A 57,671-nucleotide genomic window follows, 5' to 3' on the forward strand; every position below is an offset into this window, starting at 1 on the left:
AATATGTTTGCAAGGCTCAAACATTTTCGTAGTATCGCTACTCGTTATGAGAAGTTAGCTCGTAATTTTAAGTCAATGCTTTATCTGGCGTGTACTATCGTTCATTGTAAGATGAATTGAAAACACGCCCTAAAACCATCACCGCAAACTGTTAAAATAGCCATTAAAATTTTATTGATCACAGTTAAAATAAGGACAAAACATGTCAAGTTCAGACAAAAAATATTTGGACAGCGTTATTGTTACCCATAATCCAAAGCAAAAAACCGTTAATAACGCCGTCATTTGGCTTCATGGTCTTGGCGCAAGTGGTCATGACTTTGAGCCGATTGTTCCTGAGCTTGATTTATCCGATGATTTAGCGGTTCGCTTTATTTTTCCTCACGCGCCTGAGCGTCCGGTAACTATTAATGGTGGTTACATCATGCCGGCGTGGTACGATATTTTGGAGATGAGCATTGAGCGCAAAGTTGACGTTGAACAAATTAAAATATCAACGCAGCAGATTTATGATTTGATTGATCGCGAAATCGAGCAGGGCGTTCGTCCTGAAAATATCGTTATTGCCGGATTTTCACAAGGCGGGGCGGTGGCATACCATGCCGCGCTTGGATATCCTCAGCGTTTGGCAGGACTTTTGGCATTATCCACTTACTTAGCAACCAATGACGACATTGTATATAGCACTGCTCATCAAAACTTGCCCATTTTAATTGAGCATGGTACTCATGATCCGGTAGTTCCTTGTGTTTTAGGCGAACAAGCTGCGGCGTTATTAACCCAAAAAGGCTATCCGGTGGAATATAAAACTTATCCCATGGCGCATCAGGTTTGCCTGCCACAAATTAAAGGTATTGGCAATTGGCTCAATCAAGTGTTGAGGTGATTTGGCAAAGAAGCTTTTAAAGCGTAACTTAATGTAATTGCAGTGGTTGCTATCTTGATAACGGATCAACTTAATTATATAATGATCGTCTTCTATTGGGGATGTTCTGGCTTCGACGCTGGTGATGAAACTCAATGATGCATGTCGAGAGTATATGTCCTCTCGTAAATCAAACATATATTGTTATAGTCGCAAACGACGAAACTTACGCTCTAGCAGCCTAAGGGCTGCTTACTCAGTTGCCGATTACCTATAGTCGGTAAACTCAGTTGAAGCGCACGCATATAGGTTCGCCACAAGCGGTTGTCTTAACCGTTTGGGTTCAAACTTAAAGACTCGTCCAAGCCATCCTGACTGTCGGATCGGTGCGGATTAAAGCTAAAGACAGAAGCTAAACATGTAGAGTCATGGGCGTAATGCCGGCGGACGCGGGTTCAACTCCCGCCATCTCCACCAAATTTCTTAAAAAAAGTCAGTAACTTAGGTTGCTGGCTTTTTTTTATATTCAAAACGAGTTGATTAAAGTAAAAGATAAATATTAGCAATAAAAAAACCAGCATCACGCTGGTTTTTTTTATAACGAACTAAAAGCTTACGCTTCTAAGTCGTCGTCTTCGCTATCGTCAGCGGCAAAGTTGTCATCGCCATCTTCAGATAAGATCGTAACCAAAATGGTCGCGGTCACGTCGTGATGAAGCTGGATGTCAACGTTGTATTCGCCCACTTGACGAAGTGAACCGGCTGGCAATTTCACTTCAGCGCGGTCAACTTCAAGACCAGAATTGGTTAAGGCTTCAGCGATATCACGAGTTCCGATAGAGCCGAACAATTTGCCTTCGTCGCCTGATTTGGCGCGCATGATGACGTTCACGTCAGTCAAAGCGTCAGCACGAGCTTGGGCTGAGCTTAACTCTTCGGCTTCAGCAGCTTCAAGTTCAGCGCGACGAGCTTCGAATTTTTCGATGTTCGCAGCAGTAGCAGGAAGGGCTTTGCCTTGAGGGATAAGAAAGTTACGACCGTAACCTGGTTTTACATCGACAGTTTCACCGAGCTTACCAAGGTTGACGATACGCTGTAACAAAATAACTTGCATGAGTCACTCCAGATAATCGGTAATTACTGATGGTTGTCAGTGTACGGTAATAGCGCAAGGTAGCGAGCTTGCTTGATGGCGGTCGCTAGTTGACGCTGATATTTGGTAGACGTTCCGGTGATGCGGCTAGGAACGATTTTGCCATTGTCACTGATGTACTGTTTGAGCAATTCGACATCTTTATAATCGATGTGTTTGATGCCTTCAGCAGTGAAACGGCAGAATTTGCGACGGCGATAAAAACGTGCCATGAGTATTCTCCTTTAATTAGTCTTCACTGTTGTCGTTGTCGTCATTGTCTTGACGGTTGTCTGAACGACGGTTAGCTTTACGAGCACGCTTTTCATCAGCGTTTTTGGCTAACTGTGACTCTTCGGTGATGGCTTCGTCACGGCGGATAACTAGGCTACGAATGATCGCGTCATTATAACGGAACAGCTCTTCAAGCTCAGCTAGAGTTTCGCCATCGGTTTCGATGTTGAATAACACATAGTGGGCTTTATGAATTTTGTTGATTGGGTAGGCAAGTTGGCGGCGACCCCAATCTTCTAGGCGGTGGATGACGCCATTGTTGTCTTGAACCAATTTGATGTAGCGCTCAACCATTCCTACCACTTGATCGCTTTGGTCTGGGTGTACCAATAACACCACTTCGTAATGTCGCATAAGGACTCCTTACGGATTAATCAGCCATCAACCCTATGTCGATGGCAAGGAGATTTATAAGCTAATCGCTTAGATTATAAAGCGCCGTATTATAGCACTGGGTTTTGATAAACTCAATGAAAATCAGCGATGAAATAAAAAAGCAGCAAAAATCGCTTGCTGCTTTTTATTATTCAAAATAAGGACGCATTTACTTTTTTAGCTGGCTGTTATCGGCGCGAACGACCAAAGTTTTTGCCAATTTGTCATGCCAGCCCATGTTTTCAGGACTTCTTGCCGCCAAAATATAATTAATGGCAACCACCACAAAGCCAAAAATGCTGACATAAGAAAACAGCAAGTTATAAATGATGAGCAGCAGTAAGGTGCGAACGCCAACCAGTTTGGTAAAAGACGGCAATTTATGAGTGGTTTGGTCAACCACGCGAATTCCGGTAATGAGCTTTCCAATGGATTGACCGCGAAGCATGATAAACAGCAGCTGAAGCCCAAACAGCCCAAAAACAAGCACTTGCGAGACCATAAGCGTGGTGCTTGGGATGCTTTCCATCAAAACCATGGAGTACTTGTAAGCGGCGTCCATATTTTGGATGTTTTGAAATTTACTATAATCAATATCCATTTTGCCAAGCGCCATAATCAGCGGCAAAATCGCCATAACGTACAAAATGCCATTGATTAAGGTGGCAAGAACGCGCAGCATAACCGGCGCTAAAACAACATTGCCAATTTTTTGGTCGATCGCTGCTGAAGCCGATTTAGCTTTGGATAAGCTCACGCGAGAGTTTGCTTGATGCTCGCGATTGGTGGTCATGTCAAACTTGGCATCTGCTGATTTTGGGCGCTCAGGTTTGCCATAAAGCCGATCAACCGACACTTTATCAGCAGCATTTTTAGGATCATTATCTTCAGGGAAATCGGTCACGTTGGTGATGATCGAGTCGTTGTCGGTATCACTATTAGTGACAGGTAGAGGACGATAAACCAGTTGATTGTCCGTGACATCCCCTAAGCGCTGCCAATTGCTCATGCCGTCGTGCCAAACCAGATCATCGAGAACCACTTCGCCAGACGCGAGCATGATATTGAGCTGATCCACCGAATAGGGACCGGCTTGAACATTATTTCGAGCAAGATAAATTTGCATAGTTGCCTACATCGTTGGTCATGTTAGGTCAATATATTAGGACAGAATTGACAAATCACAAACTTTATTTGCAATTATCAATTCTGTCCTAGGGTTTGCCAAGGCAAATGGGCGTAACAAAGCTGCCGATTAGGCTTCTTTTTAGGCTTCTTCGTCCGCTAAAAAGAACCAAGTATCAAGCACAGAATCTGGGTTTAGTGATACTGAGCTGATGCCTTGCTCCATGAGCCAGTACGCCAAATCTGGATGATCAGATGGTCCTTGACCGCAGATACCAATGTATTTGCCTTGTTTGCGGCAAGCCTCAATCGCCATGGACAAGAGCTTTTTCACCGCAGGGTCACGCTCATCAAACAGGTGTGAGACGATGCCAGAGTCGCGGTCAAGACCAAGGGTCAACTGGGTCAAGTCGTTTGAACCGATTGAGAAGCCATCAAAGTATTGTAAAAACTCATCAGCAAGTAAGGCGTTGGTTGGTAATTCGCACATCATAATGATGCGAAGACCGTTTTCGCCGCGTTTTAGACCATTTTTCTCAAGAAGTTCGATCACTTGACGCGCTTCATCAGTGGTGCGAACAAATGGGATCATGATCTCAACGTTGGTCAATCCCATGACATCACGGACGCGTTTTAACGCTTGGCATTCAAGCTCAAAGCAGTCGCGGAAGTTGTCTGAAACGTAGCGGCTTGCTCCGCGGAAGCCAAGCATTGGGTTTTCTTCTGATGGCTCATAAAGCTTGCCACCGATGAGGTTGGCGTACTCGTTTGATTTAAAATCAGACATACGAACGATAACGGGCTGCTCTTTAAAGGCAACGGCGAGCGTTGAGATACCTTCAACCAATTTATCCACATAAAAATCAACGGGAGAGGCGTAGCCAGCAATGCGCTCATTGATGGCTTGAGCTACTTCACGCGGTAAGGTGTTCATGTTCAAAAGCGCTTTTGGATGAACGCCAATCATTCGGTTAATGATAAACTCTAAGCGCGCAAGACCAACGCCTTCATTTGGCATTTGCGCAAATGAAAACGCGCGATCAGGGTTGCCGACGTTCATCATGACTTTAAAGGCAAGCTCGGGCATGGTTTCAATCGAGTTGGTTTGAACGTCAAACTCAAGCTGACCTTCATAAATAAAGCCAGTATCGCCCTCAGCACAAGATACGGTCACGTCTTGACCATCGCTTAGGATTTCGGTGGCGTTACCACAACCAACGATTGCCGGAACGCCAAGCTCACGGGCGATAATCGCAGCGTGACAGGTTCGACCGCCACGGTTGGTGATAATCGCTGAGGCAAGCTTCATGACCGGTTCCCAATCAGGATCCGTCATGTCAGAGACTAAAATGTCACCTGCTTGAACTTTGTCCATCTCGTTTAAGTTGTCAACGATACGAACTTTACCGGCGCCGATACGCTGACCGATTGAGCGACCTTCACAAAGCACTTTGGCATCTTTAGTGTTGATGACGTAGCGCTCCATGATGTTGCTGTCTTGGCGGCTTTTAACCGTTTCAGGTCGCGCTTGAACGATAAAGATTTCATTCGTGTCGCCATCTTTTGCCCACTCGATGTCCATGGCTTGACCGTAGTGCTTTTCGATGGTCATGGCTTGTTTGGCAAGGTTGGTCAACTCGTCCGTGGTTAATGAAAACTGCATGCGGTCTTGTTTTTCAACGTCAACGACTTTGACCGATTTGCCCGCGCTGGCTTCTTCGCCATAAATCATTTTTTTATGTTTGCTGCCAAGGTTTCGGCGGATAATCGCTGGGCGACCTTGTTGCAATAAGGGTTTTGATAAATAAAACTCGTCAGGGTTCACCGCACCTTGAACGACCATTTCGCCCAAACCATAACTTGAGGTAATAAAGACCACTTGGTCAAAGCCGCTTTCGGTATCGATAGTGAACATGACGCCTGCCGCGCCCGTTTCTGAGCGAACCATGCGCTGAACGCCGGCAGATAACGCAACGCCTTCATGCTCAAAGCCTTTATGAACGCGGTAAGAAATGGCGCGGTCGTTATAAAGGGAGGCAAACACTTCTTTAATCGCGATTAAAACGTTATCAATACCGCGAATGTTCAGGTAGGTTTCTTGCTGACCTGCAAATGACGCATCGGGTAAATCTTCAGCAGTGGCAGATGAGCGCACGGCAACGGCGATATCATTGCCATTACTCATGGTGTCAAAGGCTTTGCGAACTTCTTCTTCCAAATCTTTTGGCAACTCTTGGTCGATGATCCAGCCACGGATTTTTTTACCAGTAGCAGCAAGTTTGTTGACATCATTGACATCAAGGGCTTTTAATTCGCTGTTGATTTTATCAAGAAGTCCGGTTTCCGTTAAAAAACGGTTAAACGCGTTAGCAGTGGTTGCAAAGCCGCCAGGGACGCTCACGCCCAAGTCTGATAAATGACTGATCATCTCGCCAAGCGAGGAGTTTTTACCGCCAACGATGTCTACATCGTCTTTGCCAAGCTTGTCTAGGGTAATTACGAGGTCTGAGGCGCGAGCTGTCATGATAACTCCGAAAAATAAGGTTATTTAGGAAAGATTATAACGCTAAATTATACCGCTATCTTACACATATTTCGAGGATTTGACACCAAAATTTTGCTAAATTTACGATTTTCCTTGGTTTTTTGGGTAAGACTTTTGAGTTTAATTGGCTTATTAAAAGAAAAATGGTTTTAATGAGCTTGAGTAATCAAACAAGACAAACAGTCAAAGCAAGGACTGACGATAGATGACGGTTTAAAGGCAATTTAATATTCGTCAATTGCCGATAAAAAATGTAGGTTTTGGATTGGTTAGGTAAGTTGGAGTCGAAATAAAGGGCTAACTTGCGTATAATGAAACTGCTAAAGCGTGAGCTGATTTTTTTATTTATGATGTTCTGATTTTTCACAGGTTTTTAAGCTATGTATTCAACCTCGACCAACCAAGGCAGTCCGACCATTCAAAATCGCCACGCGCTAAGCTTGGACAATTCGCAAGCGCTCAGAAGTGCGTTTTTTATTTCCGATGGCACAGCGATCACCGCTGAAACGTTGGGGCGCTCAATCTTAAGCCAGTTTGCCTCGGTGCCGTTTGAGACGCGCGTATTGCCTTATGTAGACACCCTTGAGCGCGCCGCAGATGCCGTTGAGCAAATCAATTTGGCGTATCAGCGCGATGGGTTGTTGCCACTGGTGTTTGATACCATTGTCAACGCCGATATCCGAGAAAAAATCAACTCCGCTCACAGTTGCAACTTGGATATGTATGAAGGTTTGATCGGTCGCATTGCTGAGGAAATCGGCGTTGAGCCGGACAGTCATTCAGGTCATGCTCATGATAATGTGGACTCCGAAACCTATAAAGAGCGCATTGATGCTGTTCATTTTGCTTTAGATAATGACGATGGCGCGCGAACTCGGCATTATGACGCGGCAGATATTATTTTAATCGGCGTGTCACGGTCAGGAAAAACGCCGACCTCACTATATTTGGCGCTTCAATTTGGCATTCGCGCTGCCAATTATCCGTTAACTGAAGATGATTTATACGACAATCAATTGCCAAAAGCGCTTCGCGAGCATAAAGATAAGCTGTTTGGACTGGTTATTGATACCGATCGCTTGGTAAAAATCCGCCAAGAGCGCCGCGCTGGTAGCCGATATTCAAGCTATCAGCAGTGCCAGCAAGAGCAGCGCGCCATTCAAGGCATTTATATTTCGCAAGGCATCCCAAATTTAGACGTATCAGAAATGTCGGTCGAAGAAATTGCCACGCGAATTTTGCAAATGACGGGGCTAAAACGCCGGATTGGTTGATTTTTTAACGGCTGATTCATCAAAGATTAGCTTGATCTTATTTTTATTTTCTTATTTTACAATCATTCATTATGGAAAAATCACGAGGATATGATGGGAAGCAAACGTAAAGACGGCACTGCTGCCGAAAGCGATACCACTAATGATATGAACACCGATCCGAATACTGAAGTGTCCAATAAAGATCGCGGCACTGATCCGGAAACGGCGCCTGAGACCACCCAAGGTCAATCCAAGCAAGAAAACATCGAGCAGATTCACGATCAAGTGACGGAAAGTCCGTTGTTTCATCCAAGCCTGATCAGTCCGCTTGATGATATCCGCATCAATATTAAATCTGGATATTCAAAAGATTCACGCCGCCTAAAAAACGACAAGCATGAGTTTGAATATGATGCGATCGTTTTGGGCGCAGGTCCTGCTGGGGAAGCGGCAGCGATGAAGCTTGCCAAATCTGGAAAAAAAGTGGCAGTTATTGACCCACGTGAGCAGGTTGGCGGCAACTGTACCCATGTCGGCACCATCCCAAGTAAGGCGCTGCGTCAGTCAGTGTTTAACTTGATTAACTTTCGCCGCGATCAGATGTTCACCCAAGCGATGGACTATCATCAAGTTCCGCTCAATATCGTGTTGGCAAAAGCTCGCGAAGTGATCCGCCGTCAGGTCAACACCCACACGCGCTTTTATGAGCGCAATCAGATCGAAGTCATCCACGGCTGGGCAAGCTTTTTGGACAATCATACCTTGCGCGTGGAAACCGAAGACAACGTTTTTGAAACGCTGACCTTTAATAAAGCGATTATCACGGTTGGTAGCCGACCATACCGCCCTGAGATTTTAGATTTTAATCACCCGCGTGTGTTTGATTCCGACAAAATCTTGCAAATGGATTATGTCGTTCAAAAAATCATCATTTATGGTGCTGGCGTGATTGGCTGTGAGTACGCCTCGATCTTTACAGGTCTTGGCTATAAGGTTGATTTGATTAACAATAAAGATCAGCTACTCAGCTATTTGGACAGTGAAATCAGCGATGCGATTGCCCATGACTTCCGTCAATTTGGCGTGGTTATTCGCAATAATGAAGAGATTGATCATTTAGAAACCACCGATGATTATGTCGTTTTGCATCTAAAAAGTGGCAAAAAGATCAAATCGGACGCCATTTTATGGTCAAACGGTCGCTCAGGAAACACCGATGGTTTAAATTTAGAAGCGATTGGGCTTACTGCCAACAGCCGCGGTCAGCTAAAAGTCGATGACAACTACCGCACTGAAGTTGAAAATATTTACGCCGCAGGGGATGTGATTGGTTGGCCCTCGCTTGCCTCCGCCGCTTATGACCAAGGTCGCTGCGCCGCGGCCTTCATGGTGGGCGATCATGACGCTGAGCCAGTGTCAAGCGTGCCAACGGGAATCTATACCATCCCCGAGATTTCTTGTATCGGTAAAACAGAGCAAGAACTGACCGATGAAAAAGTCCCTTATGAAGTTGGTCAGGCGTTTTTTAAACACTTAGCGCGAGCGCAAATCATTGGTGAGCGCTCAGGGGTTTTAAAAATCTTATTCCACCGCGAGACCCTTGAAATCTTGGGAATCCATTGCTATGGCAATCATGCCTCTGAGATTATCCATATTGGTCAGGCGGTCATGAAATGCAACAATACGATTGAGTATTTTGTCAATACCACCTTTAACTACCCAACGATGGCGGAAGCTTACCGCGTTGCCGCGCTTAATGGTTTAAATCGTATTTTTTAATAAGTGAAATGACAAAAAAAGCGCCTAATCTGTAGGCGCTTTTTTTATTTTAAGGCTTATATTGAACCTGATTGTCTTTTAAACAAAACCAAAGCAAGAGTAAACCATAAAGCAGCCAAAGCACTGCCAAACTAAAAAAGCCGTTGGTAACTTGCGAAACACTTGCCCCCATTTGATTGAGCTGAACGGAAGTATTGATTGCAGGGGTAGTCGGAATAAGCCAGCGAATAGCTTGCAAAAAGGTCGGTAGCTGGCTTGCTGGCCACGGATAGCCGCTAATAAAAAACAGCGGCAATGAGCTGAAAATTAAAATCTGCAAACTGCGCTCACGCTTTTTAAACCAAAGCCCAAGTACGCAGCCAAGCGTTGCCACGGTTGGGCAAAACAGCAGCAAAAATAATAAGCTTCCGCCAAGATTTGCGCCGTGGGTGTAATGATGGAGATCAAACGCCCAGCCATAATAAAAACAGCCGATCACAAAGCTGATGGTACTGAGCGCCGCAATGCGACCAAGCCAACCGCGAATCGATGATTGATGGCGGCGTAACTCAAACCAAGTGCCAATGAGCATCGCGGTTCCCATAAGCAAGGTTTGCTGCAAAATCAAAATGGCAACCGCAGGAACGACATAAGCGCCGTAGCCTTCAGTTTGGTTATAAAGGGGAACAATGGTTAATGGCACGGCTTGAGTTTTGCTGGCAGCGGTTGGCAAATAAGCGCCATGAGCGACGCTTTTTTTGACTTCAATGCCGGCGGAAACCGTTCCAACCGCCTTTAAAAAGCCAAACTGAACGTTTTTATTTAAAATAAAATAGCCGCCATTGCCAACCACGCTCACGCTTGCGGATTTTTGCGCCATCACGTTTTGTTCAAGACCACTCGGGATGACCATAAATCCGGCAATATCGTTTTGCCATAACGCCTGCTTGGCATCGGCTTCGGTGACAAAGCGTTTCACATCAAGCTGCGGGCTTACGCTGGCATAGCGAACGAGGGTTGCTGATAAGCTGCTGTTGTCCTCATCAATGATGCCGACCGGAACGTGGTTGACAACCTCTGACGAATACGGCCACGGATAAAAAAAGCCGTAAATAATGGGTGCGATAATAAGCATCAAGAGCACGCCTTTATCGGCAAAGACGTCTTTTAGCGTTTGCAAAAAACTGCGCCAAAATCCTAAATAGCTTGGTTTGGTTGCGATTGGTTTTGCGTTCGTTTTTGCCATTAGCGCGACCCCCAGCGATCAGGCTTAGATAGTGCGCGGCGGGTGAGCAGCGTGGTCAACAGCATGGCAATTATCGCAGCAAATATCAGTCCAAAAAATATCGGCAGCGACAAAAGGGCAGGCGCGCCCATTTGCAACTGCGCGATTTGCAGCTTTAAATAGTGAGTTAATGGCAGTAAATCCGACCAGTACTGAGCACCTTGACTCATGGCAATATAAGGAAACGTGACTCCAGCAAAGGCGTAGGAGGGCGCAGAAATAAAGCCCGTGGCTGACAGTCCGGTTCGCAAAGAAAAGGTTGCTAGCGTAAATATCGCCCCAAGCCAAAACGACAACCAAAGCAGCATCACTTGAGCGCCATAAGTCAGTAAAATAGAGCTGAGCGCTAGCTGCTGCGGATAGCTTGCAAGTCCGACCGATATCGCCGCCCAAATGGTGAATGCAAGCGTTGGATAAGCATATTTACCAAGAAGTCCAAACATTACCATGAAAAAAGGCGTTTTCGTTGGTTTTGGGGTGATTGCTGTTGTTGAGTTGATCGGACGAGAATCAGGTAAATTTTGCCGCTGACCTGCGATGAACTGCGCCCAATGACCCAGCGTTTTATCCCGAAGTTCGCGACCAATCGTTGTCGCGCCAATGACCATGGCTAAAATGTGCAACAGCGCCGGAATGACGGTCGATGCCAAAAACTGCTGATAATTGGTCGCCTCATTAAATAAGCTGATCCGGCTGATTTTAATGGGTGAGTAGTCAATGGCAGCTTGCAAGGGCGACGCGCCTTGTTTAATAAGCTGCTGAATTTCAACGCCTGCTGACACCGTTCCGACCACCGATTGAACGCTTTTTTGGATGATTCCTGAATGCGTGCCGTATTGCGCATTGACTTGTAAAATAATGGGCGCCGGATTTTTGGATAAAATATGGGTGGTAAAGTCATTTGGGATGATAACCACGGCATAAATGTCGCGGCGCAGCAGTGCCTCTTGAGCATCACTTTGATTATGATAAAACTTTTGAACATAAATGTCGGGACTGGCATCCAAATAGCGAACCACCGTATTGGCAACCGCGCCATGATCCTCATCAATCACGCCAATGGGCAAATTGGTCACTTGCGATTGCGAAAAAATCCACCAAATCAGCGCGATGGTGACGAGCGGAATCCAAAGCACCATCGCCAAATCCCACGGATTTTTGCGTAAAAAGCGCCGCTCAAATGCCGCGCTTCGACGCCATGCAGAAAAAAACGTCACGGCTTAAGGCGCTTTGTTGGGCGTGATGGTAACAACCACGCTCATCCCTGAGCGGATTCGCGCATCCGGCTCTGTAGGGCGAGCTTTGATTTCAAAGGTGCGAACATCAAAGCCGTCATCGTTGTTGGTTGGTCGCCACGTGGCAAAATCGGCTAGGGCTGAGCTTGCAAATACCGTAAAGGTTTTGGTGAAGGGCTTATCGGGCGTGGAGAGCGCCGGAATCGTCCCAACAAATTGCTGATTGATGGCAAATTGGCTTAAATAGCGCTCAGTGACACTCAGCACCAGCCATTGGTTGTCGGTATCGACCAGTGTGAGCAGCGGAACGCCTTCGCCAATGACTTCACCTGGATTGACAATGACCGTATCGACCAGCCCTGAAATAGGACTTTTTAAATTGGCTTCCTCTTTTGCTGCCATGGCTTCAGCAAGTTTGCCTTCCACTTGAGCAACCTGAGCGCTTGCCGCGTCTTTATCCTCACTGCGAGCGCCTTCTTGAGCCAGCTCATATTGCAACCGCGCCGCTTCGGTTTGTTCTTGGTTGGCGATAAATTGCGCGTAAGCTTCATCGCGTTTTTGCCGTGCCATCAAGCCTTCTTCATAAAGCCGATTGATACGCTCATAAGTATTTGCTGCCAGATCCGAGGCGGCTTTATGGGCAAGCCAAGCCGCTTTTGCTTGTGCAATTTCTTGCGGTCTTGCGCCATTATTGGCTTTATCAAGCTGACTTTGCGCCGCTTTTTTTCCTGCTTCCGCTTGGCTGATTTTGGCGTTGATTTCCGGCGAGTCCATTTCAATTAATTGCTGACCTTTTTTTACCATGTCACCTTCAGTCACCAAAATTTGCGCAATTCTCCCTGGAACTTTGGCAGCAATGGAAGTTTGCTGAAGCTGCATTTGACCTTGTAGGGTGATGGTTTGCGAACTTTGGTGATTCGATTTGCCAAAAGGCTTAGTCAAAGTTTTGGATAAAATGGCAGGATCGTCTTTGAATAAGCCATAAGCCACAATGCCTAATATCAGCAGTAAAATCAGCGCCATGATTATATTCTTAAGCCGCGCTTTATTTTTTTGCTTTTTCTCGCTCGTTCGCGGGTAAGGCGTGGTTATAGGTTCATCAAAAGCCGACTGTAAGTTTTCATCATCTTCATTGCTTAATGGATCGTTTGTTAATAAGCCATCGTCTAACTCATCATTTTTTAATGGCTCAACGTTTTGCGCGTCAGCTTTGGGCAAGGGTTCTGACGTTTTTTCAGCCTTGGTCAAATCATCCGAGTCAGTAGCGTGGTCGCGCATGGCAAAAGTTCCTAAAGCTGAAAAAATGAGTAAAAACGTAAAGGATGGGATGGTATTAGCGATCTTGATACAGCGTTGGCAAATGAATGTCGGCAGCAGCTAAATAATGATTAAAATCAAGCGGCGTGCCACAGCTTTGCATTAACGCTGCTAAAGCTTGAACGTAATCGTTTGCTGCTTGCGCCTGCTCAGTTCGGGATTTGAGATATTGGGTTTGCGCTTGAACCACCTCGACTGTGGTATTCACGCCTTCTTCTAGCCCAAGCCTGCGAAGTCGCAGCACCTCTGCCGCCAAATCAACATTGCTTTGCAAGCTTTGGTAGCGCGATTGGGCGTTGTTGACGTCATGCCAGTTTTTTTCAACCAGCAGTAATACATTGTCGCTGACCTCAATCTTTGATAAATCCGCTTGGCGAATTTTGGCGCTGCTTGAGGCGTTTAATGCTGATTTATCAAGCCCGCCCCAAAGCTTCCAACTTGCCGAAACGCCGGCAAGCCAGCTGGGTTTTTCCTCAATTTGGCTGTAGCCATACATCATAACCGTAGGTTTAAGTCCCGTATCAGATAGCGCATGAAGCTGCTCTGCTTGGGCGCGTTTGGCGGCGACTTTTTGAAATGCCGGATGGTTTTTTAATGCCAAATCTTGAAAATAGCTGACATCCGCAAGCGGTTTGCTTGAGACAAATAACGGCGTGGTCGGCTTGATTCGATACTCTGTTCGCAGCAATCGTTGCAGCGCAATCATGGCAAGCCTTGCGTCATTATTGGCATTAACTGCGGCGCTTTTGGCATCGGCAAGTGCAGACTGAGCTTCTAAGCGCTCAACGCGCGAGATAAAGCCTTCTTCAAATAAGCGCTTGGCTAAATGGTCAGTTTGTTGCAAAGTTTGCTCAGCATCATCGCGCAAATACGCGCCAATAATCGCCAGTTGCGCTTTAAAATATCGCTCAATTAAGGTGCCATAAAGCTCATTTTTATCCAAAACATCATCGGCAAGGGCTTCATTGGTTCGCGCGTCACTAAGCGCCACTGCTGCATCCGTGCGACCAGCAGTATAAACCGGCCACGCCACGCCAATTCCAGCGGCAGTTTTGGTTCCTGAGCGTTTAAACTCATAAGAATCAGGAATTTTATCGCCGACCAACTCGCCAAAATTGGGCAACTCAGGGATATCAACCATCGGTGGAATCAAATCGGTCACATGATTTTGCGCCTCATTGATGCCGTTGGTCACGCCATTTTTTAACGTGGATAAATCAATATCTTCTTGCAGCGTATAAGCATTGGCGGACACTTGCGCAAAGACAAACGGCTTATCAAGGGTTTTAAGTGCCTCCGATTGAAAGCGGCTTGCCGCAATATTGGCTTGGTTTGCTGCAAGTTTGGGCGAGACGGCGCTGAGCATGGTCTGCGCTTGCTCAAGGCTTAAAAAGCTTGGCACGTCAACCGGATAGCTGTTGGTAACGCGGGTTTTGGTTATAGGGTCAATGAGCGTCGTTAAATTTGGCGCAATCTCACGATTGATGCTATCCGTCACGGCTAAAGGCGCCGCCTCAACGATGGGCGTGGTCATGACTTCGTTAGATTCAGCGCTTGCCAACGTTGGCAAGAGGAGTAAGGTTACCAACAAAGTTAAGGCGGTATTTTTGGAAGCCAATAAAGCGGTCATAAGAAAAATGCCATAAAGTCAATAAAAAGTAGCGCAATTGCCACCACGCCCAAATCGATCAGCGCTATACTCTAAAACCCCAATCATGACGGGTCAATGCTCAGTATTTTACCTATTTTACTTGTAAAAGATAGCACCATATGCTATGGATTAAAACATAACCATGGCGCATAGCAAATAAATAATAACTAAATAGTCATTAAATAATAATCAAGGAGCCAACATGAGCGGTTATATTCTAGCGCTTGATCAAGGCACGACCTCAAGCCGAGCGATTTTGTATGACGATCACGCGCGCCCCATGAACATCGCTCAAAAGCCGACGACCTTAATGACGCCAAAAGCCGATTTTGTTGAGCAAGATGCGCGGCAAATTTGGCAATCGCAGCTCAGCTGTGCTCATGATGTGATTAACCAAGCAGGGCTTTTAGCCACCGATGTGAGCGCCATTGCCATCACCAATCAGCGCGAATCGATTGTTATTTGGGATAAAAGTACCGGAAAACCGCTTGCTCCTGCCATCATTTGGCAAGACCGGCGCACAGCAACTCTTTGCCAAACGCTGATCGAAAATCCGCCGCTGACCCAAACCAAAACTGCCTTAAGCGCAAAAGATATCCAAAGCAAAACCGGACTGCGCTTAGATCCTTATTTTAGCGCCACCAAAATCGCTTGGCTGCTCCAAAATAATCCCGATATCAAATCTCGGCTTGGTTCAAACCAACTGGCAGTGGGAACGATTGACAGCTGGCTGATTTTTAATTTAACCGGTGGCAATCACGTTATTGATATTACCAACGCCTCGCGAACCTTATTGTTTGATATTCATAAACTTACATGGTCAGATGAGCTTTGCGCTTATTTTGACATTCCCAAAGCCATTTTGCCTAAAGTTTTGCCTTCAGATGCACTTTTTGGCAAAACCAAAGCCGGACTTTTTGCCAAGCCCATTCCCATTCAAGCTGTTCTTGGTGACCAACAAGCCGCGCTGTTTGGTCAAAACTGCTTTCAAGCCGGAATGGCAAAAAATACTTATGGCACAGGCTGCTTTATGCTGATGAATATTGGCAATGCGCCGAAAGTGAGCGAGCATGAGCTGCTGACTACCGTAGCTTGGCAAAGAAAAATGCCCGCAACGAAATCCGAGAGTCATGCGCTTGGCGTGTTGGTTGAGTCAGGAAAGCGTCTATTAAATCCCAATCAAAATCAGTCCGCAAGACAAGTCAGCTTCGCGTTAGAGGGCAGCGTATTTATGGCAGGTGCGATCGTTCAGTGGCTTCGCGATAACCTTGGCATCATTAAAAACAGCGGCGATATAGAAGCGCTTGCCGAGCAAGTTAATAGTAGCGAAAATGTTGTTTTGTTACCTGCATTTACTGGGCTTGGTGCCCCGTTTTGGCGCTCCGATGTCAGTGCCGCTCTCACCGGAATGACTCGCGGCACCACCAAAGCCCACATTGCTCGCGCCGCCCTTGAAGCCATTGCTTATCAAACCTATGATGTGCTCATCGCCATGCAAAAAGACAGCCCCAAGCCCTTAACTGAGCTTCGCGTTGATGGGGGCGCGGCAAACAATGACTTGCTCATGCAGTTTCAAGCTGATTTGCTCGGCGTTCCTGTATTGCGACCCAAAGATACCGAAATTACTGCCAAAGGCGCCGCCTTACTTGCCGGAATGAAAACCAAGCTTTATGACGACGCCATACTGCAATCGTCTTGGCAAGTTGAGCGCATTTTTGAGCCGAAAATGAGTGACGATCAACGAAATCATTGTCTTAATAAATGGCAATCGGCGTTGAGCCGAGCATTGATGCCACTTTAATTTATTAATTTTTTCAAAGCCGTAAATCATTTAAGGAATTAATTTTTTAATCAAGCAAATGTTGATACAAACTGTAACCTATCAAGTTCATGATCGTAACAAGACTTACAGAATTTGAGTAGCCATCAAGGATCCTATTTCCTAAAATTAAAACAATCGGCAATTAATTATCAAATAATTAAATCCATAGTTCATTCATGGTTTAGTTTAAAAATAAATAAATCTATTTTTATAAAAATTTTGATAATTAATTTAAACATTCAATAAATTATAAATAATTTAATAAATAAAATAAGGATAAAATAATGAGCAATTATGATGGTATTAACCGCAGTGAAGTTAAAGACATGACTCACGAAACTAAAAAAGATTTAAATGCCGATGTCATTACTGGTGAGCCAGGATCGCATCCAGTGGGTACAGGAATTGGAGGTTTAGGTGGTGCGGCAGCTGGCGCTGCTATTGGAACTGCCGCAGGACCGTTAGGAACGCTCATTGGTGGCGCAATTGGTGCGATCGTTGGCGGAGGCGTTGGTCATGCCGCAGCAGAAGCTATTGACCCAACGCGTGAAGAAGCTTACTGGCGCGCGGAATATGCCAATACCGCTTACAACAGACCAGAGTATGAGTTTGATCGCGACTTGCATCCAGCTTATGCAGTCGGCTATGCCAACCGAGCTCGCTATCCGGCAGATGCGCAATTTGAAGATTACGAAACTGACCTTCGTCGCTCTTGGGATGACGTAAAAGGAGAATCGAAAATGACTTGGGAAGATGCAAGATTGGCTTCTCGAGATGCTTGGAATCGCGTCAGCTAACTTTGTCAACTAATACTAATGATAAATAATTTTTAAATGACTGAGTTAAGCATAGATTAAATTTATAATATTGCTATTAATAATATGATTAACTTAATCAAATTTAATGATTAAAATTTTAGTTCTAAACTTGGGAAATAATCCTATAGTTTATGATATATTAAAGCTTTCAGAGGTAACTTTGAAAGCTTTTTTATGCTTTTAATCTAGAGATTTGATCATAAGGTCAAGTGATTAAATAACAAAATGCTGGCTAATATCAAAATCTAGCAGAGTTAAAATTACTCTAATAAAACCACAATTTTAATGTTGATATAGAAAAATATATTATTTTATTTGAAATTGATAAAAATGACATCATTCTAATAGTAAAGGCAGATCATGAATCAGAACAATTCCTCGCAATGGTCAAATTCTTCCAATAAAAGATTTACCATTGCCACGGCAAATTTGCTGAATTTTGCCAATTCAAATCGTACCTTTTATGAGAACACGCCGCCTTATGATGAAACGTCATTTCAAAAAAAGCTGTCAGGATTAACGAGGTTATTGTCGCCCGTTCATGCTGATATTTTAGCGGTTCAGGAAGTTTGGGATAGCGAAGCTTTGACCAAACTTGGTATAAATCTTGGATTTACTTCCGATCAAGTGATCGCGCCGCTTGCTAGTAATGACCGTCAAAGTCCATTTACGCAGGGTCTTGGCGCTCAAAAAACGCCTGCAGTTGGTATCTTGACGCGATTTCCCGTGCTTGAGAAAACCTTGCTGACGGAGGTGATCAAAGAAGCGGTGATTGAGGTTCCCGATGTGGGGCTTTATCAAAGCTTTATGCGACCGCCATTACTATTGCGATTGGATGTGTTAGGGCTGCCCATTACCGTCATTACGGCGCATTTAAAAAGCAAACGCGCTTATTTTTTGCATGATGATCAAGGTGCGCCGCTTGAAGATTTGAATGATCCGAACATTCGGGTTCGGGCAAAGCTGAGAAGCCTTTGTATGCGAGCGGCTGAAGCGGCTTCAATTCGGATGGCGATTATTAACCGGCTTCAACATACCCGTGAACCGCTGATCTTGCTTGGTGATATGAATGATGTGACCAATAGCGTCACCACGCAATTGATGAGTGAGACCAGTGAAGTTAATTATGATAAAAGCTTGCGAGATGTGGCGCTGTTTGATGCCGCTTTAGTTCAAGCAAGGGTTGATGCCATGAAAGAGATGGCTTACTCTCATATTTATCAAGGGGTTCCTGAAATCATTGATCAATTGATGGTTTCAGAAGAGTTTTTAAGCACCAGTAAGTTTGCAAAAGGTCAAATTGATCAGGTTGATTATTTTAATGATCATTTGAAGTGGGATATTACCGATCGGGTAACAGATCATGGTATCATACGCGCTAAAATAAAGCTTTATGAATCATAGGCAAATTTGTTATATCTTAATCTCTTATTTTTATATTAAGTTATGAATTCGTTTTTTTTGAATCATAAGGCAAGCTTGATGTTAGTCAAGTGTTTGTGATGCTTCTTTTTTGTGTTGATCGGGGTAGCATTTATCGTGATCCGTATGAAAAATATTGGGCGAGCATCAAAATAGTAATCAAGAGGTCTGATAATTAAGCAGACTTAACACGACGAGGTTTTTAATGAGCGATTATAAAGACGACAACAAAATCGAAGATGTTTTGGTCGATTCTGAACTGGCGCGAAAGTTGGTTCCCAATAAATTTAAATTTACCAGTCAACAAGGTCGGGTTCGCCGTCAAAAGCTACTGATGGGCGCCAAAAAACTGAGTGAGACTCGGGCGATTAATGATATCAGTCTTGCCGATGTTTGCGAAGAAGCGGGAATCCCACGTGCTTCTGCTTATCATTTTTTCCCAAATATCGAAGCGATCTTTTTGGCATTACGATTTTTAAATGCGATTGAGATTTTAGAAGTCTTGGCGACGGTTGAAACGGGTGATTACGACCGCTGGCAAGGTTATTTAACGGCGCTGATTGAGCGCTCAATGCAAATTTTCCATACCGATCAAACCAAAGCCAAATTGATTTATGACACCAACACGCCTGATTTTGAAGGGGATAGCTTTGGTGAAGATATCGATCATCAAATTGTTCAACTGGTTTATCAGCGCTTGGATGAGCGTTATGAGATGCCAAAATTTGAAGATTTAGAAGATATCTTATTGGTGGCTTATAGCATTATTAATGGTATTTTCACGCTATCTTATCGCCATCATGGCAGCATCACAGATAACTATCTGCAAGAAGCCAATACCGCATCGATTGCTTATTTGCGCTGCTACTTGCCTGAAAAACTACCGCGTAAAACCCGTTAATAAGCGCTTAGTTTGCTTGAATAAGACAAGTTTGAAAACAAATAAAAAACTGGTGACCTGCCAGTTTTTTTATGCAAAAAATTTAAGAATAGGAGGTTTAATTGATGACTTTAACTGTATGGAAGTTTTTACCAATTGAGAACTAGTTTTTGTTGTCAGATGAAATGCTATATTGTTTAAAATAAGTATTGATCAGCTCTTCAAGGCGAACATTGTCGTTTGACTCATGATCGTTGACAAACGCTTCTCGAGCTTGCTCAAGCCAGCGGTCGGTCATACGAAGCTGAGCACCGATGAGGTTAGGATAGCGCTGATTGTCTTGACTCCAAAGTAGGGCGACTTCGCTTAGTGCCATCTCACGCGGGGCAATATCGATAGCGCCGCTTTGTTTTAACGCATTGAGCGTTGCCCACAGATCGGGACGAACTAAGGGTTGCGAGTTTGGCAAAAAAGGGACTTGGTCAAGCGTTGCCGTTTTATTTTGATTGAGCAGATCAAATAGCTTTTGGGTTTTATTAAAAGCATGAGCCGCTGCTGCTTTATGGTTTTGGCTTTGCTCATAATTGGCAAAGGTCAGCCAACCTTGAGCTTGATAGGCGGCGTAGCGTTCAAGCGCGTCATCGCTTTGCTGGTAGCGCTTTAAATCTTGAATGAGCGCGATTTTATAGCCAGTTTCAGCACGTTGATAAAAATTTGAGGGCGCTTTTGGTGTGGCAGCAATTACAGGAGTGCAAAAAACAGCGGCTGATATGACGATGGCAAGCTGTTTGTTTATGAGTTTAAAAGCTTTGTTTTTATTTTTAATTGCCATAACTGCTGCCTTATTTTAACGATAACGTTCTTTTAACCTATCTTAACGCAAATTGCGGGTTTAATAAATTAAGGTTTGCGTTTAAAGAGTTCCTCGTCAAATTTAAATCGAAGTCTAAAATAAGCGCCTTCTTGGGTGGTGTCATCATAGGCAATTTCGTCGTCCTGAAAGCCCATAAAGTTGTAGCCCAGTGAGAGCCAAAGGTTGGTTAAAGGGCTATAACCGACTTCTGCGCCAAGCATATAAGCTACATCGTCTGCCGCTTGGTTCCAGTAGCTTCCGGCTTGAAGCCCTAAGTCCCAGCGATCCGTTAAGTCATAAAGCCCGCGTCCATAAACCGTATGAGCGGTATTATTGCTTTCAATATTGTCGGCATTAAACTTGGTATATTTTCCAGAATAATGACCCGACAGCGTTAAGGGTCGCGTTGGGTGGTAGTTGCCGCTCCAAGACCAAATCAGCGCGTCTTTTTGATAGGGATCGTTGCCAGTCGCATTATCATCTAAGCGGTATTCAAGTTTGCTGAGCATATCAAGCTTGTTGCTGTCAGCATCGCGATAAGCGCCGCCGACTTGAAAACGGTTAATGGTTCGGTGACCGTCATTGTAGTCAACTTTGGAATAGATGTCTTTGGCAAGCAGCGTGATATCCTCGTTAACGCGATAAGCAATGCCGGCGCTACCAAGCAAGGTGTCGCTAGCGTCGCCCCAACGCTTTTCAAAGCGGGCAGAGGCTTTGTAGTTGTCATTAGCAAGATATTCAACGCCAACGCCTGCTGCGGTCGAGGTGGTATTTTTTTCGCCCTCTAAAGACTCGATGCGCTCAAGTAAGGTGTTCAGCGTTAAACCTTTTTGAACGTACCATTTGTTTTTAAGACCGATGGCAGCCTCAGCTTCACGGGCGCTGATGGCGTCGCGGGCGCGGTATTCGCTATAAACGCTGCCATCTTTCATATAATTGGCATCAAAGCCAATAACGGTTTTTGAGCGCTCTTCGGTGTCATCTAAACCATAAGTCCCCGACAAGCTGTTAATTAAGTCATGACGCGCATAAAGCCTGCCAAGATTGCCAAGTGCGGTTTCGCCGCCGATGGAGGTGGCATTGCGGCTGCTGTGATCAAGGTCTTGCTCGTATTCAGCAAACACAAGAGATTTGTTAAATTTAGGCAGTCTTGCTGTGATTCTTGCTCGTGCCGTGGTGCCTTCAATGTCACGCTCAGAGCTGTTATTTAATGCAGATTGGTTAATAATGCTATTGTTATAGGTCGTGTCATTTGTTAAACCTTCAGTGACTACAGCGCCTTGAGTGTTACGTGCTGAGTTGGCTTCTTGTTTGTAATGGCGAATGCCAATTTCGCCAACCATGTTTTGGCTTAAGCGCTGCTCAACACTGGCAAGGATGCCTTGGCGGCTGGCATCAGTCGTGTGATCTTTGCTGTAAATCCCCTCAAGTTTGAGCGCGGTTTTATCATTGGCAAGCTTGTGGGTGATGTCTATTCCGGATTCTGTGCGACCGGCAGTAATCGGGGAGACGCCAGTAACAAAGCCTTTATCCGCGTCATTATAGTAAGCTTTAGCGCGGGTTTGCTTGTCATCAAAGCTCAGCTCAATGCGCGTGGCATCACCTTTAACATCATTGGCGGTCAGCTCATCAGCGTTAATTTGGTTGCTGGCTTGATAGTTGGGATTTTCCGCTTTATTTTTGGCAAATTCAGCGATAAGTTTCAGCTTGTCATTAAATTTAATGACGCTGTTGATACTGGCAAGCGCTTCTTTATTGAGCGGGTTGTCGCTGTTGATGTAGCTGCCGCCAATGGCAATATTTTTGGTCAGTTGCTGTTTTGCAGCTACGCCGCCAACCCAGTATTTATCACCGCCGTTATCGACCTCGACTGTAACGCGAAGGTAAATGGGATTGCCATCAAAGTCTTGACTGGCAATCGGCGCTTTTAAATACAAGCTTTTGCTGATAGGGTCAATGTCGTAGTCGGCAAATCGGGTTAAGGTTTCGCGGCGGATGATTCGACCAGGATTGTCAGCATCGCGGGTGATGACTTCAACGGTTTCGGAGTTTTCAAAAACGGCGTCAAAATTTTCAGCAAGCGGGTAAGGTCCTGACACCCCAAGACCGCGTGTCTCATTGACGCGCTGTGAGGCGCTCGTTTCGGCAGCAAAAGCGGTAATTCTGGTTTTGTCATTTTCAAATTGCGATTTAATTCCAGTTAAGGTTCGGTTGTATTGACCAAGTTTGATGCCATCGTCATTGTCGATTTGGGTTTTTAAATCGCCAAACATAGCAAAGGAGCGACCTTTATCCAAGCGAACATAAAGCTTGCTTGTCGACTGGGCATCAAAGCCTTTTGCAGAGGCGTCACCATAAACCGGATAGTATTCGCCAGGTTCGATATCGCGAAATAAGCGCTCGCCTTTTTTATCGCTGTCATAAGATAAAGTCAATAAATAATCGCCGCGAACCTTGCCTTTTAAAAACATTGCCGCGCGACCACTGGCAGTATAGTCATCACTGCTTGAAAACTCATGAAGCTCTTGCTCAAACGCCCCTTGAGCGCTGGTGATATTGCTGCTATCAAAGTTTTTAAGGGAGATATTGCCTTCAACCACGCCAACGGCAATTAATGGTCGCAATTTTGCGGTAAATTGCAATGGGATAGTCTTTTTGGTGTTGCCCGCGCTAATAATCAGCTCGCCTTTTCCTGGTACGCTTGGGGCAATGATCGGAATCAGCAGCTCACTGCCATTGACCGTTACTTGCGTTCCTGCCTGGTCGGTATTGCTGTCAGGAAGGTTGATGCGACCAATATTGGTATCAATGGTAATCGGGGTTGAGGCAATAAATGGACGATTGTCTTTGTCTTTAAGCTTAATGACGACTTGATATTCGCTGATGCCGTCAGCTTCCATGATTTGCTTTTGGGACTCATAATCGATGGTTTGTAAGCTATCAGGGGCGATAACAGTGATCATTTTTTCAGAAATGACTTGATTGTTGGTATCTAACGCCACGCCGCGAAGAAGGTTGCGACCGCGATTTAATTCAACGGCGTAATAGTCAAATGCCGTGACTTTTTGCTTGTCTTGTTCAGCCGTTTTACCAATTTTTTCAGCAGGGACCATCTTATTATTGGCAAATAAGGTAAAGCTTGAACCAAGCGGCGCTTGAACTTGTACCAGCTGCTTATAAGAGGCAACTTGATCATTATCGCTTAAGTTTAAAAAACGCACCTTGTTGTCAGAGACGTTTTTGAGGACTTCTTCAAGCTCAACTTCTTTTGGTGGCAAGATGGTATTGACCGTTAATCGAGCTGGTGCTAAACGGTCGCTGACCATATCGCGAACGATCACAGAATCACAAGCCATTGAAGCTTCTAGATCATCGTTGTTTTTGCAGCCATAGGCGTCGATGTTGTCCGATTTTTGATTATAATCTGGTTCAAGTGCCAGTTCGCGCTTTACCGCTTGCTCAAGGCTATCATTTTTAGCGTTTACCAAGCGGGCGCGGGCGGCTAGGATATCGTTTAAGCGTTTAGGGCTGTCGCCAAGACCGCCTGCAATGGCAAAGTCCGCTCGGTGAAGCTCGCCATATTTTAAATCGACAAATCGGCTACCAGCATCGCCTGCGTTTCGGCTGCTTTGGGTGACAAGCTCAGTTTGTTCCGGTAGTGTGGTACGGTCAACCTTTAAGACGTGAGTTTTGGCACTGACGCCATAAAAGTTGAACTTCCCTTTGCTATCAGTGACCGCAAAGTTGCCGTTTTCCATATAGATACGAACGCCGGCAACCCCAATCTCGCCGTCCTGTTTTTGCTGAATGCCGTCGCGGTTGATGTCATGATAGACTTTACCGGTGATGACGCCATCGGTGTTCATCACGCCGCGACCAACCTTTACAGGTCGCTGGGCTTCAAGCGAGGCAAAGGTGTTGTTTTTATCATCACGAGCGGTCGCGACAGCGCGATTGATGCCGTCGCCGCCAAGCGCTGCGCCACCAATAAGCACGCGATAGGTAATACTTTTTTCAGCGCCCGATTCTAATTTACCAAGCTGTAGAACTTGGTATTTGCCATCGGCTTTAAACTCATTTGAGCGTTTTTTATCAATGTGAACGCTACTTGGAACATAGCTAAAACCGCGCGGTAAGGCATCTTTTAAATTGACATCGTAAGCCGTTACTGCGCCGGCATTTTTGATTTTGATGGTGTAATTGACGTAATCGCCAATGTCGGCTTCTTTAACGTCAGCGTCTTTTTGGATCGTGAGCTGCGGTGTATTGTTAGTGACATTAACTTGATCGCTATAGCCGCTGATATAAGTCAAATCTGAGGGTTTAGGTGTTTCGTCTAACCCAACTGATGGCGCAATGCAAGCTTCAAGATTAGCTGATAATGTATCGCCTGAGAGGGTTTGAATGATATTGTCATTAATTGGATTGGCATTATTTTCGGTGGATGCCGTGAGGCGATATTTACCCGTGTTGTTACCCGTCTCAATGGCTTTGAGCGAGTATTTATCTTTAGTTTTCGCTGAAGTAATCGTTACCCAAACTTGATCGGGCTTGTTTGGATTGGCGTTACACTGAGCAAAGCTTGCCTCAACAAAGACATTGTTGCCAAGCTGAACGTTGTCTTTTTTAATTTGCCAGTCGTCGTTCATAAAATTGATGCTAGGAGCAACGATGACAAGACTGTCAATAACAGCAGCTTTTACATTTGGGTCTTCAAGAACGGTTGCACCAATTTTTATATTGGAGATGTCGCCGTCATTTGCTGTTTTATCAGTAACGGCTTGGATCAAAAGATCAATACTTTCATCACGTCCAAGCCTAATTTGCCGATGGGCAATTAAAATATCATCGTCATCAATAACTCCATTTTTATTAATGTCTTGATAAACTTCAAAGTTGGATAATGTTCCTGGGGCATCAAAATTTAACACTACGGTAGCATTGCTCAGCCCCGTATTTGTCAACGTGTTTTTCCAAACGGCAATACTGCCTGCAGCAAGGGTTTGTCTTGGAAAAGAGCTTAGAGAAAGAGCATATTTGTCAAAAGCTGAGGTTTGAGCTTGAACTTGGTTAGAAGTGGTTTTAAATAAAGACGAACCGTCATTGTTCACCTGATACTGCGCTTTAGCGATATTTTCGATGGTGTGAAGCACTGTAGCGTCAGCATGAGCAAGATTGGATTGGATAAGCAAAACTGCAGCGCTCAACGTTGAAAGCTTTGCTGCTTTAGAAGTAAAACGAATAGGCTTGGCAATGCAAGAAATTATCATCATTCAGGCTTATCCAATCAAATCTAAAAACTGCGTTTTAGATAAAATAAAATTGTGATCTATCAAGTGAAGCTATTCATAACTTCAGTTATGAATAGCTTTACCAGTGTTATGAATTACGGCTAATCATCGCTTTGGGATTTATTCATTGATTTTTACAGCAAACGTCATGGCAGCATATTTTTGCGGTGCAAGGCTAGTGACTGTTCCGCTTACCTGAGTTGCATTGATAGTTGCGTTGTACTTATTGGTATTAGGCGAGGCTTGTTTGTTAGCAACATCATCTAATTTAACGGCAAAGTCTGAAGTGGTGAGCACTTGCGCTTTATTCTTAAAGCGATCAATCGTATCGGCGATGGCTACATTGCTAAACGTAAATGGGTTATCTACTGAAAAGTCATTAAATGCAGTGATTTTATAGACAATACAGTTTCCAGGCTTAGCGGCAACCGGCGCGTCAGTAAAGCTAAGGGTAGCTGTTGCCGAACAGGAATCATTTAATGCCTGTTCTTTAAATAGCTTTAAGCCCTTAACTGTAGTGATGTTGGTCACTACGCGCTCACCAATCGTAGGAACATCAACGCCGCCTACTACAAGAGTTACTGTGGTCTTCGCTTCTGTACCAACAACTGCTTCTTTTGACTCAACTTTATAGTTGATCGTGACGGTAGAGTTTGGTGCCATTCCTGTCCAAGCAGGGGCGCCATTTTTAGGAACAGCTGTACTTAAATCGTTATCCCCATTAATATCACGGGTAATGGTATAAGTATAATTTGGCGTTGCTGGATTGTTGTCAGGATCATAAATAATCTCGACTGATCCTGAGACAACCGTGACTTTACTATTCGCCTCTGGCGCAATGGTAAATTTGATTTCGCCTGGCTTATCGCCTTCAGTTTCTTTACCACTGTTAGTAATCACTACAGACTGGGTGACTTGGTTATTGGTTGAGGTAGTCACAGGGATTTCTTTTCGGCTAGGCAAACCAAGATCAATAGCCCGCTGATTCGCAGTCAATGGTGCTGCTGAGTCACCACCAATGGCATTATTGGCAGTGCCATTAATAACTTCGCTATCATCTGTTGTAGGATAGAATTCGCCCGTATTTTGTTGGGTTGAGTTAGGGTCAGTACTATCATAAATGATTTGACCTTCGCCTAAATTCAAAGATACCAAAGTATGATTAACAATATTTTTTGGATCTTTGAAAGGCTCGCTCGTATCCCGCTGAGCATTAAAGGTAATGGTAGCCTCTTCACCAACTTTTAAATTAAGTAATGTGACTTCAATACTGTCTAAAGCACTTCCTGAACCTTCACCACTTGAGCCCGCCTTAATCGTGGCATTATTGCTTGCACTAAGCTTCGGATCATCTGCTAATCGTAATCCTGCAGGAAGACCATCAAACACCACAATGTTTGTGGCGTCGGCAGCATAATCGGCGCGATTATCGTTTTTAATTTTAATGGTATAGGTGACGACCGAACTTGGATTGTTTAGGTTTAACGTGTTACTTACAGTATTTGTAATTTGAAATACAGGAACTTTAGTAGTACTGTTATTTATATTTGTGAGCGTCGCCTTAGTTACATCTTCAACAGTAAAATAAGCACTGGTTGCCGTTAGGGTTAAGTTTTGAGAAGATCCGCCAACGTTGCCTTTCGTTTTTGCTGCAACAGCAATATCAACATATTCGTTGGGCTTTAAGACAACTTTTGTATTTTGAAACTCGGTTCCTGAAACAGTTTTGGTTGAGACTTGAGTTCTGTCTTTATTAAAAATAGTATAGGTGACACTCGTTTCTGCTAAATCGTAAGTTCCGGCACCCGTAGTTACGCCAGGAATGGTGCCACCATTTGCTAGATTTAAAGTATAGGTATCTTCAACGTTTCCTGAGTTGGTGAGCGTATGGTTAAAAGTCACGCGACCTTTAGGGGTAACTGTTAGCGTTTTATTGTAATCATCGGTCAGATTACCATCATTATTCTTCGCCTCTAGGCTAAAAGCACCACTTTGAGTGATATTGACCACAACCTTATTGGACTCAACAGCATTTTGGGCTACGCCATCAATACTATAGGTTGCGGTTGCCACGTTTTCAATGGTTGGTGTGGATTCACCAGTAGACTTTGCTGCATGGGCGGTTCCCGCTACTCCTAATGCTGCGGCAATGCCAATGCTAAGCGTAGAATAATTAAGTAGGTTTGGTTTCATAAGCGATTATCCTAAAAGTTGAGATTAATTAACCACAGTATTTAATGAAACATCAGCAGACTTATTTGCAGGAAGCCATTTGATATTCCAGCGAAGCGCTTTATATTCCGATAAAGGAACCTTGACTAACTTGCCATCGACTTTGCGCATCAATGGCATGTCAGCATAGTTTTTACCATCAGTAGTAGCCTGAGCCGTTGCAGGATTTGCAACACCATTAAAGGTCATATTGCCAGGAATCGGCAGCGTGACAGCGACATCACTGATAGGCTTATTAATAGTATTGGTGTAAGTGGCGCGATACTGAACGACCTCCCCTGATTTAGCATTTGATGCTGCTGTTGTAGTGAACTTTCCTTGATTGTTTTTAACAATTTTATTTGCCTGCAGCTCCATTTTAAGAGCTTCTTCAGCGTAAGCGTTGGTTACTATGGCACTTAGCACTAGTGAGGTAACCACAAGCACTTTTGATAATCTCATCATTGCGAACTCCTTTTTTTACTTTACAATTCAATAAATTATGTATTAATTGTGTAATATAAGTAATTTTTTGTATTATAGCTAAGCTGATAAAAATGTTAACTAAATTTTGATAAGGTTAGCTATATTTCAGACGAAATGTAGCTAAAAAATAATGAACGGTGAAAAGGAAGCTTGGTGTATTACTCTAGCAATTTGAGTTATTTATAATGTGCTAAGGAGATTGGGTCGTTCCATATTTGGTATTGAAATAAAAGCTGCGAGCGTTTTTAGCTGCCAATGAAAAAGCTGCGGTTTTTACCGTACCGTTTTTACCGTCCGTTAAACCATCATTAAAGCTGACTGCAGGCATGGCAGGAACACTCAAGCGCTTGTCATTGTTGATGAGCGTTGATGTGATTAACGCCGTACCAATGCCTTTTTGAGCCAAGCGGTCTTGAATAACCACATTGTCAATAGCCAAATTGGCGCGGTTTGTGGCGATTAATTTGTAGGCGATACAGTTCATCGGCGCAATATTAGGATTAGAGGCAGTCACAGGATCTTTGCTATAAATAACACCGTTTTGAGTATTTTCTACTAAGTTGGCTAGGTTGCATTTGTTAGCGAATTGAAGTTTTTCTAGTACTAAAGGGGCATTTTTCAGAATCACACGACCAAAGTTTTGCTCAGCATAAGTGGTCGTGGTAGGGCTAAGCGTAATCTGCTTAATATTAGGCGAGGTTGCAATAGGATAGCTTGCGGGGGCTGTGCTTTCTTTAATGCAGATTTTATTGGCAGGTAGAAGTGATTGAGCAATCACAAAATTATAATTGCCATTAGCATCTGTGCTTTTTTCAGCATAAACTTTGTTATTATCTGAACAGTCAACAAGCTGAATCGTGCTTCCAGAAATGCCGGATTCGCCCGTGTCTAAGGTAGCATTAAAATATTTAGTATTACTTTTATAGGGATCGTCTGCGTTATTTGCATTGGCACTGCTATCGGCAATACCCCCATTATCGTTAAAGACCACTCCTGAAAATAAATAATATTTTGGGGTGTTGGTGATCGTGCAGGTGATCTCATCGCCGTAATTCACATTATTTAAGCTAAATGAGCGCGTTTTGGTTGCCTCATTATAAGTCATGGCAGCTGTTGGCATAACTGTAGTACTGCCTGTTGTAGCATTGGAGCAAGTGTAGCTACTGTCATAATTTGCTTGAAGATCAGCAAGCGTAGTGCCGTTCATGACACGTTCAGTGATGGTATAAGAAGTATTTTCTTTTAAAGCTAGCGTATCACTGCTTCCATTAGTAATGGTCGCCCCTGTCCCTGTAGTCGTAAAGCTATTGGCGACAATCCCGCTACCTGTGACTTTGATTTCAAATTGATCACGCTTAGCTGCGCTATCATTAACCCGAGTACCGTTTAACTCTTTTTCAACGATAAGTTTGGGTGGCGCTAAACAGAAAAAGAAGTCTGAATAGCCAACTGCATGAGGTAAGTTCACTTGGCTTAAACTATTATTATGTTTTAAGCTCAGAGAAGTATTAGCAGCTTTGTAATCCCAAGAACTATCAATTGTACATTCTCCAAGACCACAGTTTATTCCTGATCGTGCAGTGACAATATTCTTAGCTGAGTTTATTGTATGAAAAGAGGGATCATAGGTCAGCTGACCCCCTGCGGCTGATACGTCGACCTGTTCAATATATGGAACTTGATTACTATTATTTTTTGTTGAGTCTACATCTTGTATTTTATAACCAGTCTTACTGGTTGCACGGTTAGTGCTAAGTGTTAGCACATGGTTAGTTTTAACGCCTGTTGAGTTATGAACCATATTAATAGCAGAAGCGGTTGCTGCATCAATACTCCCAAAAAAAGGTGGCGTTCCACCGCTGTTATTATTTAAATCGACCACTTGAGAAAAACTAATGGTAAATATTTTATTACCAGATGGCTCATTAAACGCGAAATTTCGTGATAGAGCACCTGCCGTCCAAGCAAGCGATGTTGACGTTACTGGTTGAGTAGTCGTAGACTTAGGAGCATTAGCGCCAATGTAATACATTTTATGATTAGCAGGGCAAGTAGCGGTGGCTGAAGGCTCAGTAACATCAAAGGCAGCTTGTGCTCCGAAGGATAAACTGGCTGTGGTTAAAGCAACAGTAGTCATTACTAACGCTTTAGATGAATAAGACGAATTTTTAGAGCTGTTAATCCGACTGTAATTCATAACTTAACCTGTGAATCATCAATATATATTAAAATTTTAAGAACATCTGTTTGCTGGATCACTATAATAGAAGTTTAATTCGGTTACAATATCTTTGCTTAAAAATACGATAAAAGGCAAAAAATATACGACAAGTAGTATATTAGAAATATTATGGAAACATATTTAATAAAGTTGTAGATTATAAAGCTTATTTAACCGGTTTTAAAATAGGAGAAAGAAACTATTTTTTGGCAAAATAAGCATAATTTCATCATTTATACAGCTTTATATAAATACAGCTCAAAACTCTTTATAATAGAAGGGTAATAAAGCGTTTATGAATTTAGTTTGCCTGAAAACATCGAGGCTATGGACAGTATAAAAGGGATTTTATTATGGATAATAAGCAAGCAGTAAAAGAGCCATTAAGTGGCAGAAAATTGTGTTATCATCGATTGTTACAAAATTAATCTTATCTTAAAAGTGGCTATTGTAAGAGACATATTTGAAATCATATTTCTTAGCCTGCAATTGAAAATGAACTACAAAAGGTAATTGTATGAACTATTATAAGGATGCTGACAGCACCGAAACTCAAGAATGGCTCAGTGCATTTGAATCGGTGATTAAGCATGCAGACAAAGAGCGCGCGCAATTTTTATTAAAAGCGCTTTATAACATGGCGGTTCAAGAAGGGCTGCCATTTAACCGTTTGGATACCGCTTATATCAATACCATTGCGGCAGACGATGAGCCGATGTATCCAGGGGATTTAGCGATTGAGCGCAAAATTCGGGCGTTAATCCGTTATAACGCGTTGGCTATGGTCATGCGTGCCAACAACAATGACGATGATTTGGGCGGTCACTTAGCAACATTTGCGTCAAGTGCGACCCTTTATGAAACTGGGTTTAACCACTTTTTCCGTGCTGCCAGCAATCATTTTGGCGGCGATATGATTTATTACCAAGGTCACTCAGCACCTGGAATTTACGCGCGCTCCTATTTAGAAGGTCGCTTGAGTGAAGATCAGCTCAGTAACTTTCGCCGTGAAGTGGGCGGCAAAGGCTTATCAAGCTATCCACATCCTTATTTGATGCCGGATTATTGGCAGTTCCCAACGGTATCAATGGGACTTGGTCCTATTATGTCCATTTATCACGCTCACGTTCAGCGTTATATGGAAAACCGCGGTTTGCTTGAAAATGAAGGTCGCAAAATTTGGGCATTTTTGGGCGATGGCGAGACTGATGAGCCAGAAAGCTTGGGCGCAATCTCGCTTGCTGGTCGTGAAAAGCTTGACAACCTCATTTGGGTTATCAACTGTAACTTACAGCGCTTAGATGGTCCAGTTCGTGGCAATGGCAAGATCATTCAAGAGCTTGAGTCAGTATTCCGCGGCGCAGGCTGGCGGGTGATTAAAGTTATTTGGGGCGGTAAATGGGACAATTTACTCGCCAATGATGACACCGGCGTTTTAAAATACCGAATGGAAGAAGCCGTAGATGGCGAGTATCAGCTTTATGAAGCTCGCGATGCTGCCTTTACCCGAAAAGAGTTTTTCAATAAATATCCTGAGCTTGAGGAGATGACCAAAGACCTCACCGACGATGATATTATGAGACTCAATCGCGGCGGTCATGACCCCGTAAAAGTTTATGCGGCCTTTAGTGAAGCGATGAAAACCAAAGGTCAACCTACGGTAATTTTGGTTAAAACGGTTAAAGGTTATGGTTTATCCACGCAAACTCAAGCAGTGAATAAATCGCACCAAATCAAAAAGCTGGATAAAGAAGGCTTGGTTTATTTCCGTGATCGTTTTGACTTGCCATTTACCGATGAGCAGTTAGATACCTTGCCGTTTTATCGTCCGGATGAAAATTCGGCTGAAATGAAATATCTAAAAGGTCGCCGTGAAGCCTTAGGTGGTCATCTGCCAACGCGCCGAAGTGGTCATATTCCGCTTAATATTCCAGATTTAACGATTTTTGATCGCGTGTTACAAGGCAGTAATGGCAAAGAGCAATCGACCACGATGGTCTTTGTGCGCTTGCTGTCAGCCATGCTTAAAAATAAAGACATTCAAGACCGCGTAGTGCCGATTGTTCCTGATGAAGCGCGAACCTTTGGTTTAGAAGGTATGTTCCGTCAGCTTGGCATTTACTCCGCCGTTGGTCAAAAATATACGCCTGAAGACAACGAAGCGTTGATGGGCTATAAAGAAGCCATTGATGGTCACATGTTAGAAGAGGGCATTAACGAAGCGGGCGCGATGAGTGCTTGGATTGCGTTAGCAACAAGCTATTCAATCAATGCTTTGCCGATGATTCCGTTATACATTTACTATTCAATGTTTGGCTTCCAGCGCGTAGGCGATTTGGCTTGGGCGGCAGGGGATTGTCAAGCTCAAGGTTTCTTACTGGGCGCAACGGCTGGTCGAACCACGCTTAATGGCGAAGGTTTGCAGCATCAAGATGGTCACTCGCACATTTTATTTAACACCGTTCCTAACTGCGTAAGTTATGATCCTTGCTTTGGTTATGAGCTTGCTGTGGTAATGCATGACGGTCTGCGCCGGATGTATGGCGAGGGTGAGCGTGTTTATTATTACATCACGCTTATGAACGAAAACTACGAGCAGCCAGCAATGCCAGAAGGCGTTGAAGAAGGTATCAAGCGCGGTATGTATTTGCTTGAAGACAATGGCTCAACCCAAGTTCAATTGCTTGGTTCTGGCGTTATTTTACGTGAAGTTCAAAAAGCCGCTCGCATCTTAAAAGATGAATTTAACATCACTGCCAACGTTTGGAGCGTGACCAGCTTTAACGAGCTGACTCGCGATGGTATGGCTTGCGATGATTATAACCGCCTGCATCCAATGGATGAAGAGCGTGTGCCTTGGGTCACCGAGCAGCTTGCCCCGCACGAAGGTATTGTCGTTGCTGCAACTGACTATATGCGCAACTACTCTGAGCAAATTCGTGCTTGGCTTCCTGACAATCGCCCTTACACCACGCTTGGAACAGATGGTTATGGTCGCTCGGACACGCGTGAGCAATTGCGTAGCTTCTTTAACGTTGATGCCGAACATATCGTGGTTGCAACCTTAAAGCGCTTAGCCGATGAAGGCGAAGTTGAAATGCGCTTGGTCAAAGATGCCATTTCAAGCTTGAACATTGACATCGATCATCCACCAGCTTGGCATCAGCAGCCGCATTATGACCACTCGCCAGATGCGCCAGCTCCTGATAACGTCAATCCTAATCCTGTTCCTGAATTTGTCGTTGAAGATGATGATGAAATCAGCAGCGAAGGTCGCGCTGAAGACCCAGCAGACGCCGCGCTACTTGATGATAGCGACATCAAAGAATAATTTTGACACTCAAGGAGAATTAGGATGGAAATTAAAGCCCCCGATTTGGGTGTAGATAGCGCTGAAGTCAGCGAAATTATGGTCAATGTTGGCGATACCATTGCCAAAGATGACAATATCATTTTGCTTGAATCTGACAAAGCCTCGGTTGAAGTGCCAAGCTCAGCGGCTGGAAAAGTGACCAAAATCAACGTTAATGTTGGTGATATGGTGAGTGAGGGCATGACGCTGATCGAAGTTGATAGCGCTGATGATTCAAATGACAATGCAAGTGATGAAAAAGCGGCTAGTGAATCAGAAAAACAAGAAAGCAGTGCTGATACTTCTGAAGTAAAATCCAGTATAGAGAGCGAAAAGCCAAGCGCTTCAAAAGCTGAGAAAAGCCAAGTGTCAGCACCAAAAACCAGCACTCATCAACTGCCAGACTTGGGCGTTGATGAAGCTCAAGTGGCTGAAATCATGGTCAGCGTTGGTGATCGCGTTGAAAAAGACGAACCAATATTACTGATTGAATCTGATAAAGCTTCGGTTGAAGTTCCTGCCCCTGAAGCCGGAACCATTGAAAAAATTCTTGTCAACAATGGCGATATGGTCAGCAATGGTCAAGATTATATCGTAATTACCAGTGAAGGCGCCGCGACCGACGAGCCTGAACCAAAAGAAGAGGCGCCTGCAAAAGAAGACAGTAAAGCGGCTCAAGAACAAACGACGGGCGAGCCTAAACAAGCTCCTGCGCCTAAAACCGATAAGCCTGCTGCTGATACGGCAAGCAAACCTCAAAATGTGCAAAAGCTTAGCGAAAGCGAAGTCAATGCCAAATTGACGGACGTTTATGCAGGACCTGCCGTTCGTAAGCTTGCCCGTGAGCTTGGGGTAGATATTACTCAAGTTCAAGGTTCAGCACTAAACGAGCGCATTTTAAAAGAAGACTTGTTTGCTTACGTTAAAACGCGAATGACTGCGCAAAATACCGCTTCAGCTGCTGGCAGCGTCTCGGTGGGGTCAGGATTGCCAAGCCTTCCTGATATGAGTAACGCCGATATTTGGGGTAAAACTGAAACGGTTGATTTAAGCCGACTGCAAAAAGTGTCAATTCCGCAGCTCAATTTAAATACCTATTTGCCGCAAGTGACTCAGTTTGATATCGCGGATATCACTGACACTGAAAGCTTGCGCAACGAGCTTAAAGGCGATCTTAAAAAGCAAGGTATTGGCTTGACCATTTTGGCATTTATTGTGAAAGCTACAGCGTATGCTTTAACGCAATTTCCAAACTTTAACAGTCACTTAAGCGATGATAATACCCAGCTTATTTTACGTAAATCGGTTCATATGGGGATTGCGGTAGCGACCGATGATGGCTTGATCGTTCCGGTGATTAAAAACGCTCAGGACAAAGGCATTAAACAAATCGCGATTGAAATTGGTGAGCTTGCGGCAAAAGCTCGTGATAAAAAGCTTGGAGCAAAAGATCTACAAGGCGCAAGCTTTACCATTTCAAGCCAAGGCGTGCTTGGTGGCACTGCCTTTACGCCGCTAGTGAACTGGCCTCAAGTTGGGATTTTAGGCGCGTCTGAAGCGACCATTCAACCAAAATGGAATGACGCAAGCCAAAGCTTTGAGCCGCGACTCATGTTACCATTGTCGCTATCTTATGATCACCGCGTCATTAACGGCGCTGATGCGGCAGTATTTACCCGTTATGTGACTCAGCTTTTAGCAGACCCACGTAAAATCTTGCTATAATTTTAAAATTTGCATCAAAAAAAGACTGTCTTCGGATGGTCTTTTTTTTGATAAGTAATTTTAAATCAAAAAAAGCCAGCAATAGTGCTGGCTTTTTATTTGGCTTTTAGCTGATCAATTAAAAGCTTTTAACAAAGGCAACGCCATAAACCCAAGGGCTAATGTCAACCGAACCGATATCTGCACCATTTAATTCAACGTCTGGTTTGATGTCCATGTAACGGGCATCAATTCGGAAGGCTTCGGTTGGTGAGTATGGGAAATCCACGCCGACGTGACCGGCAACACCAACACTATCTTTAATGTTCAAATCGCTACCAGCGCCATCATAAATTCTTTCTTTAAAGAAAGTCGTGTAGTTCACGCCAACACCAACAAATGGTTTAACGTTCATTGGCATATTGTAGCCATCAAAATGATACTGTAATGACAACGTTGGTGGCAAGTGCTGAGTGCGAGCATCAATAGTTGCGCCAGTTGCATCTGTCAACGTGATGTCATGATGAAATGGGATAGCACCAAGTAATTCAACGCCGATGTTGTCTGCAAAAAAGTATTCGCCAGTGATGGTGGGGCGGATATCGCTATCAACGTCAACAGCAAGAGCACCGTTAGCTAAGGTACCATTATCGCTTTTTGGGTCAACGTAGTGAGCGCCTGCGCCAACCGTCCAAGTTCCAGCAGGAACAGCAAACGCTGAAGTCATAGTTAAAGCAGCAGCGGAAGCTAAAATAAGAGAAGATAATTTCATCATTTTATTCCTTAACGTAATCAATGATTCTCAATTCCTGATGAGGGATGGCAAAAGGTCTTGAGTAAAGACGTGATAAAAAGCCAAGTTAGGCTTTATGGTTAGCGTCTTATGATCATTATAATACATAATCCTTATAAACAGTAGTGATTTAGTTAGAAACTAGAAATATCGTAAATAAGCGTTACAATAGCCTTATTTAGCGTTATGTAAGCGCGACTTGCACTTTTTATCATAATTTTTTACAGTGACTGTCTTTCGATAAAGTTAATACTATCGTGACCGCTGATGAGGGGCAAACGCCCAAAGCAATTTAAGGATAGCAACATCAAATGATTGGATATTGTAGTAACTCGCCGCTGCGCTGTAGTAATGCGCGATCTATGGTGAGATTAAATGAAAGTAGCGGCATCTGCCCAAACTGCGGCATGATTTTGGTGGAAAATGACAGCTCAAGCTCTGCTTCAAAAGCCGAGCAGCGGATACTCCAAGTAAGCCTTGTCATTACTGTGCTTTTGATGTTTATTTTAGTTTATATCTATTATGTGAATTTTGCTTAGCCTAGCGCTAGGATCATCATTATTAAGTCGTTATCCAATTTTTAAAGGCAAATTATGCAGTGGCTAAAGCGCGCTCGGCGATTTGTTTATGACATTTTGCAAAATGATGATCATGACAGCTTGCTGAGCCGCTATGTCGATTATTTCTTAATTGTTTTGATCATGACCAACGTTGCGGCGGTGATTGTTGAGTCGGTTGACAGTTGGTATTATCCTTATCAAGCATATTTTAAAGCCTTTGAGCATTTTTCGATTGCCGTGTTTTCTATTGAGTTTTTGCTTCGGCTTTGGAGTGTGGCAGAAGCCAAACCTGATAACACGACTTGGCGGCAGCGCTGGCAGTGGTTGACCAGTCCATCTGCGCTCATTGATTTAGCAGCGATTGCGCCGGCGTTTTTAAATTATTTTGTCAGTATCGATTTGCGTTTTTTACGAATTCTAAGGTTATTTAGGATTTTAAAATTAACGCGCTATTTTGCCTCTTTGCGCATTTTATTGGTGGTGATTAATAAAGAACGTGGCTCGTTTCAAGCGGTGATTTTTATTTTAATCATCATGATTGTCACGGCATCGAGCGGCATTTATTTGGTTGAAAATCGCGCTCAGCCTGAGGAGTTTGAGTCGATTCCCAAGGCGATGTGGTGGGCGGTAGTAACGCTTACGACGGTAGGCTATGGTGATGTGACGCCCATTACCACGGCAGGGAAAATATTAGGGGCGCTCATTACGATTCTTGGGGTAGGGCTTGCCGCGCTTCCGGCGGGTATTTTAGCAACGGGGCTTGCCAATGAGCTTGCCTCACGCCGCGAGGAGCTTGAGCAAGAGTTTCGTGAGTCGTTAATGGATGGCGATTTTGATTTGGTGCAAAATCAAACCAGAATAGATGCTATCCGCCGAAAGCTGGGTCTTGATAAAGAGCAGGCTCAAGATATTGTGCTGCAAGTGCTTCGAGAGCAGGCGCTTGCCGCTCGCGAAGCTGAAGTGAAAAAAAAGCATTTTTGTCCCAATTGCGGCGAAGCGTTGGATTAACTTAGTTTAAATTTACTAATCAGTTTAGCTTTTAACCAATTGAGGTTTTAAATAAGTTAGCCGCTGCTCAACTGTTATAGCTGGGACGATGGCACAACAAGTGCTCGGGTCAGTTCGCGACCGACAAACTGCGCTGCTTCTGGAATGTCTTTATTGGTTAAATTTAAGTTTTGCATGGTCAATTGCCAATCATCGATTTGCTTTTCAAGCTGAGCAACCCAAATCATTTTACAGCCTTTTGCCAGTGTCTTTAAATCTAGCGTAAAAGCGCGGTTGCCCTCGTCATCGCTTAAATGAATCTCGCCTGCATTGACCTGATTAAAATCTTGACCAAAATAGGAGCTGGCAATCAGCGCAATTTTACTGATATTGGCAGGAAGTTTGCTTAAATAAATGCGGATTTGTTCTTGGTCAAGCGGCGCGTGATACATGGCTTCAAAGCCGCGATCTTTACCGGTTAAGCTGTCACCTTGATGGCGAACGGCTTCTGCTTTATCACGAAGCTCTTTGAACCAAACGATATCTTGAATAAGGCAAGCATCATCATAAAGGACGCAGCTTAAATCAAGGTCAATCCCGCCTTGGTTTTCTTTTAGGCGCTGCAAAATGCTCTTTTTTTTGTCAGGTGGAGTAAAGTCATAATTTAAAGCAAACAGTAAAATATCAGAGGTCAACCCAAGACCGCTTAAGCTGTCGGACATGACGGGTTTAATTTTAGCTTCTAACATGATTATCCTTGTTATAAGTTATTGTTATTTATAAAATTGATCACTTGCTTTATGGGTTAAGTTGTTTTTTCATCGAGGCTGGCAGCCTCATCGTCATTATGATTTTTGTCATCATAAATCGCTTGGTCAAGAACCGCGTGGTAAAGCGCATCAGGCTTTGCGCCAAGAAAACCGCTACCAAAGCCGCGAAGCCACCAAACAAGCTGCGAGGTGAGATTTACCGTCGCTTTAATGGTCAGCGTATCATCGTCATTAAAGATCACTTGCTGATCCGGACTCAGTTTACTTTCGGTCAAACTTCTTCCGGCTTTTGAAGTAAAACGCAGCTCAACGCTGGTATTTTTGCCAAAATCTGGAAGCTGGCTTAATAATGGATGAGAAAATCCCATCACGCCAGAGTCCAAATAGCGGTCAATCTCAAAGTCCGGAGGCGTTTGCGCGGCTGACTCTAAAATGTCAACTTGGGTAAAGCGGTGCAAAGCAAAGGTTCGGATAACGGCATCGACATCGTCCACTCGAGTGGCAAGCAGGTAGATGATGACGCCGCGCTGAATGATGGCAATGGGATTTAAAATATATTCGCTCGCTTGCGTGTGATTGCTTCGGGTATAGTCAGCGCGGATTTGCAATTGATAAAACAGCGCATGATAAATGTGATCTTTACTGTCCAAGTCAATGGCAGGGGCAATGAGCGGCTGAGTGGCAGGCTCAATGCGAACGCGATCAAGCCAAGAGTGGGTGACTTTGCTGTTTTTAAGTTGCCGGCGCGCCAAATCAAACCACGGAAACAGCTCATCTAAAATCGCAGGCGGCAGCAGCTGAGTTAGGTTTGCTTCAACCATATTAAAGGCAACGGCTTGCGATAAATTCATGTGCGGTAAGCTTTGCAAGGGCGCGTCATCTTTCCAGCGCCAGCCTTGCGGATTGGCGTTGTTTTTTTCGATTGGAAAGCGCTTAGCAAGGGCGTTTAAGTCGCGCTGAACGGTTCGCAAGCTGATGTCAAACCCTGAAAGCTTAAGCTGCTCATAAATGTGCGCCGTTCCGACCCAACGATGGCGCTGAAGCTGTGACAGCACTTGCCATTGCCGAGCGGTGGTGGCGGCGCTATGACGGCTGTCACCGTTGTCATGAGCTTCAAGATCGTTATTTTGGGTGGTCAAAGAGTCAGAAGTGGTCATTGAGCGCCTTTATTTGATTACTTTTTACAGTTTTTTTACTTTCTTATAAGATTTATTATCGCTAGCATGCTGCCATGATAAGGCAATTATCATGGCAGAAATGGGCTAGCTCGTCTAGCGGCTTCAGTAGTTATTCCTTATCAGTATCTTTTTGATTAGGTTCTTCTGATTTGGGAATTTTAGGCGACTTTTTCTTTGACGGTTTTTTCTTATTGTTCGCTTTTTTCTTGCCCTTTTTTTCGCTTTTTTTATCTATGGCTTCGTCATCGTCTTGGTCATCATCCCAAAGCGTCAGCCGCGACAGTATCTTGCCAAACAAGCTGTGCTTTTGAAAGTTGCCTTTTTTGTTAAGCGTATCAATCGGGATGGCAGTCATGAGGCTTAGCGCTTCATTTAAGGTGTTGACGCCAAAAATTTGAAATTGACCGTCATTGACCGCGCGAATGATGTCATCACGAAGCATGAGCTGTTTGGTATTTGCCATCGGAATGATCACGCCTTGATTTCCGGTTAAGCCTTGCTCCATACAAGCATCAAAAAATCCGGCGATTTTGGCATTGATGCCGCCAACCGCTTGAATTTCGCCAAGCTGATTCATTGATCCTGTGATGGCAAATGATTGATTAATCGGGACATTGGCTAAGGCAGACAGCAGGGCGCAAGCTTCGCTGACAGTGGCGCTATCGCCGTCAATGTGGGCGTAGCTTTGCTCAAAAGCTAATGAAGCGCTAAAGTTGAGCGTGTGATGCTGGCTAAATAAGGCGCGAAGGTAGCTGGTCATGATCAGCATACCTTTAGCGTGAAGGCTGCCGCCCAAATCAACATCGCGCTCAATGTCCAAAATATCGCCCGATCCGGTGTTCGGCTGAATGACGGCGGTCAATCGCGCGGGCATGCCAAATTCGCTATCGGCGTAGCTGACAACGGTGAGGGCGTTGACTTGACCGACGGCAAATCCAGTGGTGTTGATAAGCTGTTGACCGTTTTTTAGCTCATCCCAATATAAATCGCGCAAGTATCCTGAGCGCTCATCCATATCAACAATAGCGCGATCAACATGGCGGGCGCTGACCATACGCTCATTTTGTTTGCGGGCGTGGCGATCAGATTCATGAAGCAATTTGATCAGCCGATCGCTATGCAGGCTTAAGCGGTTTTGGTCTTCAGCTTGCAAGCTTAAATGCTCAAGTAGCGCGGCTTGAGCGCTACTATCAAAGGGCAATAAATTGGCGGCGTGAATAATATCTGCCATTTTGGCAACCAGCGCCAATTCATGCTCAGGCGTTCTTGACACGTCATCATGAAAATCGGCGCGGACTTTAAATACCGCGTCAAACTCTGGCTCAAGCTCAAGCAGCTCGTAATAAACGTCCGCCTCGCCAAGCAAAATCACTTTGATATCCAAATCAATCGGACTTGGCGCAAGCGATAGGCTGCCTGTCAAGGTGAGCATTTGCTCAAGACTCGACATTTTGATTTTTCCCGATTGCAGCGCGCGCTTGAGCCCTTGCCAAGCATAAGGGTGCTCAAGTAAAGAGTTGGCTTCAAGCAGCAAATAGCCGCCATTAGCACGGTGCAACGCGCCGGCGCGAATCATGCTGACATCGGTGGTCACTGTGCCAAGTTGGGTGATTTGCTCAACGTGACCGAGTAAATTAAAATGCGTTGGCATGTCCTCAAAAATAATCGGCGCGCCGCTCCCAGCTTTGTGACTGACCAAAATATTAACCGCATATCGGCTTGGCGTTGCCGCAAAAACAGCGGCAATAAACTCTTCATCATCGGCGTTAACAATGCGCTCAACGTGATTGACCATATCCTCCATCATGGCTTGCAAAAATTCAATGACCACAGGATGCTTGGCAAATTGCTTTTGAATTTTGTTAAATAATGGTGCAAGCGTGCGTTTGGCAATATCGCGATGCAGCGCTTCAATAGCGTCATTGGCGGCATCTTCTAATTGCTCAAGCTCAATGGTTAACTGATTGAGCCGTTTTTGCATGTGGTTTTTTTGAGCAAAGTTATGGCGCGGCTCATCACTATCTGGCGCTGACTTTGCCAATGGCTTTTCAGATAACGCTAAGCCTTCATGATCAGCGCGACTGTCGTCCGTATGGTCTTGGTCTGGCAGCTCGCTTGGATGAACGAACATGGCTTTATTATCAAAAGCGCGAAAGGTCAGCGTTAAATCAAACTGCTTGCCCTCAGCACTTAACTCATCATAAGCTTGACTTTCTTTTTGGTGGGTGTCGTTTTTAATCGCTTCAATTTGGCTTTGGTATTGCTCACTGCGAAAGCGCTGGCTTAAGCGTTTTTTGGCGTTTTGCCAAAGCTGATTGATTTGCGCTTGCAGTTTGCAAAGCTCACCTGCAGGCAAGCGAATGGCAATCGGCGCTCGCGGGTCATTAAAATTATGAACATAGCCCCAGTCGTCCGGCGTTTTAGCAGATTTTGCAATCTCTTTGAGCAATCTTGTGATAATGGTGCGCTTTCCCAACCCATTTTCGCCAGCAGCAAACACATGATAGCCATTAGCATGAATATCAAGCGCCGTTTGTAGCGCTTTAATGGCGCGTTTTTGACCAAAACCAACATCAAGCGGCGGCGCTTTTTGCGTATCTTTTGGTAGCGCTTCCAAATCACTAAAGCGTTTAAGCGCAGTCACTGGAATTTGGCAGCGCTTAACGATTTTAAGGTATTCGGCACTTGGCGCACAGGCTTGCACGGTTGTCGCTGTTTTTAAACGGTCAGCCATATCGTCAGGTTCTGATGGCTTTGGCAGACTATCGGTATCAATCACTTTAACCTTCACGTTATGCTTTAAGTCAGACGTTTTGGTCAACTGGGAAGGTTTTTTGGTATTTATAATAAGAGAATCAGTCATAAACAAAAAGGCGCTCAATAAGGTCAATAAAAAGGTTTAAAAAAACAAGATTTAAAAAAATAAGGTTTGAAAAAAAATAAGACAAGACAATGAATAGGAAAACGAATATTGCTTGGATTAAACTAAGAATACCTGCGCTCAAAAAATTGCACGGTTTAACACCACTTTTAATTTGAGCACAGGATAAGTTTACCCGCTTTTTTTGACAATGGCGTGATCGTCAGTCGCTTGATTGATAAAGGCTTAGACATTGGGGCAATCTGCAACTATTCAATAGCGCGCCGCCATGATAAAATACGCGGTTTACATGCCCATTTTGGCAAGCGATGATGACAACTCAGAGGTTAAAATGACTGATAACCAAAATTTGACCGCAGCTTTTAGCTTTGCCAAGATTGGGTCGCAAGTGCCGTCGTTATTAGCCACGCTTACCAAGGCGGTCGCCGACTTAGGGTTATCGCTTAGCGAGCAGCAGTTTGGGCAATTGCTTAAATATCTAGATGGCTTGCTGCTTTGGAGCAAAGCGTATAATCTGACTGCCATCACGCGCCCTGAAGACGCTTTGGTAAAGCACCTCATCGATTGCTTGGCGATTATACCAAAATTACCGTCAGGGGATTTGTTAGATATTGGTACAGGAGCGGGGCTGCCATCGGTGATTATTGCCATTTGTGAACCCAATCGCCTTTGTACCGCGCTTGATAGCAACCAAAAAAAAATTCGTTTTATTAAGCAAATTGCTAGTGAAATTGGGCTTGATAATATCATTCCGGTTGCCGCAAGGATTGAGGCGCATTCAGGAAGCTATGAGGTGATTACCTCGCGCGCGTTTGCAAGCCTTGATGATTTTGTTGCTGCGGCCGCGCCTTATTTAAAACCAAAAGGTAAGCTTTGTGCGATGAAAGGTAAAGCCCCACTTTTGGAGGAAATCTGTGCGCTTGAGCAAGATTGGCAACTCACCACGATTCAGCTTTTGGTACCAAACTTAAATGACAGTCGCCATTTGATTGAATTATCCCCAAAAAATGACTAAGCTTACAGCATAAAAAAGGCGGCTTAAAAAATCGCCTCCAAACCAGCTTTTAACTTGAGTAAATGTATGGAAATCATTGCCATTGCCAACCAAAAAGGCGGAGTGGGAAAGACCACCACAGCGGTAAATTTAGCAGCAAGCCTCGCGGCGCGAAAAAAACGCGTTTTGCTTATCGATCTTGACCCGCAAGGCAATGCTACCACGGGAACGGGTGTCGATAAAAACAGCCTTGAGCAAACGATGGCGGATGTGTTACTCGATGGCGTACCGCTAAGTGACGCTATTCACCAAAGTCCGGCAGGATTTGACGTGATCGGTGCCAATCGGGAACTGGCGGGCATGGACATCACGCTTATGGGGCAAGCCAACAGCCATGAGTTGATGAAAAATGCGATGTCAGCGCTCATTGAGTTTCAAAAAAGCGTGGGGAAAAAGGGCTATGATTTTGTGATTATGGACTGCGCCCCAAGTTTGAATTTGCTGACCATTAATGCTTTGGTGGCAACTGATGGCGTGATTATCCCCATGCAATGCGAATATTACGCGCTTGAAGGCTTGGCAGATTTGTCGCAAACCATTGATAGATTGACAGAATTAAATCCCAAATTGCACATTCGCGGCGTGGTCAGAACGCTGTTTGATGCCAGAAACACGCTTGCCAATGATGTCTCAAACGAGCTTGAAGCGCATTTTGGCAATATCATGTATAAAACGCACATTCCAAGAAATATTCGCTTGGCAGAAGCGCCGGCTCACGGTATGCCAGTGCTTGCCTTTGAAAAACGCTCAAAAGGCGCTGAGGCGTATCAAAAGCTTGCTAATGAAGTCTTAAAACAAAGTAAAGCGTTAAAAAATAGCAGCTTTTAAGCAATCACTAGTATTGATGGCTTGGTTAATAACTTAAAAAGCGATAAAAGTTTCGATTATTGGTATTGAGGATAGGTAATCATGGCGAAAAAAAGAGGGTTGGCCGCCAATCGAGGCTTAGATGCCTTACTTGGGTCAATCAAAAAAGAGAAGCAAATTGCCGCCACTGCACTTCAAGGCGATGCGCTCAGCCATGCCAATTCTAACCCTTCAGATGCGTTGGTCGAGCCTGACGACCAAAGCGCGCCTCAAAATCTATCCCAGCAAGCACCGTCTGAAAGTGAAGCTACAAGCCAAAATGAAAAAACGGCAGCTCGCAATGGCAGGTCACCGCGAGCCATCAAAGCGCGAAGCCAAGATTTGGCAGAAGACCAAGTCAGCTTGATCCAAATTGACGTTCAGCGTTTGCAAGCGGGTAAGTATCAGCCGCGCCGCGATATGAGCGAAACGGCGCTCAAAGAGCTTGCCGCGTCGATCGAGCAACACGGCATTATGCAGCCGATTGTCATCAGACCGCTACTGGCTCGCGAAGATAAAAGCCATGATGACGTCACTCATGAAATTATCGCAGGCGAGCGGCGCTGGCGAGCGGCAAAAATGGCGGGAAACTTGGTCATTCCGGCGATTGAGCGTGCGCTTTCTGACGAGCTTGCCATTGCTTTAGCGCTTATTGAAAACATCCAACGCGAAGACTTATCCGTCATTGAGCAAGCCGCTGCTTTACAGCGTTTTCATACCGAATTTGGCATGAGTCACGCCATGATTGCCGATGTGGTTGGCAAAGCGCGAACGACGGTATCAAACTTACTCAGGCTCAATCAGCTTCATGAAACGGTCAAAGACCATTTGGCAACCAATGCGTTAGATATGGGGCATGCGCGAACTTTGCTTGCGTTATCGCTCGATCAGCAGCCCATCATTGCCCAAAAGATCATCGATGGCGGTATGACCGTTCGTGATGCCGAGCGTTTGGTAAAGTCAATATTGCAACCAGAAGCTAAGCCTGCGTCCGAAAAAGTCCGCCGCAACCGCGATACTGAGCGCTTAATTGAGCGCTTAACCGAAACTTTAGGCGCTGAGGTGAAACTCAAACATAAAAAAGACGGTCAAGGCAGCGTTGAGATCTTTTTTCAAAGCGCCGAGGAGCTTTCAGCGTTGATCGCTCATTTGGGCGTGAATGATTAGCCATTATGGCTGCTTTGACTTTGCTGTAACTTGAATGCTACTTTGAGGCTTTTATGCGCCATTCTTATTCTAAAAAGCCCCAAGAGGTAAAACCGTCTTCAGATGGCATTGCACTCATCCCTATAGCGCCGCCCAAACGCCAAACCTTGCTGCGGTTATTAAGCTATCTAAAGCCGTATTGGTGGGCGATTGCGTTAACCATTTTAGGCTTTGCCATCAATGCCGCCACCGAGATTTGGATTGCCAAGCTTTTACAATTTATCACCGATGCCATCAATAGCAATGACCAAAGTAAGCAAGACTGGTTCCCAGCGCTGATTGTGATTTTATTTTTTGTTCGCGGGGTTGGCAGTTTTTTAGGGAATTATTATTCCGCGCTCGTGTCGCGCAATTTGGTTTATGAGCTTCGCGTTGAGATTTTTAACAAACTTTTAAGACTGCCAAGTGCCTTTTATTTGGTCAATCCTGCCGGAACCATTTCTTCCAAACTGATTTTTGATGTCGAGCAAGTCACCGCCGCCAGCACTGAGTCGATGAAAACGGTACTTCGCGATGGCTTAACCGTCATTGGCTTGATTGGCTTTTTGTTTTATAGCAATTGGCGTTTGACGCTCATTTTATTTGTGGTGTTGCCGCCGATTTTGTGGTTGATTCAAAAGGCGTCCAAGCGCTATTTAAAGTTGTCCAAAGGCATTCAAGAAACGATGGGCGATGTCAGCCACATCACTAATGAGGTCATCGGCGGCTATCACGTGGTCAAAAACTATGGCGGTCAAGACTACGAGGCGCGCCGATTTGATGCCAGCTCCAAAAAGAACTTGCGCCAAGGCATGAAAGTGGTCGTGACCAATAGCATCAATACGCCTGCCGTTCAATTGCTTATGGCAATGGCAATGGCGGTGGTCGTTTGGCTGGCGTTGCGACCGGCAGTGATTGATAACATTTCGGCAGGGGAATTTATCTCGTACATTGCTGCCGCAGGGCTTTTGAGCAAGCCGGTTCGCTCGTTAACCGATGTCAACCAAAAATTGCAAAAAGGCATTGCGGCAGGGGAGTCAATATTTGCGCTGCTTGATGAGCCTGAAGAGCAAGACAGCGGTATTTTAAACCCCGAAATCTTGGGCGCAATCGGCTTTGATGATGTCAGTTTGATTTATCCGGACAAAACGGTCGCGCTGCAAGACTTTACCCTTGATATTAAAGCGGGCGAGACTATTGCATTAGTTGGGCGCTCAGGTGCGGGCAAGTCCTCACTGGTTAATTTACTGACCCGAACGCTTAGCACGACCACCGGTCAAATTACGATTGATGGTCTGCCGATTGAAGACATCACCTTGCAATGCTTGCGATCACAAATTGCAATGGTCAATCAGCAAGTTGTTTTATTTAACACCACGGTTTTTAACAATATTGCTTATGGCAGCCTTGCCAATAAATCGCAAGCGGAAGTTGAGCAAGCGGCAAAAGATGCCTTTGCCCATGAGTTTATTATGCAATTGCCGCAAGGTTATCAAAGCCAAGTGGGGGCAGAGGGGTTGCAATTGTCCGGCGGTCAACGTCAACGGTTATCCATTGCCCGAGCGCTGCTTAAAGACGCGCCGATTTTGATTTTGGATGAAGCCACAAGCGCCCTTGATAATGAATCAGAGCATTATATTCAAAAAGCGCTCAATAATGTGATGAAAAACCGAACGACGCTGGTGATTGCGCACCGCTTAACCACTATTGAATCTGCTGATCGAATCGCTGTGATGGACGCTGGTCGCATGGTTGAGCTTGGAACGCACGAGGAGCTGATTGCCAAACGTGGCATCTACGCGCAAATGTATGCCCGCGATTTTGAATAATGGCGCGAGGAGCAGCAAATGAGCTTGGAGACGCAACTCACCAACGCTTGGCAAAATAAAGCGATTTGGCTTTGGCTTCTGCTGCCTTTATCTTGGCTTTATGGCGCAATCAGTTGGCTTCGGCGAAAGCTTTATCAAAGTGGCATTTTTGCAAGCTACCGCGCTCCCGTTCCGGTGATGGTGATTGGCAATATCACCGTTGGGGGCAGTGGCAAAACGCCTTTAATCATCAGCCTTGTGCAATATCTACAAAAAAAGCAGATTAGCGTTGGCGTGATTAGCCGTGGCTACGGCGGCAATTCAGAAAAAATGCCTATGTTAGTCACCAAAACCAGCTTGCCCAGTGACGCAGGTGACGAGCCGTGTTTGATTGCAGCGATAACAGGCGCGCCTATTGCCGTTTGTCCCAATCGTAAGCAAGCGATTGAAACGCTGCTGACGGCGCATCCTGATATTCAGCTGATTATTGCCGATGATGGCTTGCAGCATTTGGCATTGTGCCGCGATATTGAGTGGATAGTGGTCGATGCGGCGCGCGGCTTTGGCAACAAGCAGCTGCTACCAACCGGATTTTTGCGCGAGCCATTGTCACGATTAAAAGATGCCACCGTCATTTATCATCAAAAACCGAATGCTACTATCAGCAGTAAAAAAAACATTAATGATAAGCTGACGATGACCTTGCTTCCGAGTCAGTTGGTTCCGGTTTTAGCGTTATCCGATATGACGATTGCCACTCAAAATAACTTACTTCAGCAATTACCACCAAATATGGGCGATAGCGTTTATGCCGTCAGTGGTATCGGTTATCCCAAACGTTTTTTTAATACCTTAACCGCCTTGGGATTTAGCGTGATTGAGCAGCCATTTCCTGATCATCACGATTTTAGCTTGGCTGATTTGTACCAATTTGAGCAGCAACCGATAGTGATCACCAGTAAAGATGCCATAAAAATCCGTGTGTTATTATTAAGAACTCTGCAAAGCCATCAGAACAATCCAGCAGAATTAACCAAGCTCTTAGCGCTGATTGAACGACTTTGGGAACTTCCCGTTACGGCTAAATTAAGCCCAAACTGCTATGATGTTTTGCAAAAAGAACTGTCAGCTTTTTCTATCACCTTAACTTAAAACCTTTCATCGGAGCGGCTGATGACAACCAAAGCGCCAACCAACAAAGCGCCAACCAACAAAGCAATAGCCAAAACGCATATCGTCATTCCGGCACGCTTCCAAAGCTCGCGCCTCCCTGGAAAGCCGCTACTTGATATTCACGGCAAGCCCATGATTTTATGGGTGGCGCAAAAAGCGCAAATGGCAGATTTTGCTGATGATTTGTGCATTGCCACCGATGATGATCGCATCGCCAATGTTTGCCGCAATTTCGGATTTGACGTTGTGATGACCAAAGACAGTCACGCGACTGGAACAGACAGGCTTGCTGAAGTTGCCGCGATCAAAGGTTGGAGTGATAATGATATCGTCATTAACATGCAAGGCGATGAGCCGCTTGTCCCGCCGCTGTTACTTGCTCAAGTTCAATCGCTGCTCATCAACGATAACGATAGCGTGATGGCAACGCTTTATGAGCCGATTGAGAATAAAGACAGCTTTTTACGACCGTCTGTGGTGAAAGTCGTGAAGGCAAACATTCATCAAAACGAGCGCGCGTTGTACTTTAGCCGAGCGCCAATTCCATGCGATCGTGATAACGTTATGGGACTAAAATCTGCCGCCAGCGTTCCCAAAAATGCTTATCGCCATCTTGGGCTTTATGCGTATCGCGTCAGCTTATTAAAGCAGTTTGTCACTTGGGAGCAAACCCCGCTTGAGGTGCTTGAAAGCTTAGAGCAGCTGCGCATTTTAGAACATGGCGGTCAAATTGCCATTGCTAAGGCCAAAAAACAGCTTCCTGCAGGCGTGGATACGGCTGAGGATTTGGCAAGGCTTAATGCGATGCCACTTGCCAAGTTTTTAAGTGTTGTTCAAGAAAAATAGCTTCAGTAAAATTTGGAAACAGAGCTGATATGCAAAACCAAGCCGCCCCAACCAGCGCCATCTACTTTGCGCCATTACTGCCCTGGCAGAGCACGCTTTGGGAGCAAATGACCACGCGCGCGCAGCATCCTGATAAGCCGCTACCGCACGCGATGCTTGCGGCCGGAATGAGTGGGTTAGGCAAGCGCGCGTTTATTTGGCGGCTAACCGCTTGGCTGCTTTGCAATCAGCGCGGCAATCATCCAATGGGCGCTTGTGGTCATTGCGAAAGCTGTCATTGGCTCAAATCAGGAACGCACCCTAATTTGCAAGTACTGCCGCGTGCCAGTTTACCTTGTGATCCTCAAGAACCTGTAACAACGACCAACGATGACAGTAGCAAAAAAGTCACCAAGCCCAAAGACAGCACCATCAAAGTTGATGATATCCGCGCCATTCAGCCGTTTATTTATCAAGGTGGTCAAGGGCTAAAAATTTGCGTCATTGACAACGCTGAGCAAATGACGATCGCTGCGGCAAATGCGCTGCTAAAAACGCTTGAAGAACCGCAATCGTTTGTACATTTATTACTCATTACCGATTTCAAAGCCAAGTTATTACCGACCATCAACAGCCGATTGCAGCAGCTTCCCATTCAGCGTATCGACCCTGAGGTTGCGCTAGATTTTGTTCAGCGCAGCCTAGGTGGTGTCATTCAAAAAGAAGCGGTAAATTCAGCTCAAATTCAGCAGCTGCTTACGATTTCTCGCGGTGCGCCACTATCAGCAATGACGCTTGCGCAATCACCTTGGTATGGCAAGCGCGCGCTTTGGTTAACCACTTGGCAAGCTTTATTTAGTAACAAGCGTAGCGCGATTGCCGCGAGCGATTATTGGCAAAAAGAGGTTAGCCTAACTGACTTTATTCAATTGTCAGAATTGATGATTGGCGATATTCAAAGCTGTTTACTTAGCTTGCCCGTGCTTCAGCAAGACATTGATTTTCAATCTGTTTTACAACATCATCAACCAAGCTTTGATGACATTTCTGCGCTATTATCAGAACTGAATGCCATAAAAATTGCCCTTCAACAAAATGTGCAAGAAAAAGTCGCTTATGATAAGCTGATGGCGCAATTGGCAGCGTTTTAAGCCGTTAATAAATTTGATTGTCAAATCATAAAATAACCCTAAAGGAGTAAATGATGGCAATGCCGGGTCGCGGCGGGGTGCTTACCTGCCATATTGAAGACATTCCAACACTTTACGCCAGCTATTTGTCTTTTGTAGACAATGGCGCGTTATTTGTACCCTCAGAGCGACCGCAAACGCTTGGCGCAGAGGTTTTTATTGCCGTCACGCTTCCAGGATCAAGCGAGCGCTTACCCATGAATGGCAAAGTGGTTTGGATCAATCATAAATCCCAAGCCAACCGTCCTGCTGGGTTTGCGGTTCAAATTGGCACGGATGTGGCAGGACTTAAGATCAAAAATGAAGTTGAGCGCTTACTTGCTGGTAAAACAGAAGGGCTACAAGCGACGTATACCATGTGATATTCCTCTATATTTTTAGCCTAAAAATAACGCAAAAAAAGTGGGCGATAGTTTTGCCCACTTTTTATAGTTAATCGTGATGAGTCATGACTTAATTAGCGACTACTTATTTTTCCAAGATACAAGTCACGCCTTGACCGCCAGCGGCGCAAATCGAAATTAGCGCTCGACCTGAGCCTTTTTGGTCTAAAAGCTTGGCAGCCGTGGCTAAAATGCGACCGCCTGTAGCGGCAAACGGGTGACCCGCGGCAAGTGATGAACCATTAACGTTAAGCTTATCGCGATCAATGCTACCAAGCGGCGCATCAAGCCCTAAGCGCTCTTTACAAAAGGTCTCATCTTCCCAAGCGGCAAGCGTGGACAGTACTTGTGAGGCAAAGGCTTCATGAATTTCATAAAAATCAAAGTCTTGTAAGCTAAGTCCTGCGCGCTCAAGCATTCTTGGAACGGCGTAAGCGGGCGCCATTAAAAGACCTTCTTTTTCACCCGATTTGCCAATAAAGTCGACGGCAGCGGTTTCTTGATGGGTGATATAGGCTAACGCCTTAAGTCCGCGAGCTTCTGCCCAGTCCTCATTAGCCAGCAGCACAACCGACGCGCCATCGGTCAGCGGCGTTGAGTTTGCTGCGGTCATCGTTGGGTTGGCGTTATCTTTACCAAACGCAGGCTTTAATTTGCCCATTTTTTCAAGAGTTGAGTCAGGGCGCAGGTTGTCATCACGCGTCAAACCCTTGTAAGGGGTAATTAAGTCGTCAAAAAAGCCGTCATCGTAAGCGCGAGCGAGATTTTTATGGCTGTTAAATGCAAGCTTATCTTGGTTCTCGCGGCTGATGTTCCACTCTAAAGTTGTAATGGCTTGGTGCTCACCCATCGACAGCCCCGTTCTTGGCTCACCATTTTGTGGGGTGTCAATCAGCTCTTTTGGGTTTAGGCTTAACAGTGCTTTTAAGCGCTCTTTGTTGTTTTTGGCAGCCCCTAGTTTTAAGATAACTTTACGAAGCCCATCACCAATGGCAATTGGCGCATCTGAGGTGGTATCCACGCCGCCGGTGATCGCTGAGTCGATGATGCCAAGGGCAATTTTGTTTGCCGATGCAAACGTTGCTTGCAATCCGGTTGCGCAAGCTTGCGAGATATCATAAGCGGGCGTGTGCGGGTCAAGAGCAGTATTGAGCGCGGACTCGCGAGTTAAGTTTAAATCGCGGCTGAGCTTTAACACCGCGCCTGCAACCACTTCACCGACTTTTTCGTCTTGCAAATTAAAGCGCTCAATCAAGCCATTAAGCGCGGCGGTAAGCATATCAATGTTACTGGCATCACTATAAGCGCCATTTGAGCGGGCAAATGGAATGCGGTTACCGCCAATGATGGCAACGCGGTGCTGACCGGAAATTAGTTTGCTTGGTGCTGAGTTTTGTTTTTGAGTATTTGTTTTAGCGGCTTTGTTGTCTTGGCTATCTTCTTGATCGTCTTGTTGATTTTGCTCAGCTTTTTCGCCGTTATCTTGATTGTCATCGCTTTGGGCGTTATCAGTTTTTGACGTTGAAGCTTCGTTATTGTCGGCGTCACTGGCTTTTTTATCAGCTTTGTTTTGATCTGATTTTGACCCTTCTTTTTGATCATCATTTAAATTTTCTTGCAATTCGGAAACGCCTGTTTGCTGACCTTCCGTAGTTGCCTCATTTTGATTTTTAGAATCTTGCTCTTGTTGGTCTTGAGCATTGTCTTTTGATTGGCTATCAGGTTTAGTAGCGTCTTGGTCTTGGTCTTGGTCTTGGTCTTGGTTACGGGTTACTGATTTTGAAACGTTATCCGCATTTTCATCACTTGATGCTGCGGTTACTTTGGTGTCATCAGTCGCTGTGTCTTCTTGTTTTTCGCGAGCGAGGTCATCAGCAAGGCGTGCTTTTTTGGCGGCATCGCTGTCATCGTCATTATTGTTTTGGTTAACCGGATTGCCATCTGCGTCAACGATTGCCGTGGCGCGGGCAAGCTCAGCAATAGAGTCAAAATGCGCGTCAGTATCTTGGTCGTTATTTTGCGCAGTGTTCAGCTCATTTTGATAATCTGAAGCAGGTTCTGAGCCTTTTAATACCGTAGTTTCAACGATTGGGCTATTTTTTTTATCGCTCATTATAGTGTCCTTAAAAATTTATCAACTTTAATTATTGGTGTTTTGCAAATCGTAAATCGATTTTTAGAGTGAGAAAAATCTTCTCTATCATAATCAAATTTTTTGCGACTTATTGTATGTCTTTAGCAAATCAGACCGCGGATTTATCAGCAGTTCAGTGAATGGCTATTTTAATTTATAATAATAAGTTATGAAAATCTTAAAAAATAATAACCATATTGAAATATTTTAGCATAAGCGCTAAGCTGATTAAGGCAAACAAGGTCATAAAAAAATAACTTGGCAGGTGACAAATCAGGCTGGACAAAGCAAGAAGGAACGCTGCAAAATCTATCAAAAGCAAAGCTTAATTGGCGAGATCGCTTTGATTTAAAATTACTTTGATTAAAAATCAGTTTGATTAAAGAGCGCTTTGATTAAAAAGTACTTAAATTAAATCACAAAAATTAAGTTACTAAATCGCAATAAAGTGGCAGCAAGCTATTCTTTATAATTGTTGGTTAGCTTGCCTTTATTACCGCCTATTTATAATAATTTATTTATAACAACTAACGCATTAGGAAAAAATTATGTCAGACCGTTATGGTGATTTTGTTCAGTCCTCAATCGGCAAAAAAGTGGCAAAAAATCTTGGTTTGCCGCTTCCTGTCGAGCTTGAGCGTTTTGAAAGTGGTCAGCGTTTGGTTCGCGGTAGTGTGCTGATAGGTCGCGCTAAGGGTGACGATCAAAGCTTAAGCTCTGCTGCTGCCAACATTTTATCGCAGCTTCAAGCAGAAGTTTTTGCAAATGCAGACGATAGCGTCAAAAGTGCGCTTGATGATGCGGGCATTTCAGCAAAACCCGTTGCAGATGATGATACCAAATTCAAAGTGCTACTTTTTGATGCCAGTAATGTCAAAAACACAGAAGATTTAAAGCAAGTTTACGAATTTTTTCACAAAGTTGCGCGCCGAGTCCAAGTTTCAGGACGCGTGATTGTTTTAGGAAGACCGCCTGAAGCCTTTGATGATATTGAAGCGGCGTTGTCACAGCGGGCGCTTGAAGGCTTTGTGCGCTCGGTAGGAAAAGAGTTTAAGCGCGGCATCACCGCCCAATTAATTTATGTAGCAAAAGGTGCTGAGCAAAATATTGACTCAACCTTGCGCTTTTTTACCTCGGCGCGATCAGCTTATGTGTCAGGGCAAGTGGTACGCGTTGGCGCAGGCAGTCATCTTGAGGTGGATTGGACGCAGCCGCTCAAAGGCAAAACCATGTTGGTTACGGGCGCCAGTCGCGGCATTGGCGAATCAATTGCCAAAGTGCTGGCTCGTGAGGGCGCTCATGTGATCGGTCTTGATGTTGAAAATCAAAAAGGCGACTTAAAAACAGTGATGGATGAGCTTAAAGGTACCGCGCTTTTTGTGGATATTACCAGCAACGATGCGGGTGAAAAAATTGCTGAAGCGGCAAAAGCTGCAGGCGGTCTTGATGCCATCATTCATAATGCCGGAATCACCCGCGATAAAACGCTTGCCAATATGGATGAGCAAAAGTGGGATTTGGTCATTAACATTAACCTTGCCAGCATCGCTAAAATCAATCGCTATTTGCTCGACAATAACGTATTAAATAAAGATGCTAGAATCGTTTGTGTGTCATCCATTTCAGGGATTGCCGGTAACATGGGTCAGACCAATTATGCGACCTCAAAAGCGGGCGTGATTGGGCTGGTTAATGCCACAGCAAAACAGCTTGAAAGCAAGGATAACGGCATGACCATCAATGCCGTTGCTCCAGGATTTATCGAAACCTCGATGACCGAAGCCATTCCTTTTGCCATTCGTGAAGCGGGTCGCCGAATGAACTCACTAAGTCAAGGCGGATTGCCAATTGACGTCGCTGAAACCATTGCTTGGCTTGCGTCTCCTGCCTCAGGCGGATTAAATGGCAATATCGTTCGCGTTTGCGGTCAAAGCTTGCTTGGTGCTTAACCTTGTCAGGGGTTAAATTTAATAATAGTTAATCTTCTGAATTAAAAAGAAAAATTTATTATCTGACATAAGTATTTACCAAAGAGTTGTTAATTTTCATAATAAAGCTGCCCAAAGGCGGCTTTTGTGTGTTACAACCTTATTTAATAAAATAAATTTGAACCACCTTTTTAAAAGCCAGCATCATAATTCAATCATATAATAAAGTTATAGTGAAAATAATTGGTTAGTATTCACGACATTTATTGATTAATTTTGTTAAACTTATGGGTCAAAATTTTGCGGCTTACCATTTATAGCTTTTAAAGTATCAGCGGTTGATTAGATAGCGGTTTGCTTATTTAAGCTTGATTTAGGATAGATTATGTCAGACAAACATTATGACGCGCTGCCAAAAGCGCACACCACTTATGCCAATATTATCAAAAGCTTATTGCCGATTGGCGACAATCCGCGAGCCAGTAAAGATGAGCTGCCACAAGCCACCTATTTTGTTGATAATTTGCACATTGACCAAAGCAACCTTGAAGACTATCGCAAGATTTGTGGTTTTAAAGCCGATGGCAAGGTGCCAGTGACTTATTTTGCGGTGTTGTCGCAAGCGTTGCAGATGAACATGATGGTTAAAGAGCCATTTCCATTTACCATGCTCGGATTGGTTCACGTTGAAAATAGCGTAACTCAATATCGGCAAATCGGTGAGCGCGAGACGGTTTCTATGGCGGTTCACTTTGCTAACCTTCGCGACCACGCTCAAGGTCAGCAGTTTGATTTTGTCACTCAAGTTAAGTCGCAAGATGACGTGATTTGGGAAGGCGTATCGACCTATTTGGCGCGTGGTAAAAAGCCAACTACCAGTAGCAACAAACCTAAAAAAGTCACGGTCAAGCCGTTGGTAGATGAAAAAGGCGTTCATAATGTCTTTGAAGTTCCAGAAGACATTGGTCGCCGTTATGCCTTTGTTTCAGGTGATTTTAACTTGATTCATTTGCACCCATTGTCCGCTAAAGCCTTTGGCTTTCCCAAAGCAATCGCTCATGGTATGTGGTCAAAAGCCAAATGCTTAGCCTTGATGGGGGAGTTGCCCGAAGCTTGCACCGCTGAAGTATCCTTTAAATTGCCGATTTTTTTACCCTCAGAAGTTGAGCTGATTGGCGAGCCGATTGACAAGTTAGAAAAGGTTGATGACAAATGCGTATTTGGGCTTTATAGCGCTAAAAATGACAAGCCGCATTTGGCAGGCGTGATTAAATTGATCGATAAAAAAGTTGCGGATGAGCATGTGATTGCTGATAGTGACGACGACAATTCATAAACACAGCAGTGAAATAAAGACCGGTTATCATAACTGGTCTTTTTATTTCTATCGTTTAATTATTTGTCCTTTTTAATACTGATATTAAGATGGTTATCATGACTAAAATCCAAAATCAACCACAAATTACCGATATAAATGCAGCGACCGCTTCACAAGAAAACCAAAACAAGTCGTCGCAAGACAGCCAAAGCTTTGATACCGACAGCTTTGATAGCGACAACGGCGTAGCGCTTGGCGAGGTATTGTCGCCGTATTTTCGTCCTGATGAACTCACGGTGGTTTGCGGGGCGCTTGATGAGGATAAAATAGAAGCCTTAGCAAAAGCAGGCATTGAGGCGGTGATTAATTTTCAGCCTGAAGATGAGCTGACTTTTGATGAAAAATCCGCCGTTCAAAACGCTGGAATGGCTTACGAAGCGCTACCAATTCGCGGGGCGGAAGACTTAAAACAGCTCAATATTTTGGCGCTTGATGGCATTTTGCGCAAGTATCATGGCAAAAAAATCACCATGCATTGCAAGTCTGGTAACCGCGTTGGCGCAGCAGCCGCGCTTCGGGCAGGCTGGCTTCGCGGTCGCAAGATGGATACGGCAATGGCGCGTGGTCGCAGTCATGGTTTAACAGGGCTTGAAGATGAGGTTTATAACCGCTTGTTGGTGCCAAGATAGTTTTTAAACCTATATTAGATTCTTGTTCATCGTTAATTTCAAATAATTTAAGAGTAAGTTCATGACCGCGT

The 57,671-nt window shown here is 44.5% G+C and carries 42 protein-coding genes, 1 other RNA gene and 1 pseudogene (1 of these 44 running past the window's edge); 24 read left to right on the forward strand and 20 right to left on the reverse strand.

Annotation, left to right across the window (positions count from 1 at the left end):
- The 3 genes and pseudogenes from HF322_RS00005 to ssrA all read left to right on the forward strand — a co-directional run.
- A pseudogene (locus HF322_RS00005) lies at positions 1-120 on the forward strand (IS5/IS1182 family transposase); the annotation flags it as partial.
- Positions 121-202: 82 nt separating this feature from the next.
- Entirely contained in the window at positions 203-886 is a 684-nt protein-coding gene (locus HF322_RS00010) for an alpha/beta hydrolase (protein ID WP_169391358.1), read from the forward strand.
- Between the two features lie 97 nt (positions 887-983).
- Positions 984-1,342: a transfer-messenger RNA gene (gene ssrA / locus HF322_RS00015) on the forward strand.
- 136 nt (positions 1,343-1,478) lie between these two features.
- Here ssrA and rplI read toward each other — a convergent pair.
- The 5 genes from rplI to ppsA all read right to left on the reverse strand — a co-directional run bounded on the left by rplI (position 1,479) and on the right by ppsA (position 6,315).
- The gene (rplI, locus tag HF322_RS00020) at positions 1,479-1,979 is read right to left on the reverse strand and encodes a 50S ribosomal protein L9 (protein WP_169391359.1); all 501 of its coding nucleotides are present in this window, start codon (positions 1,977-1,979) and stop codon (positions 1,479-1,481) included.
- A 23-nt stretch (positions 1,980-2,002) separates the two neighbouring features.
- The gene (gene rpsR, locus HF322_RS00025; RefSeq protein ID WP_169391360.1) at positions 2,003-2,230 is read right to left on the reverse strand and encodes a 30S ribosomal protein S18; all 228 of its coding nucleotides are present in this window, start codon (positions 2,228-2,230) and stop codon (positions 2,003-2,005) included.
- Between the two features lie 16 nt (positions 2,231-2,246).
- On the reverse strand, positions 2,247-2,645 hold the full coding sequence (gene rpsF, locus HF322_RS00030; RefSeq protein WP_169391361.1) for a 30S ribosomal protein S6: 399 nt from the start codon (positions 2,643-2,645) through the stop codon (positions 2,247-2,249).
- A 190-nt stretch (positions 2,646-2,835) separates the two neighbouring features.
- Positions 2,836-3,792 (reverse strand): RDD family protein, encoded by a 957-nt coding sequence (locus HF322_RS00035; protein WP_223193104.1) that lies wholly within the window; start codon positions 3,790-3,792, stop codon positions 2,836-2,838.
- A gap of 141 nt (positions 3,793-3,933) precedes the next feature.
- Positions 3,934-6,315: a phosphoenolpyruvate synthase gene (gene ppsA, locus HF322_RS00040; RefSeq protein ID WP_169391362.1), complete on the reverse strand. Its 2,382-nt coding sequence runs from the start codon at positions 6,313-6,315 to the stop codon at positions 3,934-3,936.
- A 401-nt stretch (positions 6,316-6,716) separates the two neighbouring features.
- On the opposite strand from ppsA, the gene HF322_RS00045 reads away from it, so the two are divergent.
- Entirely contained in the window at positions 6,717-7,610 is an 894-nt protein-coding gene (locus HF322_RS00045; protein ID WP_169391363.1) for a pyruvate, water dikinase regulatory protein, read from the forward strand.
- A 93-nt stretch (positions 7,611-7,703) separates the two neighbouring features.
- Positions 7,704-9,371 (forward strand): Si-specific NAD(P)(+) transhydrogenase, encoded by a 1,668-nt coding sequence (gene sthA / locus HF322_RS00050; RefSeq protein WP_223193105.1) that lies wholly within the window; start codon positions 7,704-7,706, stop codon positions 9,369-9,371.
- Between the two features lie 49 nt (positions 9,372-9,420).
- Here the strand turns inward: sthA and HF322_RS00055 are convergent, their stop codons facing one another.
- The 4 genes from HF322_RS00055 to HF322_RS00070 are packed head-to-tail and all read right to left on the reverse strand — an operon-like array spanning position 9,421 to position 14,817.
- Complete coding sequence (locus tag HF322_RS00055; protein WP_169391364.1) at positions 9,421-10,596, reverse strand: ABC transporter permease; 1,176 nt, start codon at positions 10,594-10,596, stop codon at positions 9,421-9,423.
- Complete coding sequence (locus HF322_RS00060; protein WP_308811466.1) at positions 10,596-11,852, reverse strand: ABC transporter permease; 1,257 nt, start codon at positions 11,850-11,852, stop codon at positions 10,596-10,598. Before HF322_RS00060 ends, HF322_RS00055 begins: the two co-directional genes overlap by 1 nt.
- A gap of 3 nt (positions 11,853-11,855) precedes the next feature.
- Positions 11,856-13,148 carry an HlyD family secretion protein gene (locus tag HF322_RS00065; RefSeq protein ID WP_169391365.1) on the reverse strand — a complete coding sequence of 431 codons (1,293 nt, stop codon included), beginning with the start codon at positions 13,146-13,148 and terminating at the stop codon, positions 11,856-11,858.
- Positions 13,149-13,203: 55 nt separating this feature from the next.
- Positions 13,204-14,817: a TolC family protein gene (locus tag HF322_RS00070; protein WP_169391366.1), complete on the reverse strand. Its 1,614-nt coding sequence runs from the start codon at positions 14,815-14,817 to the stop codon at positions 13,204-13,206.
- 223 nt (positions 14,818-15,040) lie between these two features.
- Here HF322_RS00070 and glpK point away from each other — a divergent pair, with 223 nt between their 5' ends.
- The 4 genes from glpK to HF322_RS00090 all read left to right on the forward strand — a co-directional run bounded on the left by glpK (position 15,041) and on the right by HF322_RS00090 (position 19,801).
- Positions 15,041-16,639: a glycerol kinase GlpK gene (gene glpK, locus HF322_RS00075; RefSeq protein WP_169391367.1), complete on the forward strand. Its 1,599-nt coding sequence runs from the start codon at positions 15,041-15,043 to the stop codon at positions 16,637-16,639.
- Between the two features lie 305 nt (positions 16,640-16,944).
- Positions 16,945-17,457: a glycine zipper domain-containing protein gene (locus HF322_RS00080; protein ID WP_169391368.1), complete on the forward strand. Its 513-nt coding sequence runs from the start codon at positions 16,945-16,947 to the stop codon at positions 17,455-17,457.
- A 381-nt stretch (positions 17,458-17,838) separates the two neighbouring features.
- A complete protein-coding gene (locus tag HF322_RS00085; protein ID WP_169391369.1) occupies positions 17,839-18,882 on the forward strand; it encodes an endonuclease/exonuclease/phosphatase family protein in 1,044 nt (347 codons plus the stop codon).
- A 223-nt stretch (positions 18,883-19,105) separates the two neighbouring features.
- Complete coding sequence (locus HF322_RS00090; RefSeq protein WP_169391370.1) at positions 19,106-19,801, forward strand: TetR/AcrR family transcriptional regulator; 696 nt, start codon at positions 19,106-19,108, stop codon at positions 19,799-19,801.
- A gap of 142 nt (positions 19,802-19,943) precedes the next feature.
- Here HF322_RS00090 and HF322_RS00095 read toward each other — a convergent pair whose 3' ends face one another.
- The 5 genes from HF322_RS00095 to HF322_RS00115 all read right to left on the reverse strand — a co-directional run bounded on the left by HF322_RS00095 (position 19,944) and on the right by HF322_RS00115 (position 30,758).
- Entirely contained in the window at positions 19,944-20,612 is a 669-nt protein-coding gene (locus tag HF322_RS00095) for a hypothetical protein (RefSeq protein ID WP_169391371.1), read from the reverse strand.
- 68 nt (positions 20,613-20,680) lie between these two features.
- Positions 20,681-25,906: a DUF11 domain-containing protein gene (locus tag HF322_RS00100; RefSeq protein WP_223193106.1), complete on the reverse strand. Its 5,226-nt coding sequence runs from the start codon at positions 25,904-25,906 to the stop codon at positions 20,681-20,683.
- A gap of 138 nt (positions 25,907-26,044) precedes the next feature.
- On the reverse strand, positions 26,045-28,117 hold the full coding sequence (locus tag HF322_RS00105) for a hypothetical protein (protein ID WP_169391372.1): 2,073 nt from the start codon (positions 28,115-28,117) through the stop codon (positions 26,045-26,047).
- A gap of 24 nt (positions 28,118-28,141) precedes the next feature.
- A complete protein-coding gene (locus tag HF322_RS00110) occupies positions 28,142-28,597 on the reverse strand; it encodes a hypothetical protein (protein WP_258192766.1) in 456 nt (151 codons plus the stop codon).
- A gap of 214 nt (positions 28,598-28,811) precedes the next feature.
- Positions 28,812-30,758, reverse strand: a complete 1,947-nt coding sequence (locus HF322_RS00115; protein WP_169391374.1) for a hypothetical protein — start codon at positions 30,756-30,758, stop codon at positions 28,812-28,814.
- A gap of 601 nt (positions 30,759-31,359) precedes the next feature.
- Between HF322_RS00115 and aceE the strand changes: the two genes are divergently transcribed.
- Positions 31,360-34,173: a pyruvate dehydrogenase (acetyl-transferring), homodimeric type gene (gene aceE, locus HF322_RS00120; RefSeq protein WP_169391375.1), complete on the forward strand. Its 2,814-nt coding sequence runs from the start codon at positions 31,360-31,362 to the stop codon at positions 34,171-34,173.
- A 24-nt stretch (positions 34,174-34,197) separates the two neighbouring features.
- Positions 34,198-35,919, forward strand: a complete 1,722-nt coding sequence (locus tag HF322_RS00125) for a 2-oxo acid dehydrogenase subunit E2 (RefSeq protein ID WP_169391376.1) — start codon at positions 34,198-34,200, stop codon at positions 35,917-35,919.
- Between the two features lie 118 nt (positions 35,920-36,037).
- Here the strand turns inward: HF322_RS00125 and HF322_RS00130 are convergent, their stop codons facing one another.
- Together HF322_RS00130 and HF322_RS00135 are read right to left on the reverse strand one after the other, a co-directional pair.
- Positions 36,038-36,670 (reverse strand): OmpW family protein, encoded by a 633-nt coding sequence (locus HF322_RS00130; RefSeq protein WP_169391377.1) that lies wholly within the window; start codon positions 36,668-36,670, stop codon positions 36,038-36,040.
- Between the two features lie 328 nt (positions 36,671-36,998).
- The gene (locus tag HF322_RS00135) at positions 36,999-37,175 is read right to left on the reverse strand and encodes a hypothetical protein (RefSeq protein WP_169391378.1); all 177 of its coding nucleotides are present in this window, start codon (positions 37,173-37,175) and stop codon (positions 36,999-37,001) included.
- 109 nt (positions 37,176-37,284) lie between these two features.
- On the opposite strand from HF322_RS00135, the gene HF322_RS00140 reads away from it, so the two are divergent.
- Positions 37,285-38,259 carry an ion transporter gene (locus HF322_RS00140; protein ID WP_169391379.1) on the forward strand — a complete coding sequence of 325 codons (975 nt, stop codon included), beginning with the start codon at positions 37,285-37,287 and terminating at the stop codon, positions 38,257-38,259.
- A gap of 74 nt (positions 38,260-38,333) precedes the next feature.
- On the opposite strand, the gene HF322_RS00145 is transcribed toward HF322_RS00140, so the two are convergent.
- The 3 genes from HF322_RS00145 to HF322_RS00155 all read right to left on the reverse strand — a co-directional run bounded on the left by HF322_RS00145 (position 38,334) and on the right by HF322_RS00155 (position 42,920).
- Entirely contained in the window at positions 38,334-38,987 is a 654-nt protein-coding gene (locus tag HF322_RS00145) for a TerD family protein (RefSeq protein WP_169391380.1), read from the reverse strand.
- A gap of 56 nt (positions 38,988-39,043) precedes the next feature.
- Entirely contained in the window at positions 39,044-40,165 is a 1,122-nt protein-coding gene (locus tag HF322_RS00150) for a YafY family protein (protein ID WP_169391381.1), read from the reverse strand.
- A 130-nt stretch (positions 40,166-40,295) separates the two neighbouring features.
- A complete protein-coding gene (locus HF322_RS00155) occupies positions 40,296-42,920 on the reverse strand; it encodes an ATP-binding protein (RefSeq protein ID WP_169391928.1) in 2,625 nt (874 codons plus the stop codon).
- Positions 42,921-43,398: 478 nt separating this feature from the next.
- Between HF322_RS00155 and rsmG the strand changes: the two genes are divergently transcribed.
- The 8 genes from rsmG to HF322_RS00195 all read left to right on the forward strand — a co-directional run bounded on the left by rsmG (position 43,399) and on the right by HF322_RS00195 (position 51,510).
- Positions 43,399-44,082, forward strand: coding sequence for a 16S rRNA (guanine(527)-N(7))-methyltransferase RsmG (rsmG, locus tag HF322_RS00160; protein WP_169391929.1), 684 nt, complete (start codon positions 43,399-43,401; stop codon positions 44,080-44,082).
- A gap of 66 nt (positions 44,083-44,148) precedes the next feature.
- Positions 44,149-44,949 carry a ParA family protein gene (locus HF322_RS00165; protein ID WP_169391382.1) on the forward strand — a complete coding sequence of 267 codons (801 nt, stop codon included), beginning with the start codon at positions 44,149-44,151 and terminating at the stop codon, positions 44,947-44,949.
- Positions 44,950-45,030: 81 nt separating this feature from the next.
- Entirely contained in the window at positions 45,031-46,134 is a 1,104-nt protein-coding gene (locus HF322_RS00170) for a ParB/RepB/Spo0J family partition protein (protein ID WP_169391383.1), read from the forward strand.
- 53 nt (positions 46,135-46,187) lie between these two features.
- Positions 46,188-47,981, forward strand: coding sequence for a lipid A export permease/ATP-binding protein MsbA (gene msbA / locus HF322_RS00175; RefSeq protein WP_169391384.1), 1,794 nt, complete (start codon positions 46,188-46,190; stop codon positions 47,979-47,981).
- 18 nt (positions 47,982-47,999) lie between these two features.
- Positions 48,000-49,112, forward strand: coding sequence for a tetraacyldisaccharide 4'-kinase (lpxK, locus tag HF322_RS00180; protein ID WP_169391385.1), 1,113 nt, complete (start codon positions 48,000-48,002; stop codon positions 49,110-49,112).
- 21 nt (positions 49,113-49,133) lie between these two features.
- Positions 49,134-49,979 carry a 3-deoxy-manno-octulosonate cytidylyltransferase gene (gene kdsB, locus HF322_RS00185; RefSeq protein ID WP_169391386.1) on the forward strand — a complete coding sequence of 282 codons (846 nt, stop codon included), beginning with the start codon at positions 49,134-49,136 and terminating at the stop codon, positions 49,977-49,979.
- 29 nt (positions 49,980-50,008) lie between these two features.
- Positions 50,009-51,109 (forward strand): DNA polymerase III subunit delta', encoded by a 1,101-nt coding sequence (locus tag HF322_RS00190; protein ID WP_169391387.1) that lies wholly within the window; start codon positions 50,009-50,011, stop codon positions 51,107-51,109.
- A gap of 53 nt (positions 51,110-51,162) precedes the next feature.
- Positions 51,163-51,510 (forward strand): PilZ domain-containing protein, encoded by a 348-nt coding sequence (locus HF322_RS00195; protein ID WP_169391388.1) that lies wholly within the window; start codon positions 51,163-51,165, stop codon positions 51,508-51,510.
- Between the two features lie 106 nt (positions 51,511-51,616).
- Here HF322_RS00195 and HF322_RS00200 read toward each other — a convergent pair whose 3' ends face one another.
- Complete coding sequence (locus HF322_RS00200) at positions 51,617-52,903, reverse strand: acetyl-CoA C-acetyltransferase (protein ID WP_169391930.1); 1,287 nt, start codon at positions 52,901-52,903, stop codon at positions 51,617-51,619.
- A 1,310-nt stretch (positions 52,904-54,213) separates the two neighbouring features.
- On the opposite strand from HF322_RS00200, the gene HF322_RS00205 reads away from it, so the two are divergent.
- The 4 genes from HF322_RS00205 to HF322_RS00220 all read left to right on the forward strand — a co-directional run.
- Entirely contained in the window at positions 54,214-55,614 is a 1,401-nt protein-coding gene (locus tag HF322_RS00205; protein WP_169391389.1) for a 3-oxoacyl-ACP reductase, read from the forward strand.
- A 364-nt stretch (positions 55,615-55,978) separates the two neighbouring features.
- Positions 55,979-56,929, forward strand: coding sequence for a MaoC family dehydratase (locus HF322_RS00210; protein ID WP_169391390.1), 951 nt, complete (start codon positions 55,979-55,981; stop codon positions 56,927-56,929).
- 98 nt (positions 56,930-57,027) lie between these two features.
- Positions 57,028-57,600, forward strand: a complete 573-nt coding sequence (locus HF322_RS00215) for a beta-lactamase hydrolase domain-containing protein (RefSeq protein ID WP_169391391.1) — start codon at positions 57,028-57,030, stop codon at positions 57,598-57,600.
- A gap of 61 nt (positions 57,601-57,661) precedes the next feature.
- A protein-coding gene (locus HF322_RS00220; protein WP_219848132.1) for a serine hydrolase crosses the window boundary here: on the forward strand, positions 57,662-57,671 show its 5' end (the start). Its footprint extends 1,310 nt past the window's final position; 10 of the gene's 1,320 nt are visible here — the first part of the coding sequence; its start codon is at positions 57,662-57,664; its stop codon lies beyond the right edge, outside the window.

Origin of the sequence: Psychrobacter sp. MF31, from assembly GCF_012847335.1 — a bacterium.
In the GTDB taxonomy this organism is placed as follows: Bacteria; Pseudomonadota; Gammaproteobacteria; order Pseudomonadales; family Moraxellaceae; genus Psychrobacter.

Coding starts and splice junctions, on each gene's coding strand:
- HF322_RS00045 (WP_169391363.1), top strand. CDS start 6,717: ATGTATTCAACCTCGACCAACCAAGGCAGTCCGACCATTCAAAATCGC.
- HF322_RS00145 (WP_169391380.1), bottom strand. CDS start 38,987: ATGTTAGAAGCTAAAATTAAACCCGTCATGTCCGACAGCTTAAGCGGT.
- HF322_RS00170 (WP_169391383.1), top strand. CDS start 45,031: ATGGCGAAAAAAAGAGGGTTGGCCGCCAATCGAGGCTTAGATGCCTTA.
- HF322_RS00205 (WP_169391389.1), top strand. CDS start 54,214: ATGTCAGACCGTTATGGTGATTTTGTTCAGTCCTCAATCGGCAAAAAA.
- glpK (WP_169391367.1), top strand. CDS start 15,041: ATGAGCGGTTATATTCTAGCGCTTGATCAAGGCACGACCTCAAGCCGA.
- ppsA (WP_169391362.1), bottom strand. CDS start 6,315: ATGACAGCTCGCGCCTCAGACCTCGTAATTACCCTAGACAAGCTTGGC.
- HF322_RS00165 (WP_169391382.1), top strand. CDS start 44,149: ATGGAAATCATTGCCATTGCCAACCAAAAAGGCGGAGTGGGAAAGACC.
- HF322_RS00100 (WP_223193106.1), bottom strand. CDS start 25,906: ATGATGATAATTTCTTGCATTGCCAAGCCTATTCGTTTTACTTCTAAA.
- HF322_RS00065 (WP_169391365.1), bottom strand. CDS start 13,148: ATGCGCGACCACGCTACTGACTCGGATGATTTGACCAAGGCTGAAAAA.
- HF322_RS00090 (WP_169391370.1), top strand. CDS start 19,106: ATGAGCGATTATAAAGACGACAACAAAATCGAAGATGTTTTGGTCGAT.
- HF322_RS00150 (WP_169391381.1), bottom strand. CDS start 40,165: ATGACCACTTCTGACTCTTTGACCACCCAAAATAACGATCTTGAAGCT.
- HF322_RS00195 (WP_169391388.1), top strand. CDS start 51,163: ATGGCAATGCCGGGTCGCGGCGGGGTGCTTACCTGCCATATTGAAGAC.
- HF322_RS00110 (WP_258192766.1), bottom strand. CDS start 28,597: ATGAGATTATCAAAAGTGCTTGTGGTTACCTCACTAGTGCTAAGTGCC.
- HF322_RS00055 (WP_169391364.1), bottom strand. CDS start 10,596: ATGGCAAAAACGAACGCAAAACCAATCGCAACCAAACCAAGCTATTTA.
- lpxK (WP_169391385.1), top strand. CDS start 48,000: ATGAGCTTGGAGACGCAACTCACCAACGCTTGGCAAAATAAAGCGATT.
- HF322_RS00210 (WP_169391390.1), top strand. CDS start 55,979: ATGTCAGACAAACATTATGACGCGCTGCCAAAAGCGCACACCACTTAT.
- HF322_RS00105 (WP_169391372.1), bottom strand. CDS start 28,117: ATGAAACCAAACCTACTTAATTATTCTACGCTTAGCATTGGCATTGCC.
- rplI (WP_169391359.1), bottom strand. CDS start 1,979: ATGCAAGTTATTTTGTTACAGCGTATCGTCAACCTTGGTAAGCTCGGT.
- HF322_RS00080 (WP_169391368.1), top strand. CDS start 16,945: ATGAGCAATTATGATGGTATTAACCGCAGTGAAGTTAAAGACATGACT.
- kdsB (WP_169391386.1), top strand. CDS start 49,134: ATGACAACCAAAGCGCCAACCAACAAAGCGCCAACCAACAAAGCAATA.
- HF322_RS00125 (WP_169391376.1), top strand. CDS start 34,198: ATGGAAATTAAAGCCCCCGATTTGGGTGTAGATAGCGCTGAAGTCAGC.
- HF322_RS00215 (WP_169391391.1), top strand. CDS start 57,028: ATGACTAAAATCCAAAATCAACCACAAATTACCGATATAAATGCAGCG.
- HF322_RS00070 (WP_169391366.1), bottom strand. CDS start 14,817: ATGACCGCTTTATTGGCTTCCAAAAATACCGCCTTAACTTTGTTGGTA.
- aceE (WP_169391375.1), top strand. CDS start 31,360: ATGAACTATTATAAGGATGCTGACAGCACCGAAACTCAAGAATGGCTC.
- HF322_RS00190 (WP_169391387.1), top strand. CDS start 50,009: ATGCAAAACCAAGCCGCCCCAACCAGCGCCATCTACTTTGCGCCATTA.
- rpsR (WP_169391360.1), bottom strand. CDS start 2,230: ATGGCACGTTTTTATCGCCGTCGCAAATTCTGCCGTTTCACTGCTGAA.
- HF322_RS00095 (WP_169391371.1), bottom strand. CDS start 20,612: ATGGCAATTAAAAATAAAAACAAAGCTTTTAAACTCATAAACAAACAG.
- HF322_RS00135 (WP_169391378.1), bottom strand. CDS start 37,175: ATGACAAGGCTTACTTGGAGTATCCGCTGCTCGGCTTTTGAAGCAGAG.
- rsmG (WP_169391929.1), top strand. CDS start 43,399: ATGACTGATAACCAAAATTTGACCGCAGCTTTTAGCTTTGCCAAGATT.
- HF322_RS00085 (WP_169391369.1), top strand. CDS start 17,839: ATGAATCAGAACAATTCCTCGCAATGGTCAAATTCTTCCAATAAAAGA.
- HF322_RS00155 (WP_169391928.1), bottom strand. CDS start 42,920: ATGGCTGACCGTTTAAAAACAGCGACAACCGTGCAAGCCTGTGCGCCA.
- HF322_RS00115 (WP_169391374.1), bottom strand. CDS start 30,758: ATGACTACTGTTGCTTTAACCACAGCCAGTTTATCCTTCGGAGCACAA.
- HF322_RS00140 (WP_169391379.1), top strand. CDS start 37,285: ATGCAGTGGCTAAAGCGCGCTCGGCGATTTGTTTATGACATTTTGCAA.
- HF322_RS00035 (WP_223193104.1), bottom strand. CDS start 3,792: ATGCAAATTTATCTTGCTCGAAATAATGTTCAAGCCGGTCCCTATTCG.
- msbA (WP_169391384.1), top strand. CDS start 46,188: ATGCGCCATTCTTATTCTAAAAAGCCCCAAGAGGTAAAACCGTCTTCA.
- rpsF (WP_169391361.1), bottom strand. CDS start 2,645: ATGCGACATTACGAAGTGGTGTTATTGGTACACCCAGACCAAAGCGAT.
- HF322_RS00130 (WP_169391377.1), bottom strand. CDS start 36,670: ATGAAATTATCTTCTCTTATTTTAGCTTCCGCTGCTGCTTTAACTATG.
- HF322_RS00010 (WP_169391358.1), top strand. CDS start 203: ATGTCAAGTTCAGACAAAAAATATTTGGACAGCGTTATTGTTACCCAT.
- sthA (WP_223193105.1), top strand. CDS start 7,704: ATGGGAAGCAAACGTAAAGACGGCACTGCTGCCGAAAGCGATACCACT.